The 42,691-nt window shown below is 63.2% G+C and carries 44 protein-coding genes and 3 pseudogenes (1 of these 47 only partly in view); 28 read left to right on the top strand and 19 right to left on the bottom strand.

Annotated features, from left to right (window positions below; all coding sequences use genetic code 11):
- Nucleotides 1-67 precede the first annotated feature (67 nt).
- From ACQUQO_RS11190 to ACQUQO_RS11180, 3 genes and pseudogenes are all read right to left on the bottom strand, one after another.
- A pseudogene (locus ACQUQO_RS11190) lies at nt 68-759 on the bottom strand (IS630 family transposase); the annotation flags it as partial.
- 264 nt (nt 760-1,023) lie between these two features.
- Nucleotides 1,024-1,215, bottom strand: coding sequence for a cupin domain-containing protein (locus ACQUQO_RS11185; RefSeq protein ID WP_435078097.1), 192 nt, complete (start codon nt 1,213-1,215; stop codon nt 1,024-1,026).
- A gap of 215 nt (nt 1,216-1,430) precedes the next feature.
- Complete coding sequence (locus ACQUQO_RS11180) at nt 1,431-2,804, bottom strand: hypothetical protein (RefSeq protein ID WP_435078092.1); 1,374 nt, start codon at nt 2,802-2,804, stop codon at nt 1,431-1,433.
- A gap of 486 nt (nt 2,805-3,290) precedes the next feature.
- On the opposite strand from ACQUQO_RS11180, the gene ACQUQO_RS11175 reads away from it, so the two are divergent.
- Nucleotides 3,291-3,677, top strand: coding sequence for a hypothetical protein (locus ACQUQO_RS11175; protein ID WP_435078091.1), 387 nt, complete (start codon nt 3,291-3,293; stop codon nt 3,675-3,677).
- A 45-nt stretch (nt 3,678-3,722) separates the two neighbouring features.
- Nucleotides 3,723-3,959 (top strand): DUF202 domain-containing protein, encoded by a 237-nt coding sequence (locus tag ACQUQO_RS11170; protein ID WP_435078090.1) that lies wholly within the window; start codon nt 3,723-3,725, stop codon nt 3,957-3,959.
- A gap of 160 nt (nt 3,960-4,119) precedes the next feature.
- Here the strand turns inward: ACQUQO_RS11170 and ACQUQO_RS11165 are convergent.
- The 5 genes and pseudogenes from ACQUQO_RS11165 to cbiB all read right to left on the bottom strand — a co-directional run.
- Nucleotides 4,120-4,542, bottom strand: a pseudogene (locus ACQUQO_RS11165) (adenosylcobinamide amidohydrolase); the annotation flags it as partial.
- A complete protein-coding gene (locus ACQUQO_RS11160) occupies nt 4,535-5,542 on the bottom strand; it encodes a threonine-phosphate decarboxylase (RefSeq protein ID WP_435078089.1) in 1,008 nt (335 codons plus the stop codon). The gene ACQUQO_RS11160 and the pseudogene ACQUQO_RS11165, both read right to left, overlap by 8 nt.
- 93 nt (nt 5,543-5,635) lie before the next feature.
- On the bottom strand, nt 5,636-6,172 hold the full coding sequence (locus ACQUQO_RS11155) for an NTP transferase domain-containing protein (protein ID WP_435078096.1): 537 nt from the start codon (nt 6,170-6,172) through the stop codon (nt 5,636-5,638).
- The gene (gene cobS, locus ACQUQO_RS11150; RefSeq protein WP_435078088.1) at nt 6,172-6,918 is read right to left on the bottom strand and encodes an adenosylcobinamide-GDP ribazoletransferase; all 747 of its coding nucleotides are present in this window, start codon (nt 6,916-6,918) and stop codon (nt 6,172-6,174) included. The genes ACQUQO_RS11155 and cobS overlap by 1 nt, the downstream gene beginning before the upstream one ends.
- Complete coding sequence (gene cbiB / locus ACQUQO_RS11145) at nt 6,909-7,811, bottom strand: adenosylcobinamide-phosphate synthase CbiB (RefSeq protein ID WP_435078087.1); 903 nt, start codon at nt 7,809-7,811, stop codon at nt 6,909-6,911. Before cbiB ends, cobS begins: the two co-directional genes overlap by 10 nt.
- Before the next feature lie 439 nt (nt 7,812-8,250).
- Here cbiB and ACQUQO_RS11140 point away from each other — a divergent pair, with 439 nt between their 5' ends.
- The 3 genes from ACQUQO_RS11140 (at nt 8,251) to ACQUQO_RS11130 (ending at nt 12,317) form a co-directional block, all read left to right on the top strand.
- Complete coding sequence (locus tag ACQUQO_RS11140) at nt 8,251-9,066, top strand: winged helix-turn-helix transcriptional regulator (protein ID WP_435078086.1); 816 nt, start codon at nt 8,251-8,253, stop codon at nt 9,064-9,066.
- A gap of 118 nt (nt 9,067-9,184) precedes the next feature.
- Nucleotides 9,185-10,339, top strand: a complete 1,155-nt coding sequence (locus tag ACQUQO_RS11135) for an MFS transporter (RefSeq protein WP_435078095.1) — start codon at nt 9,185-9,187, stop codon at nt 10,337-10,339.
- Nucleotides 10,340-10,628: 289 nt separating this feature from the next.
- Nucleotides 10,629-12,317 carry an acyl-CoA synthetase gene (locus ACQUQO_RS11130; RefSeq protein WP_435078085.1) on the top strand — a complete coding sequence of 563 codons (1,689 nt, stop codon included), beginning with the start codon at nt 10,629-10,631 and terminating at the stop codon, nt 12,315-12,317.
- 173 nt (nt 12,318-12,490) lie between these two features.
- On the opposite strand, the gene ACQUQO_RS11125 is transcribed toward ACQUQO_RS11130, so the two are convergent.
- The 3 genes from ACQUQO_RS11125 to ACQUQO_RS11115 all read right to left on the bottom strand — a co-directional run bounded on the left by ACQUQO_RS11125 (nt 12,491) and on the right by ACQUQO_RS11115 (nt 15,619).
- Nucleotides 12,491-13,804, bottom strand: a complete 1,314-nt coding sequence (locus ACQUQO_RS11125) for a hydroxyacid-oxoacid transhydrogenase (protein ID WP_435078084.1) — start codon at nt 13,802-13,804, stop codon at nt 12,491-12,493.
- A 1-nt stretch (nt 13,805) separates the two neighbouring features.
- Nucleotides 13,806-14,606, bottom strand: coding sequence for an N-acyl homoserine lactonase family protein (locus ACQUQO_RS11120; protein ID WP_435078083.1), 801 nt, complete (start codon nt 14,604-14,606; stop codon nt 13,806-13,808).
- 245 nt (nt 14,607-14,851) lie between these two features.
- The gene (locus ACQUQO_RS11115; RefSeq protein WP_435078082.1) at nt 14,852-15,619 is read right to left on the bottom strand and encodes an SDR family NAD(P)-dependent oxidoreductase; all 768 of its coding nucleotides are present in this window, start codon (nt 15,617-15,619) and stop codon (nt 14,852-14,854) included.
- Nucleotides 15,620-16,301: 682 nt separating this feature from the next.
- On the opposite strand from ACQUQO_RS11115, the gene ACQUQO_RS11110 reads away from it, so the two are divergent.
- The 8 genes from ACQUQO_RS11110 (at nt 16,302) to ACQUQO_RS11075 (ending at nt 25,895) form a co-directional block, all read left to right on the top strand.
- Nucleotides 16,302-16,955 carry a helix-turn-helix domain-containing protein gene (locus ACQUQO_RS11110; RefSeq protein WP_435078081.1) on the top strand — a complete coding sequence of 218 codons (654 nt, stop codon included), beginning with the start codon at nt 16,302-16,304 and terminating at the stop codon, nt 16,953-16,955.
- Nucleotides 16,956-17,071: 116 nt separating this feature from the next.
- Nucleotides 17,072-19,048 (top strand): ABC transporter substrate-binding protein, encoded by a 1,977-nt coding sequence (locus ACQUQO_RS11105; RefSeq protein ID WP_435078080.1) that lies wholly within the window; start codon nt 17,072-17,074, stop codon nt 19,046-19,048.
- 61 nt (nt 19,049-19,109) lie between these two features.
- The gene (locus ACQUQO_RS11100) at nt 19,110-20,102 is read left to right on the top strand and encodes an ABC transporter permease (RefSeq protein WP_435078079.1); all 993 of its coding nucleotides are present in this window, start codon (nt 19,110-19,112) and stop codon (nt 20,100-20,102) included.
- Nucleotides 20,102-21,013, top strand: a complete 912-nt coding sequence (locus ACQUQO_RS11095; protein WP_435078078.1) for an ABC transporter permease — start codon at nt 20,102-20,104, stop codon at nt 21,011-21,013. The genes ACQUQO_RS11100 and ACQUQO_RS11095 overlap by 1 nt, the downstream gene beginning before the upstream one ends.
- The gene (locus ACQUQO_RS11090) at nt 21,010-23,097 is read left to right on the top strand and encodes a dipeptide ABC transporter ATP-binding protein (RefSeq protein WP_435078077.1); all 2,088 of its coding nucleotides are present in this window, start codon (nt 21,010-21,012) and stop codon (nt 23,095-23,097) included. Before ACQUQO_RS11095 ends, ACQUQO_RS11090 begins: the two co-directional genes overlap by 4 nt.
- A 240-nt stretch (nt 23,098-23,337) precedes the next feature.
- Entirely contained in the window at nt 23,338-24,258 is a 921-nt protein-coding gene (locus tag ACQUQO_RS11085; RefSeq protein ID WP_435078076.1) for a rhomboid family intramembrane serine protease, read from the top strand.
- Nucleotides 24,258-25,019, top strand: a complete 762-nt coding sequence (locus tag ACQUQO_RS11080; protein ID WP_435078075.1) for an endonuclease V — start codon at nt 24,258-24,260, stop codon at nt 25,017-25,019. The genes ACQUQO_RS11085 and ACQUQO_RS11080 overlap by 1 nt, the downstream gene beginning before the upstream one ends.
- A 54-nt stretch (nt 25,020-25,073) precedes the next feature.
- Nucleotides 25,074-25,895 carry an SDR family oxidoreductase gene (locus ACQUQO_RS11075; RefSeq protein ID WP_435078074.1) on the top strand — a complete coding sequence of 274 codons (822 nt, stop codon included), beginning with the start codon at nt 25,074-25,076 and terminating at the stop codon, nt 25,893-25,895.
- Nucleotides 25,896-26,163: 268 nt separating this feature from the next.
- Here ACQUQO_RS11075 and ACQUQO_RS11070 read toward each other — a convergent pair whose 3' ends face one another.
- Nucleotides 26,164-27,264 (bottom strand): pyridoxal phosphate-dependent aminotransferase, encoded by a 1,101-nt coding sequence (locus ACQUQO_RS11070; RefSeq protein ID WP_435078073.1) that lies wholly within the window; start codon nt 27,262-27,264, stop codon nt 26,164-26,166.
- 84 nt (nt 27,265-27,348) lie between these two features.
- On the opposite strand from ACQUQO_RS11070, the gene ACQUQO_RS11065 reads away from it, so the two are divergent.
- The 3 genes from ACQUQO_RS11065 to ACQUQO_RS11055 are packed head-to-tail and all read left to right on the top strand — an operon-like array spanning nt 27,349 to nt 29,442.
- Entirely contained in the window at nt 27,349-27,870 is a 522-nt protein-coding gene (locus tag ACQUQO_RS11065) for a CinA family protein (protein WP_435078072.1), read from the top strand.
- A gap of 27 nt (nt 27,871-27,897) precedes the next feature.
- Nucleotides 27,898-28,386 (top strand): metal-dependent hydrolase, encoded by a 489-nt coding sequence (locus tag ACQUQO_RS11060; protein ID WP_435078071.1) that lies wholly within the window; start codon nt 27,898-27,900, stop codon nt 28,384-28,386.
- 48 nt (nt 28,387-28,434) lie between these two features.
- Complete coding sequence (locus tag ACQUQO_RS11055; RefSeq protein WP_435078070.1) at nt 28,435-29,442, top strand: PGF-CTERM sorting domain-containing protein; 1,008 nt, start codon at nt 28,435-28,437, stop codon at nt 29,440-29,442.
- Between the two features lie 2 nt (nt 29,443-29,444).
- On the opposite strand, the gene ACQUQO_RS11050 is transcribed toward ACQUQO_RS11055, so the two are convergent.
- The 6 genes from ACQUQO_RS11050 to ACQUQO_RS11025 are packed head-to-tail and all read right to left on the bottom strand — an operon-like array spanning nt 29,445 to nt 34,798.
- Nucleotides 29,445-30,209, bottom strand: a complete 765-nt coding sequence (locus tag ACQUQO_RS11050) for a PHP-associated domain-containing protein (RefSeq protein WP_435078069.1) — start codon at nt 30,207-30,209, stop codon at nt 29,445-29,447.
- Between the two features lie 56 nt (nt 30,210-30,265).
- Nucleotides 30,266-30,703: a transcription elongation factor Spt5 gene (locus ACQUQO_RS11045; RefSeq protein WP_435078068.1), complete on the bottom strand. Its 438-nt coding sequence runs from the start codon at nt 30,701-30,703 to the stop codon at nt 30,266-30,268.
- A 2-nt stretch (nt 30,704-30,705) separates the two neighbouring features.
- Nucleotides 30,706-30,879: a protein translocase SEC61 complex subunit gamma gene (locus tag ACQUQO_RS11040; RefSeq protein ID WP_435078067.1), complete on the bottom strand. Its 174-nt coding sequence runs from the start codon at nt 30,877-30,879 to the stop codon at nt 30,706-30,708.
- 53 nt (nt 30,880-30,932) lie between these two features.
- Nucleotides 30,933-32,060 carry a cell division protein FtsZ gene (gene ftsZ / locus ACQUQO_RS11035; RefSeq protein WP_435078066.1) on the bottom strand — a complete coding sequence of 376 codons (1,128 nt, stop codon included), beginning with the start codon at nt 32,058-32,060 and terminating at the stop codon, nt 30,933-30,935.
- A gap of 24 nt (nt 32,061-32,084) precedes the next feature.
- Nucleotides 32,085-33,443: a D-aminoacyl-tRNA deacylase gene (locus tag ACQUQO_RS11030; RefSeq protein WP_435078065.1), complete on the bottom strand. Its 1,359-nt coding sequence runs from the start codon at nt 33,441-33,443 to the stop codon at nt 32,085-32,087.
- Entirely contained in the window at nt 33,443-34,798 is a 1,356-nt protein-coding gene (locus ACQUQO_RS11025; RefSeq protein ID WP_435078064.1) for a sodium:calcium antiporter, read from the bottom strand. The genes ACQUQO_RS11030 and ACQUQO_RS11025 overlap by 1 nt, the downstream gene beginning before the upstream one ends.
- Nucleotides 34,799-34,905: 107 nt before the next feature.
- Here ACQUQO_RS11025 and ACQUQO_RS11020 point away from each other — a divergent pair, with 107 nt between their 5' ends.
- The 6 genes from ACQUQO_RS11020 (at nt 34,906) to ACQUQO_RS10995 (ending at nt 38,924) form a co-directional block, all read left to right on the top strand.
- Nucleotides 34,906-35,703, top strand: coding sequence for a shikimate dehydrogenase (locus ACQUQO_RS11020; RefSeq protein ID WP_435078063.1), 798 nt, complete (start codon nt 34,906-34,908; stop codon nt 35,701-35,703).
- Nucleotides 35,704-35,726: 23 nt separating this feature from the next.
- On the top strand, nt 35,727-36,539 hold the full coding sequence (locus tag ACQUQO_RS11015) for a helix-hairpin-helix domain-containing protein (RefSeq protein ID WP_435078062.1): 813 nt from the start codon (nt 35,727-35,729) through the stop codon (nt 36,537-36,539).
- 1 nt (nt 36,540) lies between these two features.
- A complete protein-coding gene (locus ACQUQO_RS11010) occupies nt 36,541-37,410 on the top strand; it encodes an aminotransferase class IV (RefSeq protein WP_435078061.1) in 870 nt (289 codons plus the stop codon).
- Between the two features lie 43 nt (nt 37,411-37,453).
- Nucleotides 37,454-38,254, top strand: a complete 801-nt coding sequence (locus tag ACQUQO_RS11005; RefSeq protein WP_435078060.1) for an enoyl-CoA hydratase/isomerase family protein — start codon at nt 37,454-37,456, stop codon at nt 38,252-38,254.
- A 68-nt stretch (nt 38,255-38,322) separates the two neighbouring features.
- Entirely contained in the window at nt 38,323-38,565 is a 243-nt protein-coding gene (locus ACQUQO_RS11000) for an amphi-Trp domain-containing protein (RefSeq protein WP_435078059.1), read from the top strand.
- Nucleotides 38,562-38,924 carry a hypothetical protein gene (locus tag ACQUQO_RS10995; protein ID WP_435078058.1) on the top strand — a complete coding sequence of 121 codons (363 nt, stop codon included), beginning with the start codon at nt 38,562-38,564 and terminating at the stop codon, nt 38,922-38,924. The genes ACQUQO_RS11000 and ACQUQO_RS10995 overlap by 4 nt, the downstream gene beginning before the upstream one ends.
- 4 nt (nt 38,925-38,928) lie before the next feature.
- Here the strand turns inward: ACQUQO_RS10995 and ACQUQO_RS10990 are convergent, their stop codons facing one another.
- Nucleotides 38,929-39,360 carry a DUF5796 family protein gene (locus ACQUQO_RS10990; protein ID WP_435078057.1) on the bottom strand — a complete coding sequence of 144 codons (432 nt, stop codon included), beginning with the start codon at nt 39,358-39,360 and terminating at the stop codon, nt 38,929-38,931.
- Nucleotides 39,361-39,446: 86 nt separating this feature from the next.
- On the opposite strand from ACQUQO_RS10990, the gene ACQUQO_RS10985 reads away from it, so the two are divergent.
- The 6 genes and pseudogenes from ACQUQO_RS10985 to ACQUQO_RS10960 form a co-directional block, all read left to right on the top strand.
- Nucleotides 39,447-40,310: a shikimate kinase gene (locus ACQUQO_RS10985; RefSeq protein ID WP_435078056.1), complete on the top strand. Its 864-nt coding sequence runs from the start codon at nt 39,447-39,449 to the stop codon at nt 40,308-40,310.
- Nucleotides 40,268-40,573, top strand: coding sequence for a chorismate mutase (locus tag ACQUQO_RS10980; protein WP_435078055.1), 306 nt, complete (start codon nt 40,268-40,270; stop codon nt 40,571-40,573). Before ACQUQO_RS10985 ends, ACQUQO_RS10980 begins: the two co-directional genes overlap by 43 nt.
- 343 nt (nt 40,574-40,916) lie before the next feature.
- A complete protein-coding gene (locus tag ACQUQO_RS10975; protein WP_435078054.1) occupies nt 40,917-41,201 on the top strand; it encodes a ribbon-helix-helix domain-containing protein in 285 nt (94 codons plus the stop codon).
- Nucleotides 41,194-41,477: pseudogene (locus ACQUQO_RS10970) on the top strand (type II toxin-antitoxin system RelE family toxin). Before ACQUQO_RS10975 ends, ACQUQO_RS10970 begins: the two are co-directional and overlap by 8 nt.
- Before the next feature lie 154 nt (nt 41,478-41,631).
- On the top strand, nt 41,632-42,195 hold the full coding sequence (locus ACQUQO_RS10965; protein WP_435078053.1) for an NAD(P)/FAD-dependent oxidoreductase: 564 nt from the start codon (nt 41,632-41,634) through the stop codon (nt 42,193-42,195).
- Between the two features lie 42 nt (nt 42,196-42,237).
- Nucleotides 42,238-42,691: the 5' portion of a DMT family transporter gene (locus tag ACQUQO_RS10960; RefSeq protein ID WP_435078052.1), read on the top strand. 440 nt of this gene lie beyond the right edge of the window; only the first 454 of its 894 coding nucleotides appear in the window; it begins with the start codon at nt 42,238-42,240; the stop codon falls past the right edge of the window.

Raw genomic sequence — 42,691 nt, 5'->3', positions numbered from 1 at the left:
ATCAAGAGCGCCCAGTCCTACAAGAACGGTTCGCTACCGCCACTCAACCAACTGCTGGAGTTAGCTAAAGACGAATGGTCTCGCCGTCATCAGTGATCCCGCCCAGCAATTTCAGACTCTCCCACGCGCCCGACACCGGCAGTGTCGGGCGCTCCCCTTCGGGAAACCACGCATAGACGAGATTCGCCAGTTCCTGCCGAGTCTGGTCGATCGCTACGACCGTGTACTCGTCGTCCAGATTGGCGAGCTTTTTTTGAACCCTTCACGGAACGCTTCTTGGGCCCGTTCGTCGGCATTGACGTACTGCGGCCGGGCTGTCTGTCGTGACAGCCCGGCCTCGGTCATCAGCCGTCGGACGTGACGGTCACAGTATTCGACGTCAAACTTTTGATCGAGGTAGTGCTGGGCGAGCGGAACCGTCCACGCACGCGCGTCGAGACCAGCCTCTTCAGGCGGTTCGTGGAGATCATCCACGAACCGCTGATGTTCTGACTCGGTGAGCTTTGAGGGCCGACCGGATCGAGGCTCATCGTAGACGATGTCCTCGAACGGCTCGTCGGTGAGCCGTTCGAGACGGTTGAACCACTTCGAGGCCCAGGTACTGGAAAACCCGTAGAGTTCGGCGGCTTCCCCTTGAGTCAGATGGTCGATCTCCTTGTAGGTGATCGCCGCCATCAGACGCTGTACGGCATCAGCATCATCGACCTCCGCCAGGACTTGGCGGAGGTCTTCAGCAGAGACGGTTTCGAGAGCCGCCATACCGCCACTAATAGCTGGAGCTACGTGAATTTTTAGCCGTCAGTATATCTATGTTCATCAGTCATTAACGACAAACCATTCAGTAGAAATCCAGTATAGTTGACGACCGTGGAGCTGCACGAATTGAGATCGCTCGCGCTCGTTGAGGAGGGAGGCTTGGCGTTCTGCACCACAGAAACTAAACGTGTGGTGATTCTCATCCGTCAAGAATCCCGAGTAGTGAGCCCGATATTCAGTGCTGGAAGAAGTCGAGATTAACTCCTATTACTCGGATGGGGCGAAAACTACTACTGCCACACTGTCCTCGATAGCGCACGGTGAAATTTCGCACTCGCCGCTGAACCGTATCAGATCACCCGGAGCGAGAGCATGGGTGTCCTCGTCGAGAACGAGGTCGAGTTCGCCAACGAGGAGGTGAAGTACGATGTTTGTGCCGGGGTGTCGATGCGCGGGCATCTGTTGTCCCGCGTCAAGTTTTAGCCGAATGGTTCGAGGCGCGTGGTGGTCGAACACCTCTGCGTGTGGCGTCTTCTCTACCGTATCGAGGCGCGTGATCTCCGGCTTGGTCGTGGATTCGGAATGAGTAGTTGCTGTCATCGGTGATCGGCTCACTAGAACAGACGCCGAGTACGAATATCCAATTTCTCCCGAACATGATCGGCACAGACACGTTACCATCTATCCGATGGCGGTTCCTGTGACTCAGCGATACGCCGCTGATTGGATGTTGCGAGCCTCGAGACGAGTATCCCTCGCAATCCGTGTGGGCTGTGAGTATGAATGACCAGCAACATGTTGGCGACAAATAGGCACAATCCAGCCAGTACAGAGAGTCCGCCGACGGCCAGTACCATGTTCGGGAGCGCGAACCACTCGGTGAGAACGATCAGCACCGTGCCGAGAAGTATCGTGACAAAATCGACGGCCGCGATACGCGCACTGTAGAGATCGTCGATCATCGGCACTTTCTCGTAGCCGAGCAGGTCACTGTAGCGATGCACCCAGATGATGAACGGAACAATATGATAGAGCGTTCCCAACACGACGAAGCCGATGATGCCGAGGATGAGCAGATACACGGCTCTGGGTGCGCCGAACAACGACGAGCGAGCGAGAGGATTAACGAGCCATGTCGGTATCGTGAAGACTGCCCAAAGTACCATTGCAGGAGCGACGACAGCATATCGTGACAGCATCGGTGTCCACTCGACCTGCGTCTCGTACAAACGGCGAGCAAGGATCACGCTGAACCCGAGAAGGCTCACAATGACGAGCAGGCCGCCGACCTGAGCTACAGAGCGCATCGCCACAAGCCGGCCTAGAGCGAGCGTTATTACGCCAACCGGATACGTGACTTCCTCGATTCGACGCAGATGCATGTCAATACCGTAGAGGCTAGTCTGGGTAAACATCGTCCCAAGCTGATAGAGCGCTCCGAGGATGGTCGTGAGGACCGCGCCGAAGACCGCAAGCGTCGCGTGCGTCGTGACGATGCGTTCGCGCGGTATCGACAGCGGCGCGAATACCGGATAGGTGAAATCGACTGCCAACAGCAGGCCAAAGACCGTCAGCAGAACGAAAAACCCGAGCGCGAGCGCAAAGTGGCGTTCAGTTACGTCAAGCGGGCGGGCGGTTGTCAGTGTGTGGCCGATGTTGTAGGCGAACACCCAGAATCCGACGAGCATGATCGCGCCGAACAGGGGCAGCCATCGGAGATAACCGATGAGAAGCATCGCCACGAACCCAACGAGGCCAATCGTAACGAGCCACAGTTGGACGACGGCGAGTCGACGTGAATGTAGTTCGACGCCGGACCAGACGGGAACGAATTGCGTCATCGCGCCCATAATCGTGAGACAAACCCAGCCCGCGAGCAGCAGATGAACGTGCGCCAACGTCACTAACCCAGGAACGGAGACGAGTGTGTTCGTACTTCCAAGTGCCCCACCTCCAATAAGGAAACCGAATCCGACAACGAAGTGTCGTAGTGGGACCGTCATCGGCGGCTGTTGGTCCGTACTGAGACCGCTTGGAATTGCACTCATCACCCCCGCCTATGGATTCCAGCTACCTCGCGTTGTTTCCGAACACGTTCGACCACGCTGTGCTCATGGCGGTATCGGACGGTGACCAAGAGAGAAGTCCGATGGCTAAGTTTGAATGTTTGACATTAGACTCGAATCGAAGTGATCACGGGCGTAGATGAGTGCGTTCAGTACCGTCATGCTTCGTTTGTACGGGATGGAGAAGTGTCGAACTGTGGGTCTTGTTTGGCTTCGACATCTGAGTCATAGCGAAACACCGTGTGGTGAACCATCTCCTCGGTCGCTTCACCGTCTTGTGATGTGGACTCTACACTAGGAGCTTGCGTGCGTTTAGCGCTAACGACGTTGTTGAGGTTCCGATACCTCCTCTGTCTCCGATTCTGTATCAGGGGCAGTTTGGTGAGAATTCATGTGCGACTTCTTGCGGACACATTGAATAGCCGCACCTGAATAGTAATCGACATACATGTTCGGAAGCAAACTATTATGACTCAATCTCGCAGTCTGCAATGGCCTATACTAACTAAAGATGATCTTCTCTCTGCGGCAACGGACCTCATCGAAGAGTTAGTCGAGCGATTCAGAGACGTTTCGAGCCTTCCCGGCAACAAGGAACGCTCGTTCGTAGCAAAGCTTCAGAACGTACAGAAGAAAATCGATCATGCACAGAGGGCTATCGGTCGTGGAAAGCAGAAGCAGGCCGACAACGCACTGAATGCGGCGATCAATCAGATGGGTGCGTTCCTGAACGAGCTCGACACAGTGAAGGAGAAGCGAATGCCGTCTGAGGCGTTTGTCTGGTCGGTTGAACAGTCTGCGGATGCTGTGATCGACCAACTCGCACGAGCACGAGAGGCGACGCTCACAGACTAATTCTCTACACCTAAACTTTATTCTATTCGAGCCAATACCGAACCTATGTCGTGGTTGTCGATAGGAATTGGTGTTGTATCTTTGCTCGCTGGACTCTACCAGTTTCGTGATCCACGGCTCGGTGGTCTCCGAATATCTGGGGTTATCGATTCGGACGTTGATGCCGACGATGCGAGCGAACCAGAGAGAGTTTTCGCCAAACTGGTTGGAGTGGGATTAATTCTCCTAGCTCTGTTTTTTCTTTGGATCGGTGGTGTAATTCCGCTAGGAGAGTTTCTCTAACCACCCCATCGACTCGCAGAAACACGAGGAGTGAGAATTATGAATATACTAATATGAGATCAGACAGATAAATTTGCTCATTCACGGTTGAACTCAAATCTGTACTGATAGCCTAAATTTCGCAGATAGCTGTGCATGACGAATCTATCTAGCCAACATCTGCGAGGAGCGTCGCAAGCGCCGCCTCGTTCAGGCACCGCGTCGTCCCGACGAGAAGGTTGACCGTCCCGATGCGGGATGGACAGTCGCGCGGTACCTCGTCTATTTCCGTCGGTTCCATCGGGAGTACGGCGGGATTCGACAGGCCGACGGTCGCGTACGCGACGACGGGGTCGAGCCGCGCGCCCCGCGCGTGGCGCATCTCGACGCCAGTGAGCAGCGTCGGGCCAGTAGCAATAAATCCGGCTCGCTCCCGCCGCTCGTCGATGTACGCTCCGAGGTCGGTGCGTTCCCAGCCCTCGGGAACCGTGACGTTGTAGGCGGCCGCGGCCCGCTCGAACCCGCCATCCCATCCCGTCGAGAGCCAGCGGGTTCCCGGCCGATGAATCCCGAGCACGCCATCGGCAACGGTGGTTTCAAACATCGAGCGCCTCCAGCAGTCGGTCGTTTTCTTCTGGCCGGCGCACGGCGACGCGGATGTGCGAGTCGAGACCCCGGAACGTGGTGGCGTCCCTGAGCGCGAGTCCGTGGTCGCGTGCTCGATGCAGGAGTTCCTCGACCTCCCTGTCGCCGATGTCGAACAGGACGAACGGCGCGTCGGACGGATACACGTCGAACGCCCCGGAGAGCGCCGCCTGCATCCGGTTCCGTTCCGTGCGAACCCGTTCGCGGGTCGCCGCGACGAATTCCTCCCGGGTCATGCAGAACGAACCGGTCGCCAGTGCTGGAGCGCTCACGTTCCACGGCCGACGAGCGATGGCGAGCGCCTCGTCGAACGCACCCGTTGCGACCGCGAACCCCGCTCGGAGTCCCGGCAGTCCGAAGAGTTTGGTCAGCGAGCGAGCGACGACGACGCCGTCGGTCCCCGCGAGCGAGGGCCGGTCGGTGAACCCGAGAAACGCCTCGTCGGCGAGCAGCGGCGTCCCGGCACCCCGGCACCGCGCCGCGAACGCCGACAGCGCGTCGGTGTCGTAGGCGTTGCCGGTCGGGTTGTTCGGGTTGCAGACGATGGCCAGCGCGTGACCGGCCGGGTCCGCTTCGAGGATTCGGTCCTGCGGGACGAACGACGGCTCCCCACCCCGAAGGCGGACCTCGCGTGCGTACTCGGCGAAGCTCGGATACGGGACCAGTACCGAGTCACCCTCGCCGACGGCGAGTTCGATGGTCAGTCGGATGGCGGCGAGTCCGCCCGGCGTCGGAGTCACGTGCTCGGAGTCACAGCCGACGTATTCCGCCGCCGCTTCACAATACTCCGTCGGCGGTTCGGGTGGATAGCTGCGCGACGCGGTGAACGCCTCGCGGTAGACGTCTTCGACGCCATCCGGAAGACAGGGGTTCGTGTTTGCACTGAAATCGAGAACGTCAGCGTCGTCGCTACTTCCATGTGGTTCTCGCCCGACGTGACGAACCGTCTCACGTCTCATACCGACCTCCAGACGCCGCTCGACGAAGTAACCAGCCCTTCCGCATCACGGTGTCGATGCCATCCCCCATCATATCGATTGTTTCCTCGAATTTCATAGCAACTCCTCCGCAACCGCTGCGTCCGCGAGACGGTTCACGTTGACCGCGAACCGGGCGTCGTGGGTCGTGAACACGTCTTCGGCGTCCCCATCCGAGACGACGTTGACGCCGGTCGGTGCGACCTCCTGTCCATCGAAATCCATCGTCGTATCGATGCTGACGCCCAACAGTCGTTTTAGCGCGGCGGGGACGCGGACGGTGAGCGACCCGCTCGTGTGCCTATCGAGCACGGCGTCGATGGCGTTGCCGGCGAGCAACGGCAGGTCGGCGGCCACGGTGAGAACGGGTGGGTCGATGCGCTCTATCGCGTACTGGAGGTCGGCGACGTAGCCTTCGCCCGGTGCCGCGATGATTCGGCCGTCGAGATAGTCGCGTGTCCGCGGCGTATGCGGCGAGACGACAGGATACACTCGTTCGATGCGGCTGGCGACGAGTGCGTCGCATACCCGGTTCACCATCGGGCGACCGTCGATGTCGTACAAGGGCTTCTCGGTGTCGGCATCCAAGCGAGTTCCACGACCGCCGCACATCACCAGTGCGTCCATGCCATCACCCCCGCGTGGAGTGCTGCAACGCGAGCGACCTCGTTCGTCGCGCCGAGAACGTCGCCGCTGACGCCGTCGAGATTCACCCGTGCCCAGCGAAAGACGAAGAGCGCAGCGAGAACGGCGGCGAGGAGCGTCGCCACCGCAGGAACGACGCGCGGCCACGTCAGCAGCGCCGCAGGGACCGCGACCAGCACCGGTGAGGCGACCGAACGAGGGGATGCGTTCGCCGTGAGTGCCGAGCCGAGACCCTCGTGGTCGGCCGCACCGAGACAGACCAAGATTCCCATTCCAAGTTTGGCCCCAACCTCGGCGGTGACGACGAGGAGCACAGCCCGGACCGGGAACGCGGCGAGTCCGATTCCGGCGGTGACGACTCCGAGGACGACCAGCGCGACCGCGAGCGCGCCGCCGACGCCGACAGTCGTGTCCGTCATCACCGTGCGCCGCTCGCTCGGCCCCCCGTGGACGACCAGCGCGTCGCCGAGGTCGGTCACGCCGTCGATGTGGTTGATGCCCGTCACGAGATAGATGCCGAGAGTGAACAGGAGTGCGACCGTCGGCGACGGTCCGGGGAGCAACAGCGGAAGCGCGACCAGCGCGCCGAGAACGTAGCCCGCGAGCGGGAAGGAGACCGGCGTCGTCCTGAACGCAGCCCACGCGGCGTCGTCGTGACCGACGGGAAGCCGCGAGAGGAATCCCAGCGCGCCCCGAACGGCTCTCAGAGCCACGCGACCACCCCCGCGAGGAGAAACGAGACCAGTCCTGCGATGGCGACGACGCGAATCCCCTGCCGAGCCTTGGGGACCGTCGGCAGTTCGGCGTTCGGGTTCAACACGTAGACGCCCGGTTTCCGGAGTTCGACGCCGAGGACGGCCGCGAGGGCCGCCATCGGCCAACCGGAGTTGGGCGAGGGTGGGTCGTCGCGCCACGACCGAGCGCGGGAGAGCGCCGCCGGTGAGCGGCCCGCGAGAGCGATGAGCATTGCACCGAGTCGGGACGGAAGCCACATGACGACATCGTCGAGGCGAGCACTCGCCCAACCGACGGGCTTCGACCGATAGCCGAGCATCGAATCGAGCGTGTTCACCGCCTTCACCCAGACGGCGGCCGCGACCGCCAGCGGGAGTGACAGTCGTGCGCCGAGCGCGAAGGCGAGGAGGGGAGCGACGAGACCGTCGGCGAGGTTCTCGGCGACGCTTTCGACCGCGGCGCTCCGCAGTTCGCCCGGCGAGAGGCTTTCCGTATCGCGGCCGACGAGCGCCCGTACCGACTCGCGGGCACGCTCGGGGTCGGTTTCGGTCCGCTCGACCACCTCCGTGGCGACCGAGAGCAACATTCGGTGGCTCGTCGTCGTGAACAGCGCGAGTGCTGCGACGACCGTTCCGAGGAGTGGATGATACCGTACCGAAAGGACAGTAACACCGCCCGCGAGAGCGGCGGTTCCGGCTGGGAGAACGAGCGCGACGACCGTACCCACCGGCCGCGGCGTGGACCACGGACGGTCGAACCAGCCGACGAGGCGGCCGAACAGCGCAACCGGATGAACGCGGGCTGGAAACTCCTCGAAGAGGCGGTCGAGGGCCAATGCGAGACCCATCGACGCCACCGCCGTCAGTCCCATCGCTCCTCCAGTAGTCGACGGCTGTCGACGAGTGTGACGAGGAGATTCGGTGTAGCGATGGAGCATCTCATCGCACGTCGATGAACGCGAGGGTGGCACCGCTCTTGCCGACGCGTGACCGTGCTCCACCGACGACGCCGTTCATGGCGCTACTGAGGGTGTGCCAGTCATAAGCCTGTCAGATACGGCAACGGCCTGCTCGCGTCCGTCCGCCATCGAGATGCCAGTGCGTCCCCATTCCGTCGCCTCCCTGGCTTCGTCCGTCTTCCGTCGCGTGGAAGCGAGACGCGACATCACCGTGGACAACTCGCAGGTACTACAAAAACGGTCATTGGTTCGAGAAAACTGAAGTTGTGAAAACAGCCACAGCCAGGGTCCTAAGACAACTGTATCCGGAATAAAGCAAAAACATTTGGGCAATCACTGCTGAACATGACCAATGTCGAAGAATACTGACGACGCCGACGGCTCCAGTGTTCTCCAGAGCAAACGCAACGCCACCAGATATCAGATTTTGGTGGAGATCGCGGAGCGGCAGCCGGCAGTGAGTCAACAAGAAATCGCCGACGCCATCGGCGTCACTGCCCAAGCCGTGAGCGACTACCTGCTGGACCTCGTCGAAGAAGGATACGTCACCAAACACGGCCGCGGCCGGTACGAGGTCACCAAGGAGGGCGTCGACTGGCTCATGTCCCAGACCGACGAGCTGCACGCGTTCGTCCAGCACGTCTCCGAGGACGTCATCGGGCAGGTCGAGATCGAGACCGCCATCGCAACGACGGACATCGGCGAGGGCGAGACCGTCTCGCTCACGATGCAGGAGGGCGTCCTGCGGGCGCTGTCCGGCGACGTCGGCAACGCAACCGCAGTTGCGGTAACGGATGCAACTGCCGACCGAGACGTCGGCGTCACGGATTTCGAGGGGATCGTCGACCACGACATGGGGATGGTGACGGTCGTCTCGATTCCGCAGGTCGAAAACGGGGGAAGTGCAACAGTAGACCCCACTCTGGTCTCCGACTATGCCGACACGCACGAACTGGTTGCGACCGCCGGCACCGAAGCGTTGGCCGCAGTCCGCGCGGCGAGCCTCGAACCGGATATTCGGTTCGGCACCGTCGCCGCCGTACGGGAGGCAGCCACGAAAGGACTGGATATCCTGTTGCTGGCCACGACGAGCGTCCTTTCAGCGCATACGGACGAACTCCGGGACGGCAACATCAGCTACGAGGTAGTCGACGCCGCTGAAGAGTGACCCACTCGCCTCGGGCTGCCCCATCTGATAACCATGTCTATGCGTTCCGTGACGAGTCAGCACGTTTTACCGGGCCACGCGAGTAGCACGGATAGTGAAGCGAGTCTGGGACTATCGAGTGACGCTTGTCGCTCTCTGTACGCTGGCGTTTTTCGCGACGATGGTCGCCCGGTTGGTCATCAGTCCTGTAGTGCCGGAGATCGTCGAGACGTTCGATTCGTCGACCGGCGTCCTCGGACTCGCCCTGACCGGTCTCTGGATGGCGTACGCTTTCGCACAGTTCCCGAGCGGTGTTCTCGCCGACCGATACGGCGAGCGGCCCATCATCCTTGCGGCGATTGGACTGACGACGGTCGCCAGCGCCCTGCTCGCGCTCTCGCCATCGATGCCCGTATTCCTCGTCCTCACACTGGTTTTGGGTGGCGTTGCAGGGCTACATTATAGCGTTGCGACGACGCTCCTGACCCGCGAACTGAACAACATCGGCACTGCAATCGGCCTTCACAACTCGGGTGCTCCGTTGGCGGGACTGCTCGCACCGATTGCGGCGGCCGCCGTCAGTCAATGGGTCGGCTGGCGGGCTGCAATCGCACTCGGAGCCGCCGCTGCGTTGCCGGTGTTCGTTCTCTTTCGGTGGAAGATACGACCAACGGAACCCGCACGACCCGACCAGCCGATGGGGAATCGGTTCGCACTCAAGCCGGTTCTCGAACTGCTCTCTCGGCGGAAGATCGCCTTCACTGCTATGCTGGCGTTTCTGTTCGAGTTCATCTGGCAGGCGACGGCGTCGTTTCTTCCGACGTTTCTGATCGCGTATCACGGCTATTCGGTGACGTTTGCCAGCACACTGTTCTCGGCGTACTTCGTCATCCAAGGCCTCACACAGCCCGGTATCGGCTCGCTGTCGGACCGGTACGGTCGCGAAGAGACCGCGGGGTTCTGTGCAGTGCTCGGAATCAGCGGATATACGTTGCTCCTCGTCGGGTCGCGATTGGGCGTTCTCCTCGTCGGCATCGTTCTCATCGGCGTCTCGATGGGCTGGGGTGCGGCACTCCTCCCACGATTTGTGGACAATCTTTCAAGTGCAGAGCGCGGTGCGGGATTCGGTCTCGTGCGGACGACGTACATGATGTTGAGTGCGACTGGAAGCGTCGTCGTGGGAACGATTGCGGATACTGCTGGTTGGGGCATCGCTTTCGGGACCTTCGTCGTGTTTCTCTCGGTGATCTGCCTGTCGCTCGTCGGCAATCGGGTGCTCGACCTCGGTTTCTGAACCGGAACCACGCCGAACGCAATGGACGATATCGGAAGGACCGTCGCTGTGCATTGGAACTGGGGATCTCGATATGTGCGACGTTAGCTGTAATGAGAACGACCGCACCCGTCGGATATGTTTGATAGCCTGTTGTTTGAACCTATAGGGATTGGCAAAAGTATCCATACATTCCCCGTGTTGGTTGGTTTTGCGTCCCCGGCTTTTCTGAGGAACAGACCCGAGAAGCTTTGCCAATCCCTATAGTTTTATCCCGAATGCGACCACATTTCTGTGTAGGTTGATACCAATGACCGATACGACCGACACCGGAATGCGTCTCGACGCGTATCACTTCTACGAACGGGACTGGGAGGACTACGACCACCTCCACGACGAGTTCGAATGGGAGGTCCCCGAGGAGTTCAACATGGCCGACTATCTCTGTGACCGATGGGCCGACGACGAGGGTCGCGTCGCGCTGTACGCCGAGAACGAGACTGGTGAAGTGCGGTCGTACACTTTCGGGGAGATGCAGGAGGTCACGAACCGGCTGGCGAATCACCTCGCCCAACAGGGTGTCGAACGTGGCGACCGGGTCGGAGTGAACGCGCCACAGAAGCCGGAAACCGTGTTCGCCCACGTCGCCGCGTGGAAACTCGGCGCGGTCTCGGTCCCGCTGAGCACGCTCTTCGGACCCGACGCGCTCTCGTATCGACTCGACGACAGCGGCGCGGTGGCGTGTATCGTCGACGAATCGAACGTCGGCCCGCTGCGCGAGGTGCGCGACGACCTCGACGCGCTGGAGACGGTTTTGACCGTTGGGGCTAGCCCCGAAGAGAACGAATCCGATCTATGGGACGCCATCGAGGAGAAATCCGCCGAGTTCGAGACCGCCACAACCGGAGCCGAGGAGGACGCCATCATCATCTACACCTCCGGAACGACGGGCGAGCCGAAGGGCGTGCGCCACGCACACCGCGTGCTCCTCGGGCATCTCCCGCTGTTCGTCACGACCTTCTGCAACATGGAACTCAACGAGGACGACGTGTTCTGGACGCCTTCGGAGTGGGCGTGGGTCGCGACGCTGTTCGACGTGGTGTTTCCCGGACTCTACTACGGCCAGTCGGTGCTCGCCTACGACGGAGGAGCGTTCGACGCCGAGACGGCCTTCGAACTGGTCGAGAAATACGAGGTGTCGAACTTCTTCGCGCCGGCGACCGCGCTGCGGATGATGATGCAGGTCGATTCGTCGGACAACGATGTCGGAGCAATGCGTACCATCGCCAGCGGCGGCGAGTCACTTGGCCAGTCAATCGTGGACTGGGCGGAGGAGGTCTTCACCGGTGCGGCGGTTCACGAGGGATATGGACAGACCGAGGCAAACGTCACCATCGGCGACTGCACCGCCATTGCCGAGTTCCGCGAAGGCAAGATGGGGCGTGCTGGACCGGGCCACGAGATTCAAATCGTGGACATGGAGACCGCCGAACCGACGGTCGAAACGGGTGACATCGGCGAGATAGCGGTGCGCTACGAAGGGGATCCGGTCTGTTTCAAGGAATACTGGAACAAACCCGAAAGAACCGAACGAAAGGTGCAGAACGGCTGGCTTCTGACCGAGGATTTAGGATCGGTAGACGAGGACGGATACTTCACCTTCAAGAGCCGCAAGGACGACGTCATCATCTCGGCGGGCTACCGCATCGGTCCCGAGGAAGTGGAGGAGAGCCTCGCGGGCCACGATGCCGTCACCGATTCGGCGGTCATCGGCGTGCCCGACGACGAGCGCGGCGAGGTCCCGAAGGCGTTCGTCGTTCTCGCCGAGGGCTACGAGTCCTCCACGGACCTCGGGGACGAACTACAGGAACACGTCAAGGAGCGGCTGGCAGCCTACGAGTATCCCCGCGAAATCGAATTCGTCGACGAACTCCCGAAGACCGAAACCGGAAAAGTCAGACGGGCATCGCTGCGTGAACGCGAAGAGGGAGCGGGGTAAGGAGCCGTGTAATCCGCTGGGGCTGCCGAGACATCGTCCCGTCGCTGGCTACGGAAATCTCGACGGCACTCCTTTTTGTTCGCTGAGTCGCTAGCGTTCCCATGTGGGCTTATTTCACGAAACCGCTCCACGGGAATTTCCCTCGTTCGCCGACACGGCCACCGCTTGTCGTTCTACTCCCAGTTATGAAGTGAATCCATGAAGATGTCGTGGACGTCTTCCTGCGTGACTGGTCGCGGGTTCGTTCGGAGCAGTCGCTCTTGGGTGTCGACGGTTTGCTCTGCGAGCCAGTCGATATCGTCCTCGGAGACGCCTGCAAGCTCCGCGAGCCCGCTGGGGAGCACGTTCAGGTCCTGCTGAAGGCGGATGTATTCGGCTTTGGCTTCGTCAGCAGCTTCTCGGGTACTCATCCCGGTCGTGTCGGCCCCGAGCATCTCGGCGACGCGCGCGAAGCGTTCGGGGTCGCTCGCGGCGTTGTAGCCTAACGTACTGGCGGGCGTGAGTACCGCGATGGTCTCGCCGTGGAAGGTGTGATAGCGATTGCCGACCGGGTAGGCCATCGCGTGACACAGCGTCGCGCCCGCCGTCAGCCCGGCAATCGCGCCGAACAGCGCGCCCTGTAACATCGCCGACCGAGCCTCGATGTCGTCGCCGTTGTTCACCACCTGTCGAACGTTCGAGGAGAGGAGGTCGATGGCCGCTTCGCTGAACTGCTCGGTGACGGGCGTCCGACCCGCGTACGTCGGCCGTGACGCTGGATCGCTCGCGTGCAGGAGGTCGTCGAAGTGGTGGGTCGTGTACCCTTCGATGGCGTGGTCGAGCGCATCCATCGCGGTTCGAGCGGTGATGTCCGGGGGAAGCGTCGTCGTGAACGTCGGGTCCAACACGGCGGCGTCGGCGCGGACGTGGTTGCTCGAAATCCCCTCTTTGATGTTCTGCTCCTCGACGGAGAGGATCGCCACCGGCGAGGTTTCCGCACCCGTCCCCGCCGTGGTCGGCATCAGTATCAGTGGGACGTTCGATTCGGTGAGTGTCTCGCCCTTGCCTGTGGGTTCGGCGATATAATCGAGCACCTCCCCGCCGTTTTCGATGACTGCTCGCGTCGCCTTTGCGGTGTCCATACAGCTGCCACCCCCGAAGCCGACGTAGAAGTCATAGCCCGCTTCGCCCTGCTCGTCGCGGACGAAGGAGAGACACTCGTCGATGGCCGCGATGGAGGGTTCGCGCTCGACGCCATCGTAGATGTCGGTCTCGAAGCCAGCGTCGTCGAGTTCGTCCGTGACACGCTCGGCATGGCCGAGATCGACGAGCGTTTCGTCGGTAATGAGCAGGCCGTGTGCCCCCTCTTCGACGCCGAGGTCGCGGAACTGGAAGCCGAGTTCGGAGACGGAACCGCGGCCGAACCGGATTTCGGGCATCTTGAAGTGCCAGACCGTCTCGGGTGAGAGGTCGTGTTTCGGAGCGGAAACCGAACGGTCGTAGCTCATCTTATCCCCATCCGTCTTCGATTTGCTCGAACTGGTTCGGGTCGTGACCGTAGACGATCTCCGCGTCGTGTTTCCGTTCGAGTTCCTTCAGGAGTTTCATGCTCCGGAACCAGTGGCGGTGACTCCACAGCAATCCCGCGCCGAGAGGGATTTCGTCTTCGTAGTTATCGGCCATATAGATTTCATCGCCGGCGAACACCACCGTCTCGTCCGGCAGCTGAACCATCGTTCCCGTCATGCCGGGAGTGTGGCCGGGCAGCCGAACGAACTCCACGTCCTCGAAGTGGGTCTCACGGTCGCGGTGGAGTACCTGCCAGTTCAGGTCGTGGTCGAAATCGCCCAACACGTAGGCCGAACTCCCCTCGTCGGACTTCGCGCTGTAGTAGGCGAATTTGAGTTCCTCCTCGTGAACGAAAATCGGAGTATCCGTCCCATCGAAGAATTCGAGTCCGCCCGCGTGGTCCAAGTGCAGGTGGCTCTGGAAGACGCAGTCGATCTCCTCGATGGAGTAGCCCGCCTCCTCCAAGTCGTCGTCGAGGCGGTGTTCGTGGGCGTCCTTCGGGTAGAACGCCTGCACGAGTCCCTCGGGCCAGTGGCCGTTTCCGGCGTCGTGATGTGAGCCGGTATCCCAGAGGACAGTTCCCTCGGGGTGGTCGATGACGAAATTCGGGACTGGTATCTCGGCGTAGTCGGTGTCGGGGTTCGGTTCGTCGTGGCTGCCGAGCGTGTTGCCCTCGACGAGGTAGTTCAGGTCGGCTTCGAGCACCCCACGGTCGATGACATCGATAGTAGCATCCACCATGACTCGGATGTCTTGTCGAATCGACTTATACTTACCTCTGAACTACTATCTCCGTCTCCGTGGCCAACTCACCGGACCTGAGCGCCTCGTGTTCGCGCGAGAGTATTCCATGAAGGCCTCCACGCGCGATATACCTCTTTCGCCGCCTCGGAGTCGTGATATTCCATACGTCACATAGCGGTACTGACGTTGCAAACCCGTGTGAGCCGCTCTCAGCGTGTCTGATTTTTCGTTACAGTGATATCTTACCCACTGGAGTACCCACCGTCGACGACGAGTTCGTGACCAGTGATGAAGGATGCGTCGTCGCTGGCGAGAAAACAGATCGCTGCAGCGATCTCCTCTGGTTCGCCGATGCGCTTGAGGGCATACTGACGTTCGAGCGTTTCGCGTGCCGCCTCGGGATCGTCCCGCGATTCGAGTTCGCCCCTCACCATCGGCGTGTCGGTGAACCCGGGACAGACGGCGTTCGCGCGAACGTCAAAGCGGCCGAGTTCGCCCGCAATCGTTCGTGTGAATGTGGCGACGCCACCCTTCGTGAACGCGTAGGCGGCCGACCACGGTTGGCCGATGACGCCAGCCAGCGACGCCACGTTGACGATGGCTCCCGACTCCTGTTCCTTCAGGTGGGGAATTGCCGCCCGACAGCCGTTCCAAACGCCCTTGGCGTTGATTGCGAAGATTCTGTCGCGCTCTGCGAGCGGGAACTCCTCGATTGCACTGCTGCGCTGGGCGATTCCCGCGTTGTTCACCATGACATCGAGACCGTGTCTCGCGGCGGCGTCGTCTACCGTCTCCGCGACTGCCGTCGCGTCGGTCACATCGAGCGCTTCGAAGACGGCGTCGCCGGGACCGCCCTCGTCTTCGATTGCCCTCACCGTCGCCTCGCCGCCGTCGGCGTCGATATCGGAAACCACGACAGTCGCTCCCTCGCGGGCACAGCGCTGGGCCGTTGCGCGGCCGATTCCCGATCCACCACCGGTGACGAAAACCGTCCTGTCTTCGAATCGCATACTCCCGACAAGTGCCCCCTCCATAATTAGTTGCCCCGCTGATCGGCAGTTCTCACTGCGGGTTCTACCGCTGAGTATAGGGAATTTGCAGATGGCACAGCGGTCAGAGACAGCTCCGCCAGGAGAGGGAGAGACCGCGGAGATACGGTTCCCGAACGCTCCGAACGAGCCGATGACGAAGCCCGATGCCCCAAGCGCAAGCCATGTAGAGGCGTGAGAGAGGTGTGAGCGAGAATAGTGGCAGTTCGGCGTGTGAGTGGCGAACAGCTTCATATAGCTTGGCGCAATATTTTCTCACTCTACGCTCATGGGATCGTTCATCTACGAGTGCGTCGACTGCGGTCACCAACTCAGCGGCGATGAAGGGGCGTCGCTGTCCTGTCCGGAATGCCGGCGGCTGATGAAACGCATCGGTTCGACGTGACGACAGTCGGGCGAGAACAGAAATCCGACTGCACGCGAGTGTGTTCCTCTCGTATCGACACTTTGTCGCCAGAAGCACTCGAAGAACGGATGACGACTCTCGACTCCTCACTCGGGCCGAGGAACTAACTTCGATCATTGACGGAGGACGATTCGAACAGCGTCTTCCGTGAGGCATATACCATGGTTGACGATACTAGTGAATACGGAGTGAGCAACGATCCTTCGCGTCGAATTCCAAACAATTCCGACGGGCGTTATGGAAAAGCTCGATGTCCGGCTTGAGGACGTTCGCAGTATTGAACTCGATAATGCGTTCTACATCGAGGACGGGAGATGGATCGAGTCGCTCACGATATCGTCGACGGTCGATTTCGACCCGCATGACGCTATTGCGGAGGTCTGGGGCGTGGAACTGTTCTATACGCACGAAATTCCAACAGGTCCATCGAATATCACTGTCCGCCGCCTCACAATCATCGCCAATGAGTCGTATCCCTTTATTCTCGGGTTGGTACTCCGTCGAGAAGCGATTCCGAACCGGATCGTGTTGCAGGAAGGTGAGTTCGAGATCGTCGTTACCGCGCGAGATTGGGAAGGGTTCCGTTCGCTTGCGGACGACCTCGAGGAATCGTTGGGTGCGTTCGAGTTACGGAGCGTGAGCCAGATCGAAAGGCCTGGCGAACCGCTAGATAGTGGACGAATAACCGAAGTCCTCACCACGAAACTGTCCCCCGAGCAACTCGCGGTCCTCGAAACTGCCTATGAAATGGGATATTTCGACGTGCCACGAACGGCGTCTACAAACGAGATCGCAGAGGAACTGAACGTCTCTCAGTCGACGGCCAGCGAGCGGTTGCGAGTCGCCGAACGAAATCTTCTCGCACTACTCTACGGTCCACGCGAGGAGTAGCACAAGAACAGTTCAGTCGATGCCGTAATATTCCGTCCCCCATATGAAGTGTGGTCCCAACCGAGCGGTATCGGGATTAGACTGAAAGACACGCCTGTCTTCTGGCAACCCGTAGCATGGTACCGAACGGCCATCGAAGACCGATAGAAACTGACGACACACGGCGGGTAACCCGTCGTCGATGTCTCGCGGCCGCCGCGGCCGGCGGCCTGTCCACACTCGCGGGGTGTAGCTCGTCCCTCGCCGGGAACAGCGATGCCAACGCCCTCGACGCCAAGGTTCCAAAGGGAACACCCGCGAGCGTCGAGACGAAGTACTGGCACGACTGGCCAACGCTCGATGCCGAAGCGAAGGCCGAAGGACCACCCCTCGACTATGCCGCGCGTGCGGGCGCTCCGCTCGAACCCGTGACGATGGAGTTTTCGAGCCAGGATGACCCGTGGATGAAACAGTACGCGCTGATGATGAAAGACAGCGTGAATTCGTTGGGTGCGCCCGCCCGAATCATCGACCGGCCGCTGAACCAGCTCTACGCCCAGAGCTGGAGCACCGCAGGACTCGAAAACGTGGTGTCGATGAGTACCCACGGACCGGACCCGGTTCGTGGAATCGGGCCGAACGCGCTGCTGATGCGGCGTTACAAGGAGAGCGCGTTCAATTACGACAACTACTGGCATCCGAAGATAAACGAACTCCTCCGCAAACAGGACCAAATCACCGGGAACGAGCAGAAACGTGCCCGGTTGATAAAGCAGGTTCAAGCCATCTTCGCGGAGGACGTCGGTGGAATCATCGGCTTCTTCCCTGACGTCATCACGGCGGCGAACACCCGAAAATTCAGTGGGTACATCCCGGTGCCCGGTTGCGGCCCCACCCGCGATACGTTCCAGTGGACGGAGGTCAACCTCCAGCCGCGGACGAACGACGCCAGCTACGTCAAGGGCACCACCACGTCGATGAACTCGCTCAACCAACCGTGGTCGGCGGGCGGGGCCGAGGAGTTCCGGCTTCGGTATCTCTACGATGGCCTGTTCGACGCATCACTGGGCTTGGAGGTCGTTCCCGCGCTTGCGACCGGCGGCGGGTTCGTTGGCGACAAAACGGTCGAGGTAGACCTCCGCGAGGGGGTGAAATGGCACGACGGCAAACCGTTCACCCCCGAGGACGTCAAGTTTTCCATCGAATATTTCAAACAACACAGTGCAACGAGCGTCGTCCCGTTTTACGACCCGGTCGAAAGCGTTGAGGTGCTGTCGCGGTCGGGTGGCGGACGGGTTCGATTCACCCTCGCTTCGCCCGACGCGACGTTCATGACGCAGGGTGTCGTCCAAAGTACGATCATTCCCAAACACCGATGGAAGGATATAACGGCCCCCTCCCAGCACAATCCTGAAAATCCCATTGGCACTGGACCGTTCCAATTCGTCGACTGGAGCCAGGCGACACGCTTCATCACCGAGCGATGGGACGACCACTGGATGTGGGACGAGTCGTTCCGTTCGGCTGTGCTCGGCAAGCAGTTTGAAAGCGGTCCCGGCATACAGAGCCTCACGTGGGTCAACGTCGCCAACATCACGGCGATGATCGGCGCGCTCCAGAACGGCGGCATCGATGCGGTTGACGGTGTTCTCTCGAATACACAGGCCAATCGCGCGAGTCAGCCAGACGCCATCTCGGAGATGACCGCGAAGAACTTCGCGCCGCTCGACACCAAACTCATGTTCTCGGTACCGCTCATCCGCGACAAGGAGTTCCGGGTGGCGTTGGCGAAGGCCATCGATAAGAAAGGCTTCGTGGAGACGTTTCTGAACGGGAGAGCCACCGTACAGGGCGAAAATCCCATTTCGCCGATACTCAAAGACTGGCACAACTCCGACGTCAAGCGGTACGGGTACGACCTCGACGCCGCACGAACGATTCTCCGAAAGGCGGGCTACACGTGGAGCGACGACGGCACGCTTCGGTTTCCGAACGGACGGGCGTGGGCCGCGTTCGTCGAACGCGTCCAGAACGGAAACACCCACGAGCGCCGGGCCGAACTCGGCCAGCCCGACTTCTCCACGACCAACCAATCGACGGACGAAAACAGATGACACGAACGACACCCGACCGGCGGTCGCACAGGACGATAAGGAATAACACGGGAGACGAGCCATGAGTGACTTCAGACGGTTTCTCGTCAAACGAACAGCCATCTCGGCCGTACTCACCCTCGTCGCCATCTCGGTGATCTTCGTCGTGCTCCGGCTGCTTCCGGGGTCGCCGTTCTCGGCGCTGATCGCCACCGGCAACCTGACACCGGCGCAGGCACAGGAGATCATGGCGAAATACGGCTTGAACCAGTCGATTTGGGTGCAGTACGTCAAATATATTCAGAACCTGTTGACGTTCCAGTTCGGCTACTCCATCCGGCGGAGCCAGCCGGTCTGGGCGATTCTCGGCCCGAAGCTGCTGAACACCCTGATACTGCTCATTCCGGCACTCATCACGACCGCCATCTTGAGCAGTCTGCTCGGAATGTACGCCGGCTGGAATCGTGGCTCGGGCGTCGAGAAGGGTAGCATCGTCATCACGACGTTCCTTCGCTCGACGCCGGTGTTCATCACCGCTATCTTCCTGTTGATCGTCTTCGGCTACCAGTTCGGACTCGTCCCGACGTTCGGGATGCGGAGCCTGACGGCCTCACCCGACGGTCTCATCGAAACGTATCTCTCGCTCGATTTCCTCAAGCACTACATCCTGCCGTTCACGGTCGCGGTGCTCTACTACAGCGGGGATTTCCTGTTGCTCGCGCGTAACGGGGTTGTCGAGCAGAAAGGGTCATCGTTCCTCAAACTCCACAAGGCAAAGGGCCTCACCGAAGCCGAGCAGCTCCTGCGTGCGGGTCGGAACTCGATGCTCCCCATCCTGACGTACTTCGCGCTCAGGCTCGGGATGGTGTTTCAGGGACTCATCCTGCTCGAAGTCGTGTTCGCGTGGCCCGGTATCGGACGGCTGCTCGTCGTCGCCATCCGCCAGCAGGACTACCCGCTGATTCAGGCCGCCGTGTTCATCATGGCGCTCGCCGTCATCGTGATGAACCTCCTCGCCGATAGCGCGTACGAATACTTCGACCCGACCGTCTCCGGCAGCGGGGGTGGTGTGTGATGAGCACCGGCTCCATCTCACTCCGCGAGCGGCTTACTGGAGAGTATAGCCGGGTGATGGACCAGTTGCGATTCCTCGTCGCCGACCGTCTCGCCCTCGCCGGCGCGGTCGTGCTCGCGGTGTTCACCTTCCTCGGGCTGTTCGGCCCGATGCTCGCGCCGCACGACCCGATTGCGTACAGCGTCCGGAATCCCGCCGGGTCGATTGCGGTGCTCGAATCTCCAAGTCTATCTGCGTGGTTCGGCACCACCTCCTTCGGCAAGGACGTGTTCAGCCAGTTCCTCGCGGGGGCGCGGGCCACGTTCCTCGTCGGAATCTTCGGCGGGCTGGGAACGGGCATCATCGGCTTTCTCGTCGGGCTGACGAGCGGCTACTTCGGGGGGCGCGTCGATGAGTTCCTGATGCGGCTCACGGATTTGACGTTCTCCCTGCCGTTCATGCCGATGGCGCTGCTACTGTTGACGTTCGTCAGGCCGAACATCTGGCTCATCACGCTCATCATCATGCTGTTCCTCTGGAAGATGCCGGCGCGGGTGGTGCGCTCCGAAGTGCTTGCGGTCAAAAACCGAACGTTCGTCAAATCGGCGCGTGCGAGCGGGGCCGGCCACCTCCGGACGATGTTCTATCACATCGCGCCGAACGTGCTCGCCACCGGCTTCCTGTACACCGCCTACGGCGTCGCGTGGTCGATTGCCGCACAGGCCAGCCTCGCGTTCCTCGGATTCGGCGACCCGACCGCCACGAGCTGGGGACGGATGCTCCGACAGGTGTTCGCCTCCGGTGCGATCCGCGTCGCGTGGTGGTGGGTCCTGCCGCCCGCCATCGGTATCGCCGCCGTCACAACCTCGGTGTTCCTCATCGGCCGCCGGTACGAAGAGCGAGTCAACCCCGAAATCCAAACCAACCAATGACGCTACTCGACATCAACGACCTCACGATCACGTACAGTGCGGGAGACGACACCGTCCACGCCGTCAACGACGTCTCGTTCAGCATCGAAGAAGGCGTCAACTACGGTCTCGCTGGCGAGTCCGGCTCCGGCAAATCGACCGCCGCTGAGGCGATTCTCGGTTTGCTTCCGGACAACGGCCGCGTGGAATCCGGCGAAATCCGATTCAAGGACGAGGAGCTAACCGGCCTTCCGACCGCAGAACAGCGGGACGTTCTCTGGGAGGAGATCGCCTACATCCCCCAGAGCGCGATGGACTCGCTCGACCCGGTAATGACCACCGGGGAACAGATACGGCAGGCAATCCAGAAACACCGAAACGTCTCGAAAGCGAAGGCACGCGACCGGGTGCGGGAACTGTTCGAACTCGTCGGTCTCGACCCGGACCGAATCGACGACTACCCCCACGAATTCTCGGGCGGGATGCGCCAGCGGGTCACGATTGCGATGGCGCTCGCACTCGACCCCGACCTCATCATCGCGGACGAGCCGACGACCGGTCTCGACGTCATCGTCCAGGACAAGATCGTCGATACGATCCTCGACATCCAAGCACAGATCGATAGCTCACTCCTGCTCATCACGCACGACATCGGCGTCATCGCCGAAACCTGCGACGAGCTGTCCCTACTCTACGGTGGCAAAGTGATGGAACAGGGGAGTGTGGAGAGTGTCCTCATCAACCCGACCAACCCCTATACGATGGGACTGAAAAACTCCTTCCCGTCGGTTGAGGAGACCGACGAGAACCCGGTGTCGATTCCGGGGTCGCCGCCGAATCTCACCGAGGAACCCTCGTCGTGTGTCTTCGTGGACCGATGCCCGTTCGCCACGGAGGAATGCGAAGCATCGCATCCGGACATCGTTGCACTCCCGAACCGCAACCAGCGCTCGGCCTGCCATCACGTTCAGCAGGCCGCACGAATGCGTCGTGACGCGACGGACCCGGAGACATGGGGTATCGCCGAGGGGAATCCAACGGAGTCCACCGCCGACGAGTTGCTGCTCGAAACGGACGGACTCGAAAAACACTACGCACAGAGTCAGCCGCTCGTGGAGAAGCTGCGGGGCCGCGAGCAAAATCACGTTCGGGCGGTCGATGGCGTCTCGCTCGACGTTCGGCGGTCGGAAATCCTCGGCGTCGCGGGCGAATCCGGCTGTGGGAAGTCCACGCTCGGCGAGACCATCGCGCTCTTGGAGGAGCCGACCGGTGGCGACATCACCTTCGACGGGCTGTCCTTCGAGGAGTACCGCGACGGGAACATGAAGGAGTTCCGCCGGAAGATGCAGTTCGTCTTCCAGGACCCGTATGATGCGTTGAATCCCCGACAGCAGGTACGCGACCTCGTCGGCGAACCGCTCACGATACACGACTATCGGACCGACGAGCGCGAGCAAGCGGTCATCGAGACCCTCGAACGGGTCGGTCTCACGCCTGCCGCGGCGTTTCTCGACCAGTATCCCCACGAACTATCGGGCGGGCAGCGCCAGCGCGTCGCCATCGCCCGCGCGCTCGTGCTCGACCCGGACTTCCTGATCTGTGACGAACCCGCGTCGATGCTCGACGTCTCGCTGAAGGTCAACCTCCTCAATCTCCTGCGGAACCTCGCAACCGAGGCCGGCATCGGCATCATCTACATCTCCCACGACCTCGCCAGCCTCACGCAAGTCTCCGACCGGCTCGCCATCATGTACCTCGGTCGTGTCGTCGAGATGGGCGAAACCGAATCAATCGTCTCACAGCCGAAACATCCCTACACGAACTCGCTGCTCTCGGCATCCCCCGAGAAAGACCCGTCTATCGACCGCAGCCGAGTCTTGCTCGACGGTGAACCGCCGAACCCGGTCGATCTCCCGTCGGGATGCACGTTCGCGCCACGGTGTCCGAAAGCCCGCGAAGAGTGCCGAGAAGCCGAACCGGGATTGGACGAAGCGGCCGAAGAGGGACACACAGCCGCCTGCTACTTCCCCGAGGACGAAGACCAATATTCGTCCGTGGACGACGAGTTCCAATCGTCCGTACGCGGGGAATCAACCGGCAACTAGCCCTCTACTCGGGCGAACGACGTGGTTTGAAACAGACTGGGAGATCGTCCCCACTAGCATCGATACAGCGTGAGTAATTGAATAGATTTCAAACCGATTCGTTTGTGAGAGATCTGCCCGCCGAGTTCGGAACCACCGCGCTGTTGCCGCGCCGCCACCGCACTGCTACCGCACCGCGACCACAGCCCACCGCGAGCGCGGACCCCAACCGACTTGACTCGCCGGTGCAATGGTTCGACAATGGCGACGTGCGACGTGTGTGGCAAAAACGAGAACATGCCGTATCACTGCCGACACTGCGGCGGCACGTTCTGTGGCGAACACCGCCTGCCCGAGAGCCACGACTGCCCCGGTCTCGAAAACTGGAACGACCCCTCGGGCGTCTTCGACAGCGGGTTCGACGACAGCGTGGAAAACCGGGGCGGCCAGTCCTCGGGCTGGCTCTCGGGGCTGTTCGATACCGGTACTGGTGGTCCGCTCGGCTACTTCCGCGGCAACATGACCTTCGTCTTTCTCGGACTGATGTTCGTCACCTTCGCGCTGCAGTTCATGGTCTTCCCGCTCTTTGGCGCACCGCCCGGCTCTCAGCTATGGAGCGCAGTGTTCGTGATTTCGCCACAGCATCCATTCTATGTCTGGACGTGGTTCACCTCGATCTTCGCTCACGGGGGATTCTTCCATCTGCTCGTCAACGCCATCGTCATCTACTTCTTCGGCCGAATAGTCGAAAACTACGTCGGCTCGCGGGAGTTCACCCTGCTCTTTCTCGGCAGCGGCGCGCTCGCCGGACTGAGCCAGATCGGCATCGAGATGCTCCAAGGCGGCATTACCGGTGCACTCGGCGCGAGCGGGGCCGCACTCGCCGTGATGGGCGTGCTCACCGTCATCAAACCCGACCTCAGGGTGTATCTCTACTTCTTCATCCCGGTCCCGATATGGCTGCTCACCGCCGGCTACGTCGTCATCTCGGTCTCGGGCGCGCTCGGCGGGCCAGGTATCGCCGGCGTCGCCAACGTCGCCCACCTCGTCGGCCTGCTCATCGGACTCGCCTACGGCCGGCGCGTCAAGGGCCGACAGCGCATGCCCGACCAGCTCCAGTTCGGTGGCGGGCGCGGCGGTGGCGGTATGGGCGGTCCCGGACGCGGGCGTGGACCGTTCTGATGGAGCCAGTCAACCCGGAATTCGTCCCCGACCCCGAAAGCTCGCGCGAGGAGATGGAGGCTCTCCAGCGCGCGGTCGCCGCCGAAGCGACCTTCACAGACGACCACCCGTTCGACTCGGCGGCCGTTTCGACGGCCAACACGCTCACATCCGGCGATTCGCCCGTGGTGGTCGGCATCGACCAAGCCTTCCTCGACGACAGGGCCGTGGGTGCGGTCGTCGCCCTGCGTGGCGGCACGGTCATCGAACGCGCGAGCGCCGTGGCCGACTGTGAGTTTCCGTACGTGCCGGGATTGCTCTCCTTTCGGGAGGCCGGAGCCGTCGTCGCCGCCTTCGAGAACCTCTCCATCGACCCCGATATCGCAGTGTTCGACGGCAGCGGCCGCATCCATTTCCGGGAAGCGGGTCTCGCCACCCACCTCGGGGTCGTCTTCGACCTCCCCAGCATCGGCGTCGCCAAGGGCCTGCTCTGTGGCACGCCCCGCGGCTCGCTCGATGGACTTCCGGAGGGTGCGCGCGTCGCCATCGACGCCGACGAGGACGTCGAAGCAGAGGGAACCATCGGCTACGCGCTCCAGACCCGCCAGTACGAGTCCGGAACGCGGAAAATCAACCCGGTGTACGTGAGTCCGGGCCATCGCGTCGGTCCCGAGACGGCTACTGACATCACGGAACAGTTGTGCGACGGCTACAAACTCCCCGAACCGACGCGACTCGCCGACAGTCACGCCGATACGGTGAAGCGCGACCTGACGGAATGAACCGGCGTGCGAACGGCGGAAGTTAACTACCCGGCCCGAGAGGGATGGAATAGAATGGCGAAGACCGCACTCATCACCGGCTGTTCGTCGGGTATCGGCCGCGCGACCGCCGAAGCCTTCCTCGATGCCGAATGGACCGTCTACGCGACCGCCCGCGACGAAGCCGACATCTCGGACCTCGAAATGGCGGGCTGTGCAACCGCCGCGCTCGACGTGACCGACGGCGAGCAAGTCGAAGAGGTGGTCGAGCGCATCGTCGACGAAACGGACCGCATCGACTGTCTGGTGAACAACGCGGGCTACGGCCAGTTCGGGCCAATCGAGGACGTCCCCACCGAGCGGGTGCGCGAGCAGTTCGCAACCAACACCTTCGGCCCGCACCGGCTGACCCGCGCGGTTCTGCCACACATGCGCGACCGCGGCCACGGCCGCATCGTCAACGTGTCGAGCACCGCCGGCCGCTTCGCCACCCCCGGCCGGGGCGTCTACGCCGGCTCGAAGTCCGCGCTCGAAGCCATGTCGGCGGCGCTCCGGGCGGAGGTCGCCGACTACGGCATCGACGTGTCGGTGGTCGCGCCCGGCCCAGTCGCCACCGCCTTCGACGAGCGCGCCGACGACGAACTCGACGGGCTGGAGCGCTCGGGAGCCTACGAGGTGTTCTACGACTACTTCGAGGACTATCGCACCGTGGTCGAGGGCGGCGTCGGTACCGTCAGTCCCGAGGAAGTCGCCGACGCCATCCTCGATGCGGCGGTCTCGCCCGACCCGCCGGCGCGCTATCCCGTGGGAGCGGTGGCACAGGCGGCCGAGTACGCCCGATTCCTCCCCGCCGGCGTTCGCAACTCGCTGTACGACCTCGTTCGCCGCGTGGTGTAAACACCCACTTTTTACTCGTCGGGTTCGCGCGGAGCGCGAACCACTCCTCGCAAAAACCTGGACTGAAAAGAGCCGCTCACTCGCCTGCGGCTCGCTCGCGGTTCGAGTGCTTACCGGCTCCGCTACCGCACCGCGACAGCCACACCCTCCCCAGCCGATTCGCTCCGTTCGGGCTACGCCCTCACTCCACTCATCCCTCGCGTGAGTCGTGCCTTCGGCACTCCCGCGCGCCGACAGCACCCCGCTATACCGCGCCAGCACCGAATCGTCAGCCGAAGAACTCGGCCAGCCGGCGACCCGCTTGTTCGACCTCGGGCGTGACGAGCGCGAAGCGGAACCAGTCGGCGCGCGCCTCGCCGAAGGTCTCACCGGGCATGGCGGCGACGCCTGCGCCGTCGATGAGCCGTTCGGCGTTGTCCATCGTGCCCGGGAAATCGGGAAAGCGCGCCATCACGTAGAACCCGCCGTCCGGGGCGTTGTACTCCGCACCGGCAGCGTCGAGGGCGTCGGTGAACGTGTCGATTCGCTGGCGGAGTCGCTCGCGGTTTCGCTCGTAATACTCCGGACCGGTCGCGCGGAGCGCGGAGAGCACGGCGTACTGGGCGGGCCGACTCCCGGCGACGTTCACGAGCATGTGACGGGTGCGTGCGCCCTCGACCAGTCCCCGAGGAAAAATCCCATACCCGACGCGAAAGCCCGTGATGGCCATCGATTTCGAAAACGAGTTCGTCACGACTCGATGGGACGAATCGACCGCGAGCGCGCTCGAAAACTCGCCGGTGTAATCGAAGTGGTCGTACACTTCGTCGCTCACGAGTATCGCGTCGTGTGCCTCGGCGACGTTCACCAATTCGGTCATCGTCTCCTCGGGATAGACCGTACCAGTGGGATTGTTCGGCGTGTTGACGACGATGGCCGCCGTCTCGTCGCTCGCGCGCTCATCGAGGGCGGCGGGGTCGAGCGAGCCATCGGAATCGACCGGGACGTATCGAGGCACGCCGCCGAGCAGTCGCGTCTTGCCGGGGTAGTAGGGGTACACCGGGTCGGTGAGCAGCACCTCCTCGCCGGCGTCGCGGTCGAGCGCGCCCGCCAGCGCGAGGTAGTTCGCTTCGCCAGCGCCGTTGGTGACGACGACGGTTTCGATATCGACACCGCGCCGAGCGGCGATCTCTTCTCGAAGCGCGTCGAGTCCCGCGCTCGGCGGATACTGGTAGTCGTCCCCATCGAAATCGGCGTACTCGCCGAGTCCATCGCCAATCGCGGGCGGGGAGTCCCAGTCGGGACCACCGCTGACCATCCCGACCACTTCGTCATCGCTGGCCGCCGCGTACTGCATCAGCCGGAAGAACTGCGGCGTCTGGTAGTCCATACGTTCCCTGATTCCCGGCTCGTACTCGGTCTTTCGGAAGTCGTGGGCGCTGGTTTATTGCTCGTGGCGACCCGGAACACGTCCATGCCGGATTCCGACGCTATCGAGAAGCGACTCGGCGACGCCCTTCGAGAGACCGACGCCACCATCGCGGTCGCCGAATCCTGTACTGGAGGACTCGTGGGGTCGTTGCTCACCGACGTACCGGGGTCGAGCGACTACTTCGACCGCTCGCTCGTGACCTACTCCTCGCGGGCCAAGCGGACGCTGCTCGCGGTCAGCCGCGAGAGCCTCGATGCCCACGGCGCGGTGAGCGAGCCGGTCGCCCGTGAGATGGCTCGCGGCGCGCGCGACACCGCCGATACGACGTGGGGCGTGGCGACTACCGGCATCGCCGGTCCCGACGGCGGCACCGACGAGAAACCGGTCGGCACCGTCTTCATCGGCGTCGCCCATGCCGCGCCGTGGACGACCGGTGATTCGACGAGCACGGTCGAGCATCACGTCCTCGGCGGTACACGGGAGGAGATAAAGGAAAAGATCGCCCGGCGCGCGCTTGCGGCGGTGCTCGATGCACTCCGCGACCGCGAGCAGGAAACGACTTAGGGACCACCCGCCTCGGAGGAGCCGAGGATGAACAAGCGCGGGCACGTACTCAATGCACTCGTCCTGAGCGTCGGTCTCGGCTGTCTGGCTGCCCCCACACTGGACGCGAGGACGCTCTGGACCGTCGTCGCCATCGCCGTGCCCGTGACCCTCGGCGCGCTCGTTCCCGACGTCGACACCGCCTTCGGCACCCACCGCAAGACGCTACACAACCTTCCCGTACTCCTCCTGTTTTTCGTCTATCCCATCTATTTCGGCAACCTCCGGCTCGTCTGGGTCGGCGTCGCCACCCACTACGTGCTCGACTTGCTGGGGTCGAAACGCGGTATTGCGCTGTTCTATCCGTTCGACCGCGCCGAGTTCGACGTTCCCATCGGCGTCTCGGCACGGAGTCGCTACGCCGGTGGATTGATGGTGCTCATCACGGCGCTCGAACTCGCGGTCGCCGCCGCGCTCGCTACCGACCTCCCGCGCCGACTCCTCGAAAGCGGACTCCGCGCGAGCGGTCTCGCGTGAGTCGAGAGCAGAACAGGTATCACTCGCGGGTGGTTCGGTGCGAACACGATGACTGCAGGCAGAACCGTCGGCGTCTGTGTGGTCGTGTTCGCACTGGTCGCTGCGGGCGTCGCCGGCACCGCGGGCGCACAGAGCGCACCGACGCCCATCGACTCGTGTCGGACCATCGCCGACGACGGCGAGTACGTGCTCACGTCGGATATCGAGAACAGTTCTCAATCGACGTGCGTCCAAATCCTGTCGAGCGACGTCGTCTTCGACGGCGGCGGCCACACCATCGACGGGGCGAACGCCTCCGAGAGCGTCGGCGTGAAGGTGAACAACTCGCTGACGAGCCTCTCGAACGTCACCGTGCGAAACGTCTCGACGACCGGCTGGACGACCGGCGTCCTCTATCGTGACGTCCAAAACGGCACCATCGAGAACGTCAACGCGAGCGCGAACCGCCGCCACGGCATCCGCTTGCGCGCCGCGAGCAACACCCGACTCGAAAACGTCACCGCAGTCGAAAACGGCCGCTGGAGCCTCTACACCGTGGGGAACACGACGAACGTCGTCGGGGAACGGTTCACGACGCGCTCGGCCGGCAACGTCTCCTTCAGAGCCAGCGACGTCGCACTCACGGGCGTCGGCCCGGTACCGGGCGGTCTCGAAAACCGCTCGACGGTCGGCCAGCGCCTCGGCGCGGCCGGCACGAGTCCGAACAGTTCGCTCCGTCTCGGCATCGGCTACGACGACCGGAACGTGACGCGGGCGAACGTGACAGAGAACAGTCTCCGGATGTGGCGTTTCGACGGCAACTGGAGCAAACCCTCAGGCGTGAACTTCGTCAACATCAAGCGCAACCGCGTCGTCGCCGAAGTGCAAGAGGTCGACAACGCGAGCGTCTTCGCCCCGGCAGGGAACGTCGAGACGCCGACACCCACGCCGACCCCGACCGCAACCACGACCGAGGCGGCCGCGAACACGACGAGCAGCTCGGAGGGACCGGGCTTCGGGATCGCCCTCGCGCTCGTCGCGCTGCTTGCGAGCGCGCTTGCCCTCCTGCGGCGCTGACGTCAGTACACTCGCACGTCCGCGAAGCGACTCTCATAGACGTCCCGTTCGGGATGGGTCGGCTCCGTCCCCGAGAGCACGAGTCTGTCGAACTTCGTCACGGTGTTTTCGTAGCCCAGATGTGCGAACTCCGCGGCACGCCGCAGTCGGTGAATCGTCCCCGCTCGATGCTCGATGCGCCGGGGCACGCCATCACGGAGCGCCGCGAGCAGGTCGCCTCCGGTCTCGATACGCTCTGCGAAGGCCGTCCAGACCTCGCCGACCGTCCGGTGGCGATGGGCATACGAGGAACCGAACGCCGGAAGCGCCAGTTCGGCAACCATCGAGCGCGCACGGCGGTTATGATAGCGCCAGTATTTGGGGTTATAGGTCTCGACGGCGTCGATGACGTCCTGATAGCGGTCGATGGCCGCGCGACCGAGGCTCACGTTCAGGAACTCGGGATGAGGAGCCAGCACGGCCGCCCCCTGTCTGTCGAGTTCGGCCATCGCCCCCTCTAAGGTGATGAAATCAGGTATCGGACTGTCGAGACCAACCGCGAGGACGTGTCGCCGGTTGCGCCACGACCCGGTAAAGAGTTCGCGGCCCGGCACCACCAGCAGGTCCTCGTCGGAGTATTCACGCGCCGTCGCCCGGATGTCGGGCAAGCGCGTGAAGTGGGGCGCATAGACCAGCGCGTCGAGTCCGTACCGCTTGGCCCGGCTGACTACCTGCTCGTCGAGGACCTTGACGTGCAAGTCGACGCGAAACGGCTCGTGGGACGTCACTTGAGTCGAGAGGACGGCCGCCAGCGTATAGCGATTTCCGGTTTGGAACGCGAGGGTTAGCGCTCCTCACTATCCAGCACACGAATCTGGTCGCCACGCACGGTGACGGGAATCGGAACGGTGGCCTCGTAGAGTTCGACCGTCACCTGGTCCTTGCCCTCGTCGATGCGCTGGACCTGTGCCTTCTCGCCCTTGAATGGGCCGGCGACGAGCTCGACGATATCGCTCTCGGCGATACCTTCGACGTCGGGCTTCGGTGAGAGGAAGTGTTCGACCTCCGCAATCGAGGACTTACCGGGAACGAGATTTCTGGCGTGGGGAATCTCGTCGAGTACCCGTTCGAGGATGGCGTGGTCGTCGGCCTCGACCATCACGTAACTCGTCAGCGAATCCGGTGCGAGCGCGGCGTGAACCTCCTCCGCCTCGCGTTCCATGATCATATCGGCGACGGTGCGCTCTTGGCTCGCGGTCGTCTTCACCGCGTACATCCCCATCGTCAGACACCTCCGGGGAGGAGATTCATCAGCGTGAAGATGAGAAATCCGATGATGCCGATGAGGAGAATGCCCGCGCCGGCGATGAGCGCGATACGGGAGAACTCCTCCCACGAGGGCGTGCTGGCGAGTTTCAACACGCGCGTGTAGCTCGATAGGTCGTATTTGATGTCCATATTCCATCTACCGCCCACAGGGATTTCTATGTGTTGTTTGGACTACTTCGGAACTATTCGACGTAATCGATGTCCGAATCGACCTGCCCGCTGGTCTCGCCCGCAAGGTCCGAACGCCCGTAAATCTGTGGTGAATCGACACCCGTGACGACGATCATCGTCTCCATCTTCCCGGAGAAGCTTTCATCCACTGACGCGCCCCAGATGATGCGCGCGTCGGGGTCGATGCGGTCGTATATCTCCTCGACGACACCCTCTGCCTCTTCGATTGACATGTCGGGACCGCCGACGACGTTGACGAGCGCCGAGCTCGCACCCGAGAACTCCACATCCAGAAGTGGCGAACGCAGCGCCGAACGGATGGAGTCGGTGGCCTTGTTCTCCGAATCCGATTCGCCGAGTCCGATCATCGCGACGCCGCCGTTTTCCATCACCGTACGAACGTCGGCGAAGTCGACATTGACCAGTCCGGGTTTGGTGATGAGCTCGGTCATGCCCTTCACCGAGCGCATCAGAACCCTGTCACAGATGGTGAACGCATCCTGCAACGGGAGGTTCGGCGCGTATTCGAGCAGGCGGTCGTTCGGCACCACGATGACCGTATCCGAGACGGCCCTGAGGCGTTCGAGCCCCGCGTCGGCGTTCGCACGCCGGCGCTCGCCCTCCGCCGTGAAGGGGATGGTGGCGATGGCGATGGTGAGCGCGCCGGCTTCCTGGGCGGCCTGAGCGACGACCGGTGCCGCACCCGTTCCCGTGCCGCCACCCAATCCTGCGGTGACGAAGACCATATCGGAGCCGTCGATGGTCTCGTTGATGTCGTCGAGCGTCTCGCGGGCGGCCTCCTCGCCGATTTTCGGCACCGAGCCGGCACCGCGCCCGCCGGTCTTCTCGCGGCCCATCAGGATCTTCGTGTCCGCCTGCACCTGCTCGACGAGGTGCTGGGCGTCGGTGTTCGCCGCGACGAGTTTCGCGCCGTGGATGCCCTCCTCGGCCATCCGGGTGACGGTGTTCGAGCCGGCCCCACCACAGCCGACCACCGTAATCTGGGTCTTGAGATCCTCGACGACGCCAGCGAGTTCCTCGTTGGTCATCGTCCCCGCCTCGCGCTCGCCGGCCGGCGTCTCGCCCTCGGCGCGGTCGTCTTCGGCCTCGTCGATGGCGTCCTCGATGATGGAATCCATTTGTGTGCGAGTGGCGCACGCCGCCTATTTATCTTTCCCCTTCCGTTCGGCGTCGCCATCGAGCCGAAAGCGCCGCTCGCGCTCCTCGTGGACGGTCTCGGGGTCGATGGTCCGCCCATTGACGCCCACCGACTCGCCGGCAGCGAGACGGCCAAATTTCGGTCCCTCGGGAACGCCCATCTCCTCGGCTTTCTCGGGCGAGAAGGACGTCTCACGTGCCACGGCCGTCGCTCCGAGTCGCTCGACATCGTGGTATTTCTCGCGGAGGATTTCGAGAAGCGCATCGAGCATCGACTCCCGTGCGGTCTCGTCGACCAGCGCGCGCCCGCCGAGACGGGTTCCCGACTGCTCGGTGTCGAACGCGAGCGCGTGACGTGCGACGGTCTCGCGCGCCGCCGCGGCGTCGATGCCCTCGGCTTCGGCGAGCAGGGCGGAGGGCAGTCGCCAGCGTTCGGCGCTGTCGATGGTCGCCTCCCCGGCGGGTGCGCCGAAGCGAAGTCCGTCGTCGATGCTCGTGAGTCGGCGTTCGGCTTCGGTAACGATATCGAGCGGGACGCCTGTGGTCTCGCGCAGCCACGTTTCGCTCACGAGGTCGTAGCCGAGGCGCTCGACTGTGGCTTCGAGTTCGGGTCGCTCGCCCTCGATGAGCGCGCGCTCGGCCCCGCTTCGCTCGAAGGCTCGGCGTATCACGTCGTCGTTCACGCTGCCCATCGCATCGAGCGCCCAGTCCGCGCCGATATGCCCGACCGCCCAGTCGGTCTCCCGCACTATTCGCTCGAATCGGGGGACGTAGTGGCCGCCGCCGAAGCCTACGAGTTGGCGCTCGCGCCGTGGCGAGGTGTCGCGCAAGTCGAGGATTGCGCGGGCGACCGCACGCGCTCCCGCCGGGTCGTTCCACTCAGATTCGGCGCTGCCCAACTCGACGAACATCGAGGGAACGCCCACGTCGGTGGGTCCGTGGTGGGTACACTCCATGCCCACCTCGTAGTCCGCCGGCGCGTACGCGGCGAGCGAATCGAGGACTTCGGAATGGGCGTTCGGAGCCGCCGCGGCGAACTCGCCGTCCCGCCCGCCGGCTTCGGCCGGCCCGAAGTTTCCGGTGTGGTGAGCCGTGAGGAGGGGACCGGTGTCGCCGGCGTGTTTCGAGGCGAAGACCGCCATCCGAGGGTCGGTGAACGCTGCGGCGACGTCCGTGAGGTCGAGATGCAGTCCGTCGAATTCGCGCATCTCGACGCCCGGCGCGCGATAGACCTTTTGGCCCGCGCCGTCGGGACGGGCGTCGTCGGTGGTGTGTTCGAACTCGATACACTCGCGGAGCTGTTCGCCGATGGCCACCGAGGCGGGGTCGGCCCGGCTAACGAGGATGGCGAGCGAGCGCGCCATCAGTCAGCCCGTTCTGGTTGGCCGGAGCCGCCGACGGCCTCTCGGGCGTTCGTCACCGTGCGCCCGAGCAGTTCGCGCAGGCTCTCGCGGTGGCGGACGAACAGCCCGAGACCGAGGACCATGTAGACGACGGTATAGACGTAGAGAATGGTGATGGAGAGGTTCGTCTGTGCCGGGTCGGTATAGGTCTGAATCACGTAGAACTCCGCAATCACCTGTGAGATGAACAGGACGAAGAGTGCGACCGCCTCGCGGCCGGATATCTCGAAGTTCGAGAGGATGGCGAGCGCGAAGAGGCTCTGGGCGGCGGTAATCCAGATCTCGGCGACCTGTTTCTCGTCGATGGGCAGTCCGCCGATGTGGCCGGCAGCGATGGAATACACCACGGCAAGGGTCCCGATGAGCAGGGTCCACTGGTTGAGCTTCGAGGAGATGAGCGCGTTGAAGCCGGCCGTCGAGCGCGCCTTGTTCACGAGATAGGCCACGACCACGAGTTCGGGACTCTCGCTTGCGAGCGGCGCGATCCACTGAATCATGAAGAACTCGGGGACGCCAAGACTCGTGCCGAGCGTTTCGAGACCGTTCGCAAACGGATGCACCGCCCAGAAGATGACGAGACCCGAAAAGGCGAACAGAAGGAGCACGACTGCGATGCGGGGCACCTTCGGATACCCCTGAAAGTACTCCGGAACGCCGACGGTCTCCTCGGACGCCTCGGCATCGCCGCGGATGACGATGGCGATGTAGGCAACATAGAGACCGACGAGGATGATGGTGTCAACGATGCCGATAGTGCCACCGAGCGGAACGAAAAAGGCATAGGCCGTGGCCGCGAGCAGGAAGGCGATCTCGGTGGCAATCTCGCGGTCGATGACCACTCTGTCGGCGAGCAGTCCCGAGTGGTGCTCGACCGCCGAGTCGCCCTTCCGCTTCGCGCGGTAGATGGTGTAGAGGGCGATACCGGCCCAGCCGATCCCGATGAGGATGCGGTTCGCGCCGGTCATGTTCGCAATCGCAAGACTCGCCGCCGCGCTCTGGCCGGGGTCGGCCCCGGCCTGCCACGCATAGAGGGCGTCGACGGCGTACTCGGGAGCGACCGCCAGCACCGCCAGCACCGCGATGGCGAACGCCGTTGGAACGTCCTTTTCGGCGGTTTCGGCTCCCCACGCGAGCAGGAACGCCGCGCCGAGAATGGCGAAGCCACCGACGAGGACCGCGATGCCAGGGGCGATGTTCTGTCCCGGTGGTTGCGGGCTGAGGTGGAAACCGTGTGTGATGTAGAGTGCGAGAAACGGCACCGTCAGTAGCAACGCGAGGGCGACGGCGACAAGCGGGTGGCGAAAGCGTTCGAGCATGGTCGAAAACCGCGAGGCATGCACCTATCTCTTTTGCTGTCGGTCGCCGGTCCGGCGTCGTTCGGTCCGACCGGCCCGCTTATCGCCTCGGGTGACGACGCACGCCCATGCAGGTGTTCGGACTCATCGGCTCGCCGGTCGAGCACTCGCTGTCACCACCGCTGCACGAGGCGGCCTACGAGGAACTGGGCATGGACGCCCGGTACGTCACCTTCGAACCCGAACCGGAGACTCTCGAAACGGCCATCGAGGGCGCACGCGCGCTCGGAATTTCCGGGTTGAACGTCACGATTCCGTTCAAACGCGACGCCCTCGACGTGTGCGAGCCGGACGCGTTGGCGAGACGCATCGGCGCGGTCAACACGCTCGATTTCGGCAGTGGGAATGTGACCGGCCACAACACCGACGCCGTGGGCCTCACGCGCGCGCTCGCCCATCATGACGTCGCGCTGGCAGGCCGGGCGGTCGTCGTCGGCGCTGGCGGGGCGGGCCGCGCGGCGGCCTTTGCGCTCGCTGACGAAGGGATGGCGGTCGCCATCGCCAATCGTACCGTCGAGCGTGCTCACGACCTCGCTGGCGAGGTCGACGGCGCGACTGGCCACGGACTCGACGAACTAGAAGAGCTACTCGCGGATGCCGACGTGGTGGTGAACGCCACGAGCGTCGGGATGGAAAGCGACGAGATGCCCGTCCCGCCCGCAGCACTCCACAGCAATCTCGCGGTGCTCGATGCGGTCTATTCGCCGGTCGAGACGCGACTGCTCCGGGAAGCCTCGTCGGTCGGTGCGACGACGATAGATGGCGGATGGATGCTGCTCTATCAGGGCGTGGCGGCCTTCGAACGCTGGACCGGGCACACGGCCCCCGTGGACGTAATGAACGCGGCGCTTCGGGCACGTATTTAAGTCCGGGGATGGTAGGGTCGCCCATGACGCTGCTCGACACCATCAAATCGGTCCTCGGACTCGACAAGGGACGGTCGAACGACCGGCGAAACGGGCGCTCGGAGACGGCCGCACCAGCGACGGACTCCGAGGATGCGGTCACGGGAACTGGGGACGACGAGCCAGTGGCCGCCGGCGGCGACGCGGCCGGCTCGACCGAATCCATGCTCGATGAGAGCGCTGAGGGCGGTGCCGAACAAGGTGAAGTCACGGGACCGGCATCGGGCGACGACGCGAGCACGGACCTCGATACCGAGGACGACAATCAGGCGGACGAATCGGCGGCTGCCGGTGGCGACGCGGCCGGTTCGACCGGTTCGATGACCGACGAGGAGAGTTCGTCGGGAGCCGCCGAACCCGGCGAGGCGGTCGGACCAACGAACGAGGAGGACCTTGACCCCGACCACGACGAGCACGGTGGCGACGGTGCAACGAGCGAGGCGAGCGGCGACGTGGCAGGTGGCGACGGGACCGCAGCGGAGTCGGCCGCGGCGGGCGGCGACGCGACCGGCTCGACCGGCTCGGTCACCGAGGAAACGAATGAATCGATTTCGGCCACCGAGGACGCCGAAGCGGCCGGTCCGACCGACGCGGACCCGACCGGTGATACCGCCGACCACGCGGTCGACGCGCTCAAAGGCATCGGTCCCTCCTATGCCGAGCGGCTCGGCGAGGCCGGCATCGAGACCGTCGACGATCTCGCCGACGCTGACCCCGCCGACGTCGCCGACGAGATCGACGTCTCCGAGAGTCGGGTCGAACGCTGGAGCGAGCGCGCGAAGGCCCGTCGACAGTAGCTTGGAGTATCACCTGAACGGCGCACTCGTCCCCGCGAGCGAGGCGACCGTGAGCGTTCACGACCGCGGGTTTCGCTACGGCGACGCCGTTCGCGTCGGGCTGCGAGCCTATGGCGGGAGCGTTTTCGAGTGGGAACTGAACGAAGAGCGCCTCCGGCGGGCCGCTGACGGACTCGGCTTTGCCGATGCGGTTCCCGAAGACCTACACGAACGAGTCCACGAGACGCTCGCCGCCAACGACCTCGCCGACGCCCACCTCGCGGTCTCGATCACTCGCGGTGTCGGCGGCGGTCTCACGCCCGTTTCCGATGCCGAACCGACGGTCATCGTTACCGCCGAAGAGCGTCCGCGCGGCGGTCTCGACGGGACGCGGGCGTGGGACGACCCGGCGCTCGTCCAGATCGTGAAGACGCGGTCGATTTCAGGGCGGACGATCCCGACCCCGGCGCTGACCCACGCGCGCCTCGACGGTGTACTCGCACGGAGCGAAATCGAACGCGCCAGTACCGACGATTATCACGCCGACGAGGCGCTCGTGCGCGACGAAGAGGGAACCCTCGTCGGTGGCGCGGCGAGCAGCGTGTTCTTCGTCGCCGACGGTACGCTCAAGACGCCGAGTGCAGCTGTGGCGTTTCCGGATGTGACCCGCGAGGTGGTCCTCGACCTCGCCCGCGAGGAGTCGTTTCCGGTCGAGACGGGCGAGTACGCGCCGGCGGACGTGCGCGACGCCGACGAGGCCTTCCTCACGAACCCGACGTGGGAACTGCGGCCCATCGCGCGCGCCGACGGCGTGGCGGTCGGCACGGGACCGGTCACGCAGCTCCTGACGCGGCTGTTCGACGAGTACGTCGAGCGCCGCCACTACGAGTGATGTCGACCGGCAGTATCTTGATGCCGACCCTCGATGGCCCGGTATGCACGAGGAGCTCGATACCGTGGTCGTGGAGTTCGACGAAGCGGAAGGAGTCGGCAGGCTGACGCTGAACCGCCCGGACTCGCTGAACGCGATGAACATGCGGATGCGCGAGGACATCGAGACGGGTCTCGGGATGCTCGCCGAACGCGACGAGGAGGGAGACGGTGTCGCCGTCCGCGTGGTGGTCATCGAAGGGACCGGCGAGAAGGCGTTCTGTGCCGGCGCGGACATCACGGGGTTTTCCGGCGTGTCACCCGCCGCTTTCGACGCCCACGGGATGCGCGATTCGGTCATCGAGTTTCCCGCACCCGTGGTGGCGAAAATCGACGGCTACTGTTTGGGTGGGGGGCTCGAACTCGCGCTGGCGTGTGATATCCGCATCGCCAGCGAGTCGAGTCGACTGGGATTCCCGGAGGTCGATTTGGGATTGCTGCCGGGTGCCGGCGGCGTCCAGTACGTCTCACGGCTGGCCGGTCCCGCCGTCGCCAAGGAACTCGCCATGACCGGCGAGCACATGGGCGGCGAGCGTGCCGCCGAGGAGAGTATCGTCAACCACGTCCACGGCGACGAGGAATTCGACGAGGAGGTCGAGGCGTTCGTCGGGACGCTCGCGGCGAAGCCGCCGCTGGCGATTCGTGCAATCAAGGACTCGGGCAACGTCAGCGTCGAATCCGGCCTTCGTGAGGGCCGTAAGTACGACCGCCGGGTGTTTTCGACGCTGCTCGAAACCGACGACCATGAGGAAGGCGCGCGGGCGTTCGCCGAGGACGACTACGACCCCGAGTTCCGGGGCAAGTAGCCCGGCGTGTCGGGGGCGACCCCGCGGTCAGGCACAACCCTTAATTGAAAACCACCCGTTTCAACAGTATGGTAGAAAAGAACATCAGCGAAGCGAAACTCGACCGTGCCGAGGCCGCAGAACGCCTGCGGGCGATTGCCGACGACTTGGAGTCCGACGAGGAGTTCCATATCGACATCGACAACAAGACCATCACGCTGCATCCGCGCGAGAGGGTGGCCTTCGAACTCGGCGTGCGCGAGCGCTCGTCGATCCTCCGGGGGAGTCGCGAGTCGGTGACCATCAAGATGGACTGGAAGGCCAAATCATGAGCCTCATCACCAGCATCGCCATCTTCGTCGTCAGCCTCACCGTCGGCGCGGCGGGCATCTACGCTGGCGTCCGTCTCGTCGCCGACAGTTCGGTGAGCTTCGTCAGCGCGCTTATCACCGCCCTGCTCGGAGTCATCGTCTATACAGTGCTCGGCTTTCTCAACATCATCCCGCTGCTCGGACCGCTACTGCTGCTGATCATCTGGGTCGGGGTCATCAACTTCCGCTATCCGGGCGGCTGGATTGCCGCGGGAGGGATCGGACTCGTCGCGTGGTTCGTCTCGGTGGCCGTGTTGTACCTGCTCGGGTCGATCTTCGAGTTCATCTCGCTGTCGGCGCTCGGCGTGCCCGGCGTCTGACGGTTCACCCCTCCGCGGTAACGATTTCGACGCTGCGCTCGCCCATCTCGTCCTCCTCGAAGACGAACACGCGCCCGCGGGCGGTCTCCGGGTCGGCGTCGACGGTGACGCGGTGGCCTGCCGCGCGCACGCTCACGCCCGGGAACAGGGTAGTTTCCTCGTCTTCATCGACCAAGACGCGCCCGACACCGGTCTCGGCGATGATTTCGTCGACGGTCGTCCGGTCGTTGACGTAGACGAGCACGCCCTCGGTCTCGGTGGGGTCGGTCACGAGGACGTGGACTTCTTTGCCCGGCGCGGTAGTGTGGGAGTCCTCGACCGTCGTCGGCACACCGTGATAGAACACCTCGCGGCCGTCGGTGTACTCGACGGCGATGCCCGCCTCCGTGAGGTCGATAGAAAGGGTATCGGGCGAGTGTTCGCTGTGGTAGCTCATGGACGGACTATTACTGTGTGGGCCAAAAGCCGTGTGCTCCCGTCGGGACCGCCATCGGTAAGTTCGCCGGCGCGCGACGCCGCTACATGGATGGACGCGCGAGCGCGCCGGCAGCCGGTACAATCGTGAACGCGCTCGCCACCGGCAGGGGGAGCGCGTTCGCCATCGACCGCGAGACGACCGCGACGGTCGAACTCACGAGCGGCGGCGACGTGACCGGCACGATTGCGAACGCGCCCGACGCCGACACGCGCCTCATCGAGCGGTGTGTCGAACTCGTCGTCGAAAGATGCGGCGACGGGCAGGGTGCACGAGTCGAGACCGAGAGCGAGATACCGATGGCCGCCGGATTGAAGAGTTCGAGCGCCGCGGCGAACGCCACGGTGCTGGCGACGTGCGACGCGCTCGACATGACTGTGGGCGAGGACGGGACGCTCTCGCTCGCGGACGCCGCCCGACTCGGCGTGCGCGCCGCCCGCGAGGTGGGAGTCACCGTGACGGGCGCGTTCGACGACGCGAGCGCGAGCATGCTCGGCGGCGTCACCGTCACCGACAACACGGCCGACGAGGTGCTCGCGCGCGGAACGGTCGATTGGGACGTGCTGGTGTGGACGCCCGACGAGCGCGCGTTCAGCGCCGACGCCGATGTCACACGCTGCGAGCGGGTCGCGCCCGTCGTCGAGGTCGCCGTCGAGAGAGCGCTCGCTGGCGAGTACGAGCGCGCGATGACGGTCAACGGGCTGGCGTTCTGTGCGGCGCTCGACTTTCCAACTGCACCGGCGATGGCGGCGCTCGGACACGTCTCGGGTGTCTCGCTTTCTGGCACCGGGCCGAGCTACGTCGCGGTCGGCGAGCGCAAAGGATTGAAGAAGGTACAAGAGGCGTGGAGCGAGTACGATGGGAATACATGGCTGACGACGAGCCGGACCGACGGCGCACGGACGGAATGAGCCTCGACGAGCTGCGCGAGGAGATTCAGACCATCGACCGCGAAATCGTCGAACACATCGCCCAGCGCACCTACGTCGCCGACGCCATCGCCGAGGTCAAACGCGAGCAGGGTCTGCCGACGACCGACGAGTCCCAAGAGCAGCGCGTGATGGAACGGGCCGGCGAGAACGCCCAGCGCTTCGATGTCGACGACAACCTCGTGAAGGCGATGTTCCGGCTGCTCATCGAACTGAACAAGGTCGAACAGCGGGAGAGTCGATGACAATTATAGGGATTATCGTCACCATTCGGATTTCGATACACTCGGATTCGAACCCGTCTCACGAGTCCTGTCCACGGAATCTATGACGTTCGACGATAATTCCTATAACACGCTTCGCGTTCTACGTTTGACCCGAGATGAGACCGTTCTTCAGCCCAGTCGAACATCGCGTCAAGAACGTCCAGTGAGTATCGACCCGTACGCCCGAATAATTGCCATTGGTGCTACTTTTAATACGGGGGATGAACGCGGTTCGTATTTCGAGAAGCGGTGAAGTAGAGCGAACACGGAGGTACTGATTTCCACCGAAACGGTCTTGGTAAGACGGGCGTAATACAGAAGTATGTCCGAAGCAGCCACAGGGGATAACGGCGACGACGAGATAGTCACGGTAAATTTCAAAGTCACCCAGTCCTTCCTCGACGAGATAGACGGTACATGGCAGGGACGCGGCTTCAACAGCCGAAGCGAGTTCATCCGTTACACGCTGCGCGACGCCACCGAGTTCCCCACGTTCGACCGCGACGAACTCGTCGCGCTCCTCCAAGCGGAAGAGGACATCCGCGAGGGGCGGACGATGAGCGCCGAGGAGGCCCGCGAGAAGTTCGGGACGGACGGCGATGAGTGACGGCGAGTGGACGTGGGAACTCGCTCCGAAGGCCCAAGACGATCTCGCCGCGCTCGACCCTCACGAACGAGACCGGATACTCGATAAACTCGACGAAATCGCCGACTGCCGTGGCGCGACCCACCAGAGTATGGTGAACCACTCCAGAACAGTCCACGCAAGAAGGTACGTGTTGGAGAGTTCCGGCTCGCCGTGACGTTTCGTCGGAATGAACAACGCATGGCGGTTGCTCGAATCAAGCGCCGGGGTGGAGCGTACACTGCCGACGATGACTGATTGTACTCCGAGGAAAGCGGCAATGTAGGCAAAATCCGTAGCGTCAGTCCGAGACTTGAACAAGGTCGAACAGCGCGAATCCCGATAGGCAGCCACCGCCGCGCGGTCCCGCCAACGGACGATTTATCCCGGTCGCGGTCGTGGTCCGGCGTGTATGACAGATACCGATGTCGCGGTCGTTGGCGGCGGACCGGCCGGACTCAGCGCGGCGCTGTTCACATCGAAAAACGGTCTCGACACGATGACCTTCGACACCGACGAGACGTGGATGCACAAGGCCCACCTGTTCAACTACCTCGGCATCGAAAGCCAGGACGGCTCGGCGTTCATGGAGGACGCCCGCGAACAGGTCGAGGAGTTCGGCGTCGAGCGCCACCAAGGCACGCAGGTAACTGACGTCGAAGCAGACGAAAACGGCTTCACCGTCTCGACCGACGAGGGCGACCACGAGGCGAGTTACGTGATTCTGGCGACCGGTGCGAAGCGCGACCTCGCCGAGGAGTTGGGCTGCGAGTTCACCGACGAAGACGTGGTCGATGTCGACGTGGAGATGGAGACCAGCATCGACGACGCCTACGCCACCGGTGCGATGGTCCGCGCCGAGGAGTGGCAGGCGGTCATCGCGGCCGGCGACGGCGCGGCCGCAGCCTTGAACATCCTCACCAAGGAGAAGGGCGAGCACTTCCACGACTTCGACGTACCGGACAACGCGGAGTAGCCGAATCACAACCCGTAAGCGCGCGCTCGTCGTCGCGCCATCGTGAGCAACGCTCTCGGTCGTATCGAGCGCGCGACACCACCGCTCACGGCGCTCGCAGTTGCCGTTGTCGCCGTCAGCACTAGCGCCATCCTCGTGCGATACAGCTCCGCACCGAGCATCGTGAAGGCGTTCTACCGGGTGCTCTTCACCACGCTCCTGCTCGCGCCGTTGGCCGCTGCGCGCCACCGCGAGGCGTTCGGTCGTCTCACGAACCGGGACTGGCTCGTCGCGGGTGCGGGCGGGGTCGCGCTCGCGGTCCACTTCGCGTCGTGGTTCGAGAGCCTCGAATTCACCAGCGTCGCGGCGTCGGTCACCATCGTCCAGTCCCAAGTGCTGTTCGTCGCCGTTGGCGCGTCGTGGCTGCTCGCCGAGCACGTCACCCGGCGGACGCTCGCGGGGATGGCGCTCGCACTCGTCGGCATCGCGGTGCTGTCGGTCGGCGACTCCATTACGG

This window comes from Halococcus sp. AFM35 (assembly GCF_051195015.1).
Lineage (GTDB): Archaea > Halobacteriota > Halobacteria > Halobacteriales > Halococcaceae > Halococcus.
The sequence above is the reverse complement of the archived record's forward strand: the minus strand, read 5'-3'. Positions and strand labels throughout refer to the sequence as shown.

What these genes read in the sequence shown, in the direction of transcription:
- ACQUQO_RS10980 (WP_435078055.1), top strand. Translation starts at nt 40,268, where the DNA reads ATGGCTGACGACGAGCCGGACCGACGGCGCACGGACGGAATGAGCCTC.
- ACQUQO_RS11060 (WP_435078071.1), top strand. Translation starts at nt 27,898, where the DNA reads ATGAACAAGCGCGGGCACGTACTCAATGCACTCGTCCTGAGCGTCGGT.
- ACQUQO_RS11170 (WP_435078090.1), top strand. Translation starts at nt 3,723, where the DNA reads ATGTCGTGGTTGTCGATAGGAATTGGTGTTGTATCTTTGCTCGCTGGA.
- ACQUQO_RS11095 (WP_435078078.1), top strand. Translation starts at nt 20,102, where the DNA reads ATGAGCACCGGCTCCATCTCACTCCGCGAGCGGCTTACTGGAGAGTAT.
- ACQUQO_RS11000 (WP_435078059.1), top strand. Translation starts at nt 38,323, where the DNA reads ATGGTAGAAAAGAACATCAGCGAAGCGAAACTCGACCGTGCCGAGGCC.
- ACQUQO_RS11015 (WP_435078062.1), top strand. Translation starts at nt 35,727, where the DNA reads ATGACGCTGCTCGACACCATCAAATCGGTCCTCGGACTCGACAAGGGA.
- ACQUQO_RS10995 (WP_435078058.1), top strand. Translation starts at nt 38,562, where the DNA reads ATGAGCCTCATCACCAGCATCGCCATCTTCGTCGTCAGCCTCACCGTC.
- ACQUQO_RS11070 (WP_435078073.1), bottom strand. Translation starts at nt 27,264, where the DNA reads ATGGACTACCAGACGCCGCAGTTCTTCCGGCTGATGCAGTACGCGGCG.
- ACQUQO_RS11040 (WP_435078067.1), bottom strand. Translation starts at nt 30,879, where the DNA reads ATGGACATCAAATACGACCTATCGAGCTACACGCGCGTGTTGAAACTC.
- ACQUQO_RS11105 (WP_435078080.1), top strand. Translation starts at nt 17,072, where the DNA reads ATGGTACCGAACGGCCATCGAAGACCGATAGAAACTGACGACACACGG.
- ACQUQO_RS11115 (WP_435078082.1), bottom strand. Translation starts at nt 15,619, where the DNA reads ATGCGATTCGAAGACAGGACGGTTTTCGTCACCGGTGGTGGATCGGGA.
- ACQUQO_RS11030 (WP_435078065.1), bottom strand. Translation starts at nt 33,443, where the DNA reads ATGGCGCGCTCGCTCGCCATCCTCGTTAGCCGGGCCGACCCCGCCTCG.
- ACQUQO_RS11140 (WP_435078086.1), top strand. Translation starts at nt 8,251, where the DNA reads ATGTCGAAGAATACTGACGACGCCGACGGCTCCAGTGTTCTCCAGAGC.
- ACQUQO_RS10975 (WP_435078054.1), top strand. Translation starts at nt 40,917, where the DNA reads ATGTCCGAAGCAGCCACAGGGGATAACGGCGACGACGAGATAGTCACG.
- ACQUQO_RS11100 (WP_435078079.1), top strand. Translation starts at nt 19,110, where the DNA reads ATGAGTGACTTCAGACGGTTTCTCGTCAAACGAACAGCCATCTCGGCC.
- ACQUQO_RS11005 (WP_435078060.1), top strand. Translation starts at nt 37,454, where the DNA reads ATGCACGAGGAGCTCGATACCGTGGTCGTGGAGTTCGACGAAGCGGAA.
- ACQUQO_RS11080 (WP_435078075.1), top strand. Translation starts at nt 24,258, where the DNA reads ATGGAGCCAGTCAACCCGGAATTCGTCCCCGACCCCGAAAGCTCGCGC.
- ACQUQO_RS10965 (WP_435078053.1), top strand. Translation starts at nt 41,632, where the DNA reads ATGACAGATACCGATGTCGCGGTCGTTGGCGGCGGACCGGCCGGACTC.
- ACQUQO_RS11045 (WP_435078068.1), bottom strand. Translation starts at nt 30,703, where the DNA reads ATGGGGATGTACGCGGTGAAGACGACCGCGAGCCAAGAGCGCACCGTC.
- ACQUQO_RS11180 (WP_435078092.1), bottom strand. Translation starts at nt 2,804, where the DNA reads ATGAGTGCAATTCCAAGCGGTCTCAGTACGGACCAACAGCCGCCGATG.
- ACQUQO_RS10985 (WP_435078056.1), top strand. Translation starts at nt 39,447, where the DNA reads ATGGATGGACGCGCGAGCGCGCCGGCAGCCGGTACAATCGTGAACGCG.
- ACQUQO_RS11025 (WP_435078064.1), bottom strand. Translation starts at nt 34,798, where the DNA reads ATGCTCGAACGCTTTCGCCACCCGCTTGTCGCCGTCGCCCTCGCGTTG.
- ACQUQO_RS11075 (WP_435078074.1), top strand. Translation starts at nt 25,074, where the DNA reads ATGGCGAAGACCGCACTCATCACCGGCTGTTCGTCGGGTATCGGCCGC.
- ACQUQO_RS11125 (WP_435078084.1), bottom strand. Translation starts at nt 13,804, where the DNA reads ATGAGCTACGACCGTTCGGTTTCCGCTCCGAAACACGACCTCTCACCC.
- cbiB (WP_435078087.1), bottom strand. Translation starts at nt 7,811, where the DNA reads ATGGGACTGACGGCGGTGGCGTCGATGGGTCTCGCATTGGCCCTCGAC.
- ACQUQO_RS11130 (WP_435078085.1), top strand. Translation starts at nt 10,629, where the DNA reads ATGACCGATACGACCGACACCGGAATGCGTCTCGACGCGTATCACTTC.
- ACQUQO_RS11175 (WP_435078091.1), top strand. Translation starts at nt 3,291, where the DNA reads ATGACTCAATCTCGCAGTCTGCAATGGCCTATACTAACTAAAGATGAT.
- ACQUQO_RS11110 (WP_435078081.1), top strand. Translation starts at nt 16,302, where the DNA reads ATGGAAAAGCTCGATGTCCGGCTTGAGGACGTTCGCAGTATTGAACTC.
- ACQUQO_RS11085 (WP_435078076.1), top strand. Translation starts at nt 23,338, where the DNA reads ATGGCGACGTGCGACGTGTGTGGCAAAAACGAGAACATGCCGTATCAC.
- ACQUQO_RS11160 (WP_435078089.1), bottom strand. Translation starts at nt 5,542, where the DNA reads ATGAGACGTGAGACGGTTCGTCACGTCGGGCGAGAACCACATGGAAGT.
- ACQUQO_RS11155 (WP_435078096.1), bottom strand. Translation starts at nt 6,172, where the DNA reads ATGTGCGGCGGTCGTGGAACTCGCTTGGATGCCGACACCGAGAAGCCC.
- ACQUQO_RS10990 (WP_435078057.1), bottom strand. Translation starts at nt 39,360, where the DNA reads ATGAGCTACCACAGCGAACACTCGCCCGATACCCTTTCTATCGACCTC.
- ACQUQO_RS11020 (WP_435078063.1), top strand. Translation starts at nt 34,906, where the DNA reads ATGCAGGTGTTCGGACTCATCGGCTCGCCGGTCGAGCACTCGCTGTCA.
- ACQUQO_RS11065 (WP_435078072.1), top strand. Translation starts at nt 27,349, where the DNA reads ATGCCGGATTCCGACGCTATCGAGAAGCGACTCGGCGACGCCCTTCGA.
- ACQUQO_RS11120 (WP_435078083.1), bottom strand. Translation starts at nt 14,606, where the DNA reads ATGGTGGATGCTACTATCGATGTCATCGACCGTGGGGTGCTCGAAGCC.
- ACQUQO_RS11055 (WP_435078070.1), top strand. Translation starts at nt 28,435, where the DNA reads ATGACTGCAGGCAGAACCGTCGGCGTCTGTGTGGTCGTGTTCGCACTG.
- ACQUQO_RS11090 (WP_435078077.1), top strand. Translation starts at nt 21,010, where the DNA reads ATGACGCTACTCGACATCAACGACCTCACGATCACGTACAGTGCGGGA.
- ftsZ (WP_435078066.1), bottom strand. Translation starts at nt 32,060, where the DNA reads ATGGATTCCATCATCGAGGACGCCATCGACGAGGCCGAAGACGACCGC.
- ACQUQO_RS11185 (WP_435078097.1), bottom strand. Translation starts at nt 1,215, where the DNA reads ATGCCCGCGCATCGACACCCCGGCACAAACATCGTACTTCACCTCCTC.